The organism is Pseudomonas sp. C321, from assembly GCF_055407105.1.
Map to the genome: position 1 here is coordinate 1 of NZ_JBUZRB010000001.1, position 57,671 is coordinate 57,671.

Below are 57,671 nucleotides of genomic sequence, written 5' to 3' on the forward strand. Positions count from 1 at the left end.
ATTCAGTTGTTAAAGAGCGGTTGGTTAAGATCTTTCGTCTCAACCGAGCGGCGCATTCTACAGCAGCCTCTGTTGCTGTCAAGCGGTTATTTTAAGAAGCTTTCAAAGTTTCCCTTGTAACTTCAACCACTTGCGCTTCCGATCTCTCGTTAGCGGGAGGCGAATAATACAGGATTAAATCCTGCGGTCAACCACCCTCCTCAATCTTTTTTGCATCGGGCCACTCCGCCTACAAACCGCACGCTTCGGACCCGAATTGACTTGTAATACAGCTACAAGTTAGCGGCCTTTCAGCACAATCGTACCGAGAGGCTCCCCCTATACATAAGTCAGCACAGCGCCAAGCACAGGCGACCTACAGCAACGCCCCCGCTCCAAGTGATGACGCTGGCGGAACAGTGGACCAAGAATGCACCGGGCCAGAACAATAGGCCTCTCCCAACACCACCACCTCATCCCTGATAAACTGCGATCCTTCGCCTTTCTGATTCAGATCCCCCAATGTCCCTACAAACTGCTTCACTCTCCCGTCGCTTCTCCGTCGCCCCGATGATGGATTGGACCGACCACCACTGCCGCTTCTTCCTACGCCTACTCTCCAAACACGCCCTCCTCTACACCGAGATGGTCACTACCGGCGCCATCCTCCACGGCGACCACGAGCGTTTCCTGCGCCATAACGATGCCGAACACCCGCTCGCCTTGCAGCTGGGCGGTAGCGTCCCGGCGGACCTAGCTGCCTGCGCTTGCATGGCCCAGGCCGCTGGTTACGATGAGGTCAACCTCAACGTCGGCTGCCCCAGCGACCGCGTACAAAACAACATGATCGGCGCCTGCCTCATGGCTCACCCGGCTCTGGTAGCAGATTGCGTGAAAGCGATGCGTGATGCGGTATCGATCCCGGTGACGGTGAAGCATCGGATCGGGATCAATGGCCGGGACAGTTATCCTGAGCTGTGTGATTTTGTCGGGCAAGTGAAGGACGCGGGCTGCACCAGCTTTACCGTGCATGCGCGGATTGCGATTCTGGAGGGGTTGTCGCCCAAGGAGAATCGGGACATCCCACCGTTGCGTTATGACGTGGCGGCGCAATTGAAACGCGATTTTGCCGAGCTTGAGATTATTCTCAACGGTGGGATCAAGACGCTGGAGGAGTGTGAGGAGCATTTGCAGACGTTTGACGGGGTAATGCTGGGCCGCGAGGCCTATCACAACCCATATGTGCTGGCCGAAGTGGATCAGCGGCTGTTTGGGGCTACGGCGCCGGTGATCAGTCGGGCCGAGGCGTTGGCGCAGTTGCGGCCTTATATAGCAGAGCATCTGGCGATAGGCGGCTCGATGCATCACATTACCCGTCACGTGCTGGGGTTGGGCACGGGCTTCCCGGGGGCGCGGAAGTTTCGGCAGTTGTTGTCGGTGGATATTCACAAGGCCAGCGATCCGCTGGCCTTGTTGGATCAGGCGGCGGAGCTGCTGGAGGGGCGGTAACTGAACAGCCCGGAAGCCTGACGGAGCGCAGTCGCTCAATTGGGGCACTTCGCACCCCAACGGGAGCAAGCTCCCTCGCCACAAGGGCTGGGTTGGCCGAGATTGTGTGGGGAGTCATGGCCATCCCTGGCTAATCACTCCTTTAGGCGAATCGTCGCTGGGTTGAACCTGTCCCGCCTTTTGCCCTCTTATTTACCAGCAAGGCCCGCCATTCAAACAACCGTTTTCAGGTTGTTGCCGCTGTGGGCCGTTGAACGCATTCGCGCCCTTGAGCGGCTGTCGGCGCTCGGGTAATGTCATCAGACCCATAGGACAGAGCACGCCCATGACTTCCAAGCTGGAACAACTCAAGCAAATGACCACTGTGGTTGCCGATACCGGCGACTTCGAAGCTATCGCTCGCGTCAAGCCGGTGGATGCCACCACCAACCCTTCGCTGCTGCTTAAGGCAGCGTCCATTGCGGGTTATGCCAAGTTGCTGGACGAGTGCGTTGCTGACTGCAATGGCGACGTCGGCCTGGCCAGCGACCGTTTTGCAGTAGCCGTCGGCCAAGAGATTCTGAAAGTAGTACCCGGCCGTATTTCCACCGAGGTGGATGCGCGCCTGTCGTTCGATACCGATGCGGTGCTCAAGCGCGCACATCGCTTGATTGACCTGTACGAAAAGGCCGGCATTGGCCGTGACCGCGTGCTGATCAAGATCGCGTCCACTTGGGAAGGCATCCGCGCCGCCGAACAGCTGGAAAAAGAAGGCATCCAGACCAACCTGACTCTGCTGTTCTCCTTCGCCCAAGCCGTGGCTTGTGCTGAAGCGGGCGTATTCCTGATTTCGCCATTCGTGGGCCGTATTTACGACTGGTACAAAAAGGCTAATGGCAACGACTACACCGGTACCGATGATCCGGGCGTGCAGTCAGTAACGCGCATCTACAACTACTACAAGGCAAATGGTTACAAGACCGTGGTGATGGGTGCGAGCTTTCGCAACCTGAGCCAGATCGAGGAGTTGGCCGGTTGTGATCGCCTGACCATCAGCCCCGACCTGCTGGAGAAGCTGGCAGCCGACAATGGCAAACTGGAGCGCAAACTGGCGCCGGGCCATGCCGGTGAAGCTCGTGTGCATATGACCGAAGCGCAGTTCCGTTGGGAATCCAACGAAGATGCGATGGCCACCGAGAAGCTGGCCGAGGGCATCCGTCAGTTTGCTCGTGACCAGGAAAAACTCGAAGTGCTGTTGACCGCAAAGCTGTAAAAGCGAAGGCAAAAAGGGCGGCACCCTCGCGGGCCCGCCCTTTTTCGTGGCTGCAATTCTATAAGATCAATGCCGCTCCAGCGCATTCACCAGGTCGTGGAACGCCTCGCGATTGGAGTCGTTCAAGCCCATCAGGATCTTGTGAGCTTCCAGCACCTTGATCCGTACCACTTCCTCGGATTGATCCTGGGACGGCAGGTCGGTCAGGCATTCCGTGCACGGGATCGGGCGATCAACAATGTTGAACACTTGATCGAAGCCCATGGACTGCAAGAGCCGGGTGATGTCTTCATGGGTGGTAACGACGGTCGGCAGCAGTCCGACCTTCTGCCGAGACAGAATGGACAACTTGGCCAACAGCCCAAGGGTGGTGCTATCGATGCTGCGGGTTTCGGTCAGATCGATCACGATCGCCGAGAAGTTCAGGGCAGTGAAAATCCGCTCAATCGTCGCATCCAGCGCCGAACACAAGGTCAGACGCACTTCACCGACAAATTTCAGGACAAAGGTCCCGTCTTGCTCGGCGAACTGGATTCTTCCGGTACTCATCAAAGATTCCTGCTCAACACCAGTAGGGCGATATCATCCGGCATCTCCCCCAGCGTGGCCAATCCAAAAACCTGCCGCAGGCCATCCAGGCTGCCGCCCGCCGACCTGACCCGTTGAGGCAAGGCGGCTTCTTTCTCTTTGAGTGTAGGCTCTGGCAAAAGGTCCAGAATGCCATCGGACATCAGCGTCAAGCTGAAGGTCGGCGGCAGTTCCAATACGTGGTCTTCGTAGGTGGCTTCATTGAACAAGCCCACTGGCAAACCACGCCCTTCCAGATAACGAACACTGTCCGGAGTATACAAAACCGGCAATGGCAGGTGACCGCCAATGCTGTAGGTCAGAAGACCCGTTTCTTCATCAATCACGCCGCCCACCATCGTCACGTGCTTGCCCAGCTTGCAGCTGATCAGGCCTCGGTTGATGTGGCCCAGCACTTGCGAAGGAGTGAACTCTGGCAAGGTACCGTTGCGCTTGGATTCGAACAACAGCCGTGTGGTCATGAACTTCAACAACACGGTCACGAACGCAGAAGATGCACCATGGCCAGAAACATCAGCCAGGTAGAACGCGACACGCCGCTCATCAACGCGGAAGTAGTCGACAAAATCACCCGACAGATACAGCGACGGGATGATCTGGTGGGCAAACTGGAACTCGTCGATGGTCCACGGGCTGACCGGCAGCATGTTCATCTGCACCTGGCGACCGGCGTTCTGGTCTTCCTGGAGCAGGTTCAGGCTGGCTTCGAGTTCTCGGTTGGCGGTTTCCAGCTTTTCGCGGTAGCGCTGGTTTTCCAGCAGCAGGCGCGAACGATCAAGCGCACGGCGCACCGAGTGCTCCAGCACCGCCAGGTCTTCCAGGGGTTTGATCAGGTAATCGGCGGCGCCCAGGCGCAAGGCCTCGACAGCATCGTTCATCACGCCAGCACCCGACACGACAATGACCGGCGTCTGCGGGGAAAGGTCGGTGACTTGGCGGATCAGTTCGAGACCGCCCACCTGAGGCATGCGCAGGTCGCAGATCACAAGGTCGGGCTTGTCGCGCCCGAACACCTGAAGACCCTGGAGGCCATTGCTGGCCTGCAGGACGCTGAAGCCACTGTCTTCCAAATAGGCCGCGAGGCTCGCACGCACTACTTCGTCGTCATCGATTATCAGCAGCGTGGCACTGGTTTTCTGCATGTGGGCAAACGGCGCCAGAATTAGGTTGGCGTAGGCAGACAGGCTTTGGCCTGGCTCACACTACTGGATTCGCTTTCTAGCCTCTCTGTCCTACAAAAACATGAGTTTTTAACCCACGCACAAAGGTAAAGCAGAGGTGCCCTTCTAAGGCGCAGACGGTACTCCCATCCGCCAGGGGTTTCAAGCTCATGCCGATGGTCGCCAGACGTCTTTACATCGCAAATCACCGGGAGTTATAAGAACAGACAAAACCACAACGCAATGGAAGGATGAAACCTATGAGCGGAAACGAGCGTGACTACGCTGAGAAGCGTGATTTCATTCGCATGCGGGTGGATGCTGAGGTATCTCTTATCCATGCAGGGCAAGTCATTGCCGCCACATGCGTGGACCTTTCCAGCTCGGGAATGCAGGTGCAGGCGCCACAGCTATTCAAGATCGGGGACAAGGTAAGCGTACGCATCGACTCCGAGCATGCCGCACTCAAAGGCCTGGAGGCTGACACCGAAGTGGTGTGGGTACAGAAACTGGATGATGGCCAACAGAAGCTCGGCCTGTCGATCCTGAAGATGGACTGAAATCAGCACATACAAAAAAGGCGACCCGAAGGCCGCCTTTTTCATTTAAGGCTTAAACCTTAAAAATCGTCCACAACCTTGCCATCTTTTACCTTGAACTCGCGGTTCTGCAGGTAGGCATTGCGGATGAAAGTGTATTTGTCGCCGTTGATAAGCTTTTCAGCAGACAGCAGGCTGGCACGGGTGTCGACGATGTCGAGACCCATGGTGCTGTTGCGCCACCCAATGTCATTCATGTAGCGGTACGGTTCGGTGAAGCTGTCCACATACTTGGACGGCGCGTCACGCAGGGTGCTTGGGCCCAGCAGCGGCAGCATTACATACGGACCGCTGCCGACGCCCCAGTAGCCGAGGGTCTGACCGAAGTCTTCGTCATTGCGCTGCAGCCCCATTTTAGTGCCTACATCGATGACGCCCAGCACGCCGAACGTGGTGTTCACCAGCAAACGGGCGGTATCGACGCCAGCGGCGTGGGGTTTGAGTTGCAGCACATTATTGGCAAGGTTGCCGACGTCGCCGATATTGCGGAAGAAGTTGTGGACACCGTCTTCAACAAACTGCGGGGTGATCCACTGATAGCCTTGAGCCAAAGGCTTGAGGGCATAAGTATCAATGGTGTCGTTGAAGGTGAAGATCGGGCGGTTGACGCTTTCCCATGGATCGTCTTCCGCGGCCTGGGCGGCAAAAGGAACCAGCAGGACACTGGCACACACGGATAGCTGAGCTAGACAATGGCTCCAGCGCATAGCTTGAACTCCTTGAATGATCTGTCACGGGCGCTATGCCCTGAATTAGGCGTCAGTATATGACGGAAGTGTTAGATTAGGCAGCCTTAGGGAAATGTCATTCATAAAATGTACAAAATCCCTACAATTGGAATTGATGTAACCTGCCTGTCACCCACGTCCGATAGCGTCACTGCTATTTCAGGGACGTCGATATGCCCCACGCCGAGATTGTTGTCGCCAGCGCCCCGTCCTTGACCGCCGTACTGTTTGGCCTGAGTGGCTGCCTGGTGGACTTTGGTTCCCTGGCCCGCGCCGACATCGCTCCCGGCACCGAAACCCACGCCACCCCCGGCGCCTTGAAGATCCTGCAATCCCTAGAAGAACAAGGCATCCCCTGCGCCTGGCTGGATGAACTACCGGTAGCCGTCGCCACGCCCCTGGCCGGCGTGCTGCCTCGCTGGATTAAAGGAGCGACGCCCGCTACCACCCGCTGGCCCGCACCCCACGCCTGCTGGCAAGCCTTGATGGACTTGAACATCGAACGCCTGGAAGGTTGCGTTCTGGTCAGCGGCGAACCACGCCTGCTGCAGTCGGGGCTCAACGCCGGGCTCTGGACCATAGGCCTGGCGTCGTGTGGCTCCCTGTGCGGGCTCTCCCCTGCACAATGGCAGGCGCTGAGCGAGCAGGAGCGCGAGCACAAACGCGCCAAGGCAACGATGGCGCTTTACGGACTGGGGGTGCACTCGGTAATCGATCACTTGGGCGAGTTGGGTACTTGCCTCGCGGATATCAGCCTGCGGCTGCTCAAGGGCGAGAAACCCTGAGCGGCAGATTGATCAAGATCATGCACTGCACGCGGGAGTGGATTAATCTACAGGCCAGACCATAGACCTTTATCGGCGTGCCGCGGTCTATGCCAATGCCTATCGATAAAAGGAAGAACGCCATGCCTGCCCGCGAACTGCAAGAACAGCTCAATACCCTGCGCGAGCAATTGGAGCAGAATCCGCCGCTGTCGGAAGCCGAGCGTGAAAATCTGCAAGAGTTGATGGCTCAGATTGAGCTGGAACTGAACCTCGAAAATACCACCCAGAATCCCAGCCTCGCCGACGGCGTGAACCTCGCGGTAGAACGTTTTGAACTGGAACACCCAGCCATTGCAGGGACCTTGCGCAACATCGTGTTGACCCTGGGCAATATCGGGATCTGACACAAAAAGCCCCGCGATCAAGCGGGGCTTTCCAGTGTTACTGGCGGGCCAGACGCAAGTTCTGGAACTCCACCGCCTCGGTACTGCGGTACGGATTGATATCCAACCCACCCCGACGCACATACCGTGCATACACCGTCAATTTCTCCGGTTTCAGCAAGCGCTGCAAATCCAGGAAGATCCGTTCCACACACTGTTCATGAAAGTCCGAATGCTGGCGAAAGCTCACCAGGTATTCCAGCAGGCTGGCGTGATCCAACGCCGCGCCGCGGTACTCCACCGCCACGCTGCCCCAATCAGGCTGGCTGGTCACCGGGCAGTTGGATTTGAGCAGATGACTGTGAACGCTCTCTTCCACAATGCGCGACTCATCACAACGCAACAGTTCCGGACGCGGATGCTCGTAGTTGCTGACGCTGATATCCAGATCATCAATGCACACGCCTGGCAGACTGCCCACGCCTTCGGCTTCCACATCGCCAAGGCTTCGGATTCGCACGCCAACCGGTTTTCCGGCGGCGGTGCCCAAGTCCGTACGCAAGGTAGCCTCAAGGCTTTGCGTATCGACAAACGCCGTCTGATTCAGCGAGTTGAGGTAGAGCTTGAACGATTTCGACTCGATGATGTTTGGCGAATCGGCCGGGATGCTGAATTCACCGATAGCCACCACCGGCTTGCCGGACGGCAACAGCCAGGACAACTCAAAGCAGTTCCAGAAATCCACACCCTTGTAAGGTAGCGTGTCGGCGCTCAGGCCGAGCTCGGCCCACTTGGCGGCACGGGGAATCGGGAACAGCAATGAAGGGGTATAGGTAGAAATGTATTCACTGGACTTGCCCAGCGGCGAATGTTCGGCTGCGGGATGCATGGCGGAAACCTGGCTAAATAAACCCCGCCAGTCTACCAGCCTTTGCTCCCGCCTTTGAACGCCAGGTGCTTACTGGCTGACGGTGAGCTTGCCCACCATGCCCGCCTGATAGTGCCCGGGGATGTTACAGGCAAACTCCAAGGCACCAGCCTTGCTGAAAGTCCAGGTCAGCTCGGCGGTTTTGCCTGGTTCCACCAGCACGCTATTGGGGTCGTCGTGTTTCATGCCGCCCATGTTGCCATGGCCCATGGTGCTGTGGTCCATATTGCCCATCTTCACGCCCGTCGCCGTCAACATACCGCTGGCCTGCATCTCCAGCATCTCCTTCTGATGACTGGCGTGCATGGCCGCGTCGCCGAGATTGAATTCATGAAGCAACTGGCCTTTATTGACCAGTACGAAGCGCACGGTCTCACCGGCCTTTACATCGAGGGACTTGGGCGAAAAGGAATTGTCCTGTAGCACCACCTCCACCGTACGCGTGGCCTTGGTGGCAGGCGCAGCCGCGCCGAAAGCATAGGTGTGAGCCCCAGATGCCAGGACTGGAGCACTCAACACCAGCAAGCAGCCCGCTAACAGCCAGGATTTACGTAAAAACATGTTCATTCTCCAGAAAGTTTGGAATTAGCCTATGGAAAACTCTACGGATGCGCCGCTGCCAGCCAGCTGACTGTTAGATTACAACTTTGTCAGGTTGCGCCTGCTCCGTGGCGCTCACGGTATAAAGCCTGCTGTTACCCGTTGCCATGAGCCACCCATGAAACTACTGATCGTCGAAGACCAACCGAAAACCGGTCACTACCTGCGCCAGGGCCTCGCCGAAGCTGGGTTCAACACCGAGTTGGTGGCCGACGGCACCACCGGCCAGCACCTGGCGCTAACCGGCGACTACGACCTGTTGATCCTCGATGTGATGTTGCCGGGCCGTGATGGCTGGCAAATCCTCCAGGCAGTGCGCAGCGCCGGGCTCGACATCCCAGTGCTGTTCCTCACCGCACGAGACGCCGTGGACGACCGGGTCCGCGGCCTGGAGTTGGGGGCCGACGATTACCTGGTCAAGCCCTTCGCCTTCTCCGAGCTACTGGCACGGGTGCGCAGCCTGTTGCGCCGTGGCAGCAGCGCGCCCCAGGAAACCAGCCTGCAACTGGCCGACCTGCGCCTGGACCTGATTCGCCGTCGGGTAGAGCGGGATGGCCAGCGCATCGACCTGACGGCCAAGGAGTTTTCCCTGCTGGAACTGCTCTTGCGACGCCAAGGCGAGGTGTTGCCCAAGTCGCTGATTGCTTCCCAGGTCTGGGACATGAATTTCGACAGCGACACCAACATCATCGAAGTAGCTATCCGCCGGCTGCGCCTGAAAGTCGACGATAGTTTCCCCAACAAGCTGATTCATACCGTGCGCGGCATGGGGTATGTGCTTGAGGAGCGGGTCAGTTGATGAAGCGAATTTCCCTGGCCAGCCGCCTGGCGCTGCTCTTTGCGGCGTGTACGGCCGTGGTCTCACTGTTGGCGGGCGTGCTGTTCAACCATGCCAGTGAGACGCACTTTATCGAACTGGATCAGCAGTTGCTCGACGGCAAGCTGGTGGCCCTGCGCAGCGGGCTGCAAGGCGCCGACACGCCTGAGCTATTTGCCCAACGGGAAACTGCACTTCGAGAGGAGCTCAGCCACCAACCCGACCTGTCCCTGCGGATCAACGCCGCCGATGGGCAGCGCTGGTTCGACAGTTCGCCGGCAATTCCCCTCGACTTGCCAGCAGCCCCCGGCCTGCATAGCCTGCAAAACGCTGGAACGGACTACCGCGTGTATAACGCAACGCTCGTGCCTGGCAACGCTGGCTCCCCACAATTGACCCTAATGCTCGACATCACCCACCACCAACACTTCCTGCAACGTATGCAGCACCTGATTTGGCTGACCGTCGGGCTATCGGCCCTGGCCACCGCCCTGCTCGGCGCCTGGGCAGCCCGCAGTGGGTTGCGCCCCTTGCGCCAGATGAGCGAAGTGGCAGGCAGCGTGTCCGCACACTCCCTGGCCCAGCGCCTGCCTCAAGAACAAATGCCCGTAGAACTGGCGGAACTGGCCCAGGCCTTCAACGCCATGCTCCGTCGCCTGGACGATGCCTTCCAGCGACTCTCGGCGTTCTCCGCCGACATCGCCCATGAACTGCGCACGCCGCTGTCGAACCTGCTGACCCACACTCAGGTCATCCTCACCCAGCCCCGGCTTCTGGAGGATTACCGCGAGGCGCTGCACAGCAACCTGGAAGAGCTGCAGTGGATGGCACAGTTGGTCAATGACATGTTGTACCTGGCCAAGGCGGACCATGGGTTGCTGGTTCCCAAGCGCGAACCCTTGGCGTTGGGCGATGAAGTCGATGCGTTGCTGGAGTTTTTTGCGCCGCTGGCGGAGGACACTCAAATAAGTTTGCTTCGGGACGGTACCGCCAGCACGGCGGGCGATCGAAGCATGCTGCGCCGTGCACTGTCCAACCTGCTGGATAACGCGCTGCGCTTTACCCCGCAGGGTGGCGAGGTCAGAGTCAGGATGAACGAGGCCAGCCAAGGTGTGACACTGAGTGTGGAAAATACCGGGCAAGGCATTCCCCAGACATTGCTGCCGAGGTTGTTTGATCGGTTCTACCGGGCGGACCCGGCCCGGCATGAGGGGAGCAGTGAACATGCCGGGCTTGGACTGGCAATTACCCAGTCAATTGTGCGGGCCCATGGCGGGCAGATTCGGTGTGAATCAGGCACTGGGTGGACAAGGTTTGTCATTGAGCTGCCCAAGACAGCCTAACGATCAAGTCAGGAATACCTCAGCGCATGCGCCGGCTCAATCTTCGCCGCTCGATACGCCGGATAAATCGTCGCAAGGAAACTCAACACAAATCCGGCACCGCAAATCAGCAGCACATCGCCACCTTGCAGCTCCGAAGGCAGGTTGCTGACGAAATACACATCGGAACTGAAGATGTGCTGCCCCGTCACCCGCTCCATCCAACCCACCAGCTCACTGACATTCAGCGCCGCAATTACACCGAGTACTCCGCCGATCAAGGTACCGACAATACCGATCACCGTGCCCTGGACCATGAAGATCGCCATGATCTGCCGGGGCGTGGCGCCGATGGTACGCAGGATCGCGATGTCTGCGCCCTTGTCGTTCACCACCATGATCAAGGTGGCGATGATGTTGAAGGCGGCAACGGCGACGATCATCAGCAACAGCAGGCCGATCATCGTCTTTTCCATCTTCATCGCGCTGAAGAGGCTGCCCTGGGTGTGCGTCCAGTCGTCCGCCTTGTAGTCTGCGCCGAGGCTGGCAGCGATGTCCGCCGAAACCTTGGGCGCCGCATACAGATCTTTCACGGCAAGGCGCACGCTTTGCACCTGGTTCGGCTCCCAATGCTGCATCTGCGCGGCATCGGCGACGTGGATCAAGGCCATGGAGCCATCCAGCTCGGCACCCACCTTGAACACACCGACCACATTTAAACGCTGCATGCGCGGGGTGATGCCACCGGGAGCGCTGCTGATTTCCGGGACGATCAGCGTCAGTTTGTCACCGACATTCAGTCGAAAGCGCCGAGCAGTGATCTCGCCGATCACTACACCGAACTCGCCAGGCTTCAGATCATCAAGACGGCCCTGGACAATATGCTGGGCAACGATGGAGACCTTGCCTTCCTGGGCCGGATCAACGCCGCTGATCTGGATCGGCTGCATCGACCCCTTATAGGACAGCATGCCTTCCATTTCGGTGAACGGCACGGCGGCGGTCACTTCGGGGTTTTTCATCGCGGCAGCGGCCACCGGCTGCCAATCGCTGATCGGATTGACGCCAACGATGGTGGCATGAGGCACCATGCCGAGGATGCGCGTGCTCATTTCGCGCTGGAAGCCGTTCATTACCGACAACACCACGATCATCGCCAGCACGCCAAGGGCGAGGCCGATCATCGAGGTCATCGAGATAAACGAAACAAAACGGTTGCGGCGCTTGGCGCGGGTATAGCGCGTGCCGATGAAAATCGATAACGGTCTGAACATTCGCGGGCACCGTTGAAAAAATAGAGAACTCGGGCGCGGGCGCCCGGGTTTGACACAGGTCAGATGGCGACCAGATGACCTTCCTGCAGGTGCAACACGCGGTCCATCTGCCGGGCCATGCTCATGTCATGGGTCACCACCAGGAACGCTGTGCGCATCTGGGTGCTCAGTTCCAGCATCAAGTCCTTGATGCCCTGGGCGGTGTGGGAGTCGAGGTTACCGGTGGGCTCATCGAGCATCACCAGGCCTGGGTTGTTGACCAGGGCGCGGGCAATCGCCACACGCTGGCGCTCGCCGCCGGACAATTCCGACGGTTTGTGCTCCAGACGATGACCCAGGCCAACCCGCTCCAGCAACGCCGTGGCCCGCTGGCGAGCTTCAGGAATAGCGGTCTTGCCGATCAACAGCGGCATGCAGACGTTTTCCAGGGCGGTGAACTCTGGCAGCAAGTGGTGGAACTGGTACACAAAACCCAGCGACCGATTGCGCAACTGGCCGCGCGCCTTCTCGTTCAAGGCCGACAGCTCTTCACCGGCCAGCCAGACGCTGCCCTGGGATGGTGTATCAAGACCGCCCAACAGGTTGAGCAAGGTACTTTTGCCGGACCCGGAACTGCCGACGATCGCGACGCGCTCGCCCGGATGCAGTTCAAGTTGCAGGTTGGACAGCACCACCACGGATTCCGGGCCTTCCTCGTAGGATTTGCCCAGGTTGCGGCAGCTCAGGATTGCTTTTTCACTCATGCCCGATTCACTCATAACGTAAAGCCTGCGCTGGCTGGGTACGTGCCGCGCGCCAGGCTGGATACAGGGTGGCAAGGAAACTCAGGACCAACGCGGCGCCGCCAACCATCAACACGTCCTGGCTCTGCACCTGGGACGGCAAGTAGTCGATGAAGTAGACGTCGGCGTTGAGGAACTTGTGGCCGATCAGTGTTTCCAGGGCGGCGATGGCGGCGCTGACGTTCAATGCGGCAAAAATCCCCACTGCCGTACCGATCAAGGTACCGACCACGCCAATCACCGTGCCCTGGACCATGAAGATCGCCATGATCTGGCCCGGCGTGGCGCCAAGGGTGCGCAGGATGGCGATATCGCCCTTCTTGTCGTTCACCACCATCACCAGGGTGGAGATGATGTTGAAGGCGGCAACCGCGACGATCAGCAGCAACAGCAGGCCGATCATGGCTTTTTCCATGCGGATGGCCTGGTAGAGGTTGCCGTGGGTACGGGTCCAGTCGCGGGCGTAGAACTGGCTTTCGCCCAAGTGCTGGGCGATTTCCCATGAAGTGCGTGGCGCGTCGAACAGGTCGTTGAATTTCAGGCGCAGGCCCTGGACCTGGTCAGGCTTCCAGCGGTGCAGGCGCGCCAGGTCGGTGAGGTTGGTCAGGCCGAGGAAGCCGTCTATCTCGCCGGCGCCGACGTGAAACACGCCGACCACGGTGAAACGCTTCATGCGCGGGAACATGCCGGCCGGGGTCACGGTAACTTCCGGGGCGACAAAGGTCAGTTTGTCGCCGATACCCACGCCGAGCTTGGCCGCGGCCCTGTCGCCGATAACAATGCCGAAGCTGCCGGGCGACAAGTCGTCCAGTTTGCCCTGTTGCATGAAGTTATCGATGATCGAAACGTTGCGTTCCTGGGTCGGATCGATGGCATTGAGCAGGACTTTCTGCACCTTGCCGTCGTTGGTCAACAGGCCCTGCATCTGGGTAAAGGGCGCAACCGCCAGCACTTTCGGGTTCTGCTTGACCTTGGCGGCCAGGCTTTGCCAGTCACTGATGGGTTCACCGGTTTCGATGGTCGCGTGGGGCACCATGCCCAGTACGCGGGTGCGCATCTCATGATCGAAGCCGTTCATCACCGAAAGCACCACGATCATCACGACCACGCCGAGGGCGAGTCCGATCATCGAGGTCAAGGAAATGAACGACACAAAATGATTGCGACGCTTTGCACGGGTATAACGCGTGCCAATAAATACGAAGAGAGGTCTGAACATGTCGGGGCTTGTTCGAAGGAAAAGAAGACGTCCTTGTGGCGGGGTCAGGTAAGCAGCTTTACACTCAGACCATCACCGCTACCTTGGGTTCGCCATGTCGACATTAGATGAAGAAGATCGCCGCGAATACTACCGTATCGACGACATGATCGCACTCCAAATCAGCAGCCTGTCTGCCGCTCAAGCGCAGAGCAAGGAAATGTTGCTGGATGATTCCCAACTGTTCAATCTGCTCAGCGAATTGCACCTGAGTGAATTCGAATCCCAGCACCTGCTGCGCCAGATCGGCGAGCGCGACCGCACCCTGGCCGCGTTCCTCAAAGTGCAGAACAAACGCATGGACCTGCTCAGCCAGGTCATGGCGCAGAGCCTGCTGGGCGAGATCGGCGCACCGCAGCCGGTGGTCATCTCCGAAGGTGGCATCGAGTTCCAGCACCCCACGGCGCTGGCACCCGACAGTCATGTGGCGGTCAAGCTGGTGCTGATGCCCCAGGCGCTGGGCCTGCTGCTGCGGGCCAAAGTCACCCATTGCGATGCCAGGGGGGACCGTTTTGACGTTGGCACCGAATTCGAAGCCATGACCGACGCCCAACGCCAGCTACTGGCGCGCTATATCCTGCAGAAGCAGGCCCAGGAGCGACGCCTGGCACGGGAACAAAGCGAAGCCCAAGACACCTGAATTCGAATACCGTCTGGCACGCTGTGCCATTCATCCCGCCAGGACGCCTGGCGTAAAGGAGCAATTGTGACCCTGATTTATGGCCACCGCGGTGCCAAAGGCGAAGCACCGGAAAACACCCTGACCAGCTTTCAGGAATGCCTCAAGCACGGCGTTCGACGCTGCGAACTGGACTTGCACCTGTCCATGGACGGCGAGTTGATGGTCATCCACGACCCCACCCTCAAGCGCACTGCCGAGCGACGCGGCAAAGTGGTTGAGTATTCGGCGGCTGACCTTGTGAAGATCGACGCACGCAAGGGCGGCCCTGGCTGGGTCAATCCGTGCCCGATTCCGCGCCTGGAAGAACTCTTCGAACAGTGCGATTTCGACCACTGGCAACTGGAAGTCAAAAGCGCCTCACGCACCCGCGCCGCCACCACAGTGTTGGCGATCAGGGAAATGGCTCAGCGCTTTGGCTTGATGGACAAGGTCACGGTGACCTCAAGCTCGCGGGAAGTATTGAAAGCGGCGCTGGACCTCACCCCGGACCTGTCTCGCGGGCTGGTCGCCGAATACGCCTGGCTCGACCCATTGAAGGTCGCGCAAAGCTATGGCTGTGAGATTCTGGCGTTGAACTGGACGTTGTGCACCCCTGAGCGTCTGGCCAAAGCCCAGCGCCAAGGGCTGCACGTGTCCGTGTGGACAGTCAACGAACCAGCGCTGATGCGCAGGCTCGCCGACTTCGGCGTAGATAGCCTGATTACAGACTTTCCCGGTTTGGCCACTGCCACCCTCGGGAATTACTGAAATCGGTCTCCCCGGCCGGCTCAGGCCACCGGCCGGAGCCGCTCAAAAAAGCCGGTTGAGGCCGTCGTAAGCCGCTACTCGATAAGCTTCAGCCATGGTCGGGTAGTTGAACGTAGTGTTGACGAAATACTTGAGGGTATTTTGCTCACCCGGCTGGTTCATGATCGCCTGGCCGATGTGCACGATCTCCGAGGCCTGGTAGCCGAAGCAATGCACGCCAAGGACTTCCAGAGTCTCGCGGTGAAACAGTATCTTCAGCATGCCCTGGGGCTCACCGGCGATCTGTGCGCGAGCCATGCTCTTGAAGAACGCCTTGCCCACTTCGTAAGGCACCTTGGCCTTGGTCAGCTCGTGCTCGTTCTTGCCGATGGAGCTGATCTCGGGAATGGTGTAGATCCCGGTCGGCACATCGTTGACGTAACGCCAGCTGCCGTTGTCGACAATACTGCCAGCGGCCGAGCGGCCCTGGTCGTGGGCGGCACTGGCCAGGCTCGGCCAGCCGATCACGTCACCGGCACCGTAAATATTGGTCACGCAGGTGCGATAGTTCTCGTCCACCTCGATCTGGCCACGGCTGTTGACCTTGACCCCGACGTTCTCCATGCCCAGCTTGTCGGTGTTGCCGGTACGGCCGTTGCACCAGAGCAAGGCGTCGGCCTTGATCTTCTTGCCGGACTTCAAATGCAGAATCACACCGTTATCCAGGCCTTCAACGCGGTCGTATTCCTCGTTGTGGCGCACGGTGATGTTGTTGTTGCTGAAGTGATAGCTCAACGCCTGGGAAATTTCCGAGTCGAGGAAGCTCAGCAACTGGTCACGGTTGTCCACCAGCTCCACCAGTACACCCAGGCCGCTGAAAATCGAGGCGTATTCACAGCCAATCACGCCGGCGCCATAGATGATCAGTTTGCGCGGGGTGTGGCCCAGGCTAAGAATGGTGTCGCTATCGTAGATACGCGGGTGGTGGAAATCGATATCGACCGGGCGGTACGGACGCGAGCCAGTGGCGATGATGATGTGCTTGGCCACCAGTGTTTCGACCACGCCATTGGCGCAGACCACTTCGATGGTTTGCTCATCGGCGAAGCTGCCGGTGCCGAAGAACAGATCGACGCGATTGCGGGCGTAGTAGCCGGTACGCGAGGCGACTTGTTTGGCGATGACTTTTTCAGCGCTCTTGAGCACGTCCGGGAACGAGAACCAGCGCGGCTCACCAATGGCCCGGAACATCGGGTTGGTGTTGAACTGCATGATCTGGCGCACCGAGTGACGCAAGGCCTTGGACGGGATGGTACCCAGGTGGGTGCAGTTACCGCCAACCTGGCGACGGCTATCGACCATCGCCACCTTGCGCCCTGCTTTCACGGCGTTCATCGCCGCACCTTCTCCAGCTGGGCCGGAACCCAGTACCACCACGTCGTAGTTGTAGACAGCCATGCGTACTCCTCAGAACAGGCCAGGCGCACGGTTGGGCGCCTGGCTAAATCATGCCGCGGCCAGCGGTCATGAAGGATCAATGTGGCTCAGGTGTGTGAACCAGGGCACAGTCTATATAAGCCTCAGCGCCGCGCACATTAACCCTTGGTCGCGTCGTAGGCCAGTTTTGCCTTTACTACACAATGCTTGTTATGGCTTGGGCGCCGTCAATAGCTCAAAGGCCTTGTTGCTGCGTGTGACGAAACCAGTCCCCTCGCGCATCACAAAAAATGCCGCAATCTGGTGTTTTTCTGCGTATTCCCAGCCTTGTTCAGGCCCCAGTACCAGTAACACTGTCGACAGGCCATCGGCCATCAACGCCGACGGTTGCAGCACCGTGACCGACGCCAACTGATGGGAGATCGGCGCGCCAGTACGGGCATCCAGGGTATGGGAATACCGGCGACCATCCTGCTGGAAATAATTGCGATAGTCACCCGATGTCGACACACCGAAGCCATCCACGGCGATGATGCGCTCGGCGATTTGCTGGTCGTCGCGGGGTTCTTCCAGGCCCACGCGCCAGGTTGATCCGTCGGGCTTGCGGCCAGCAGCCTTGAGTTCGCCGGTGGCTTCAGCAAGGTAGTCGCGGATGCCCAACTGGTTCAGCCGCTCGGCGATACGGTCTACCGCGTAACCGGCGGCGATACTGTTGAAGTCCACCTCAACGGCGGCGTCCTTGCACAGTTGATTGCCATCGATGCGCAAATGCTGGTGGCCGACACGTTGGCGGGCATCGGCAAGGGTCGTGGCGTCCGGAATTTTTATCTCCCGAGCCTGGGGACCGAAGCCCCAGAGGCTCATCAAAGGCTCGACCGTCAGATCGAAAGCACCATCGCTGGCCTGGGACAATTGCTCGCCCGTGCGCACCAGATGCAGGATCGGCTCCGGCATCCGCTGGCAGCTGTTGGCCGGCAGGTCGTTGAAACGCTCGATGTCGGAATCACTGCGGTAGGTCGACATCTGCCGATCGACCTCGCCGAGAATAGCTTCCACCTGCCGCTGGACCTCGGCTGGTTCCGGCGTACCGGGGCCGCGGACGTACTTGATCGAATAGGTGCTGCCCATGGTTGGGCCGCCAAAACTTTCCAGGGTCTGGGCAGCGTTACAACCCGTAAGCATTACCAAACAAACAACCACTACATCGCGTAAACCGCCCATGGGCATCAAACCTTATCTCTATCGAACTGACTGAGCCTGTACTCAAACACAGCTTCAGGACTGGCCATTATGCGGCATTCAGCCGCCCGCGATATCGCTCCAGAAAAAACAGCAGCAGCGGTAATTAGCCAGCTTGCTAACGGTTTTTGTTGCCCGCACCGCGAGATACACATATCGTTACAAAACTGTTCAGAGCAGCCTCGTGCCAAGACTTTGCAGCCAGGACGAGTAGCAACCAGGGATTTCCAACAAGATAGCCAGTTGAGTAAACGACATGTCCACCACCACGGGCAAAGGCAAGGCGATCTTTCGCGTTGTCAGCGGCAACTTCCTTGAAATGTTCGACTTCATGGTCTACGGCTTCTACGCCACAGCCATTGCCAAGACCTTCTTCCCTACCGACAGCGCCTTCGCTTCATTGATGCTGTCTTTGGCCACCTTCGGTGCCGGGTTCCTGATGCGCCCGCTGGGGGCGATTTTCCTCGGTGCCTACATCGACCGTCACGGCCGTAAAAAAGGCCTGGTGATCACCCTGGCAATGATGGCTGCCGGTACGGTGCTGATTGCCTGCGTTCCAGGCTACGCCACCCTGGGAGTGGCCGCGCCGTTGATCGTGCTGTTTGGCCGCCTGCTTCAAGGCTTCTCTGCCGGTGTCGAGCTGGGAGGTGTGTCGGTGTACCTGGCGGAAATCGCCACACCCGGCCGCAAGGGCTTCTTTGTCAGTTGGCAGTCCGCTAGCCAGCAAGCCGCAGTGGTATTCGCTGGCCTCTTGGGCGTCGGCCTGAACCACTGGCTAAGCCCGGAAGAAATGGGTGACTGGGGCTGGCGCGTGCCGTTCCTGATCGGTTGCCTGATCGTGCCAGTGATTTTCGTGATTCGTCGTTCCCTGGAAGAAACACCGGAATTCCAGGCCCGCAAACACCGCCCTACCCTGCGGGAAATCGTCCGATCCATCGGCCAGAACTTCGGCATTGTGCTCGCTGGCATGGCGCTGGTGGTGATGACTACCGTGTCGTTCTACCTGATCACCGCCTACACCCCGACCTTCGGCAAGGCCGAATTGCACTTGTCGGACTTCGACGCGCTGCTGGTAACCGTGTGCGTCGGCATCTCCAACTTCATCTGGCTGCCGGTGATGGGTGCGGTGTCCGACAAGATCGGCCGTAAACCGCTGCTGCTGGGCGCGACCATTCTGGCAATCCTCACCGCTTACCCGGCGCTGTCCTGGCTGGTAGCCAACCCGAGTTTTACGCACCTGCTGATTGTCTTGTTGTGGCTGTCGTTCCTGTACGGCTCATACAACGGCGCCATGGTCGTAGCACTGACCGAAATCATGCCGGTAGAAGTGCGTACAACCGGCTTCTCCCTGGCCTACAGCCTGGCGACCGCGACCTTCGGCGGCTTTACCCCGGCGGCCTGTACCTACCTGATCCATGTGCTGGACAACAAAGCAGCACCGGGGATCTGGCTCAGTGGTGCGGCGGTGTTGGGGCTGGTTGCAACTCTGGTGCTGTTCAAGGGTAATCGCCATGAAGTGCGCACCGCAGAGGCCGCTATAGCTCGCTAAGGGGTTAAATCGCAGATAAAAAAACGCCCCGACTAATCGGGGCGTTTTCATTTACCGCTGATGCTTAGCGCGGGAACGCTGGCGGGTTGACCCCGGCCATGTCTTCCATCACGCGAACCACCTGGCAGCTGTAACCGAACTCGTTGTCGTACCAGACGTACAGAACAGCGCGGTTGCCTTGGCAGATGGTCGCTTCAGCGTCCACCACGCCAGCATGGCGCGAGCCAACGAAGTCGGTGGAGACCACTTCCTGGGAATTGACGAAGTCGATTTGCTTATGCAGATCAGAGTGCAGCGCCATGTAGCGCAGGTACTCGTTCATCTCTTCACGGGTGGCTGGCTTCTCAAGGTTGAGGTTGAGGATAGCCATCGACACGTTTGGCGTCGGCACACGGATCGCGTTACCGGTCAGCTTGCCAGCCAGCTCAGGCAGAGCCTTGGCAGCGGCAGTGGCAGCACCGGTCTCAGTGATCACCATGTTCAACGCGGCGCTACGGCCACGGCGATCGCCCTTGTGGAAGTTGTCGATCAGGTTCTGGTCGTTGGTGTACGAGTGAACGGTTTCGACGTGACCGTTGAGGATGCCGAACTTGTCATTCACAGCCTTGAGCACCGGCACGATGGCGTTGGTGGTGCAGGAAGCGGCAGACACGATCTTGTCGTCAGCGGTGATTTCAGCGTGGTTGATACCGTGAACGATGTTCTTCAGCTTGCCTTTGCCAGGCGCGGTCAGAACAACGCGGTCGATACCCGGGCAGGCCAAGTGCTGACCCAAGCCCTCGGCATCACGCCACACACCGGTGTTGTCCACCAGCAGTGCGTTCTTGATGCCGTACTGGGTGTAATCCACCTCGGTCGGGTTCTTCGCGTAGATCACCTGGATCAGGTTACCGTTGGCGGTGATGGTGTTGTTTTCTTCGTCGATGGTAATGGTGCCGTTGAACGAACCGTGTACCGAATCGCGACGCAAGAGGCTTGCGCGCTTGGTCAGGTCGTTGTCGGCACCTTTACGCACAACAATGGCACGCAGGCGCAGGCCGTCGCCGCCACCGGTTTTTTCGATCAGGATGCGCGCCAGCAGGCGGCCGATACGACCGAAACCGTACAGGACAACGTCGGTGCCTTTACGGGCGCAAGCGCCCTGCTGGTCAACCACATCGGCCATTTCTTCACGGACGAACTGCTCGGCAGTTCGGCCATTGCCCTGGGCCTTGAACTTGACGGCCAATTTACCGAGATCCACCGAAGCCGCGCCGAGCTTGAGCTCGCTCATGGCTTTAAGCAGAGGGAATGTTTCGTGGACGGAAAGTTCGACATCGTCAGACTGACGGTGGCGAGCAAAGCGATGAGCCTTGAGAATCGCGATGACTGACTGGTTGATCAGGCTGCGGCCATAGATCGAGCTAACCACGCCGTTATTGCGGTATAGCTGACCGATAAGTGGAATCATCGCTTCCGCAAGTGCTTCACGGTCGATCCATTCACCAAGACACTGGTCGGGCTTCTGAGTCACGGGAACCTTCCACATGTAGGGGCTGAAAAAAGGGGCTACATTATGCCGCCCAGTCGCCCTCTGAGCAATGCGCGCGCCACAACAAAACCCTTTGCGAAAAACACACACCCCGCGCCAGCCCAGTAAATACGCGGCTTTCAGGACACCCCCAAAGCGAGAGCCCTTGGCCACTTGTCCGTAACCCTCCGAAACATATGGCTAATCCGGCACTACATATTGAGCTAAATGACCCCATTGTTTGTCTTAGCCACTACATTTCCCTCAATACGTATTAGGCACAGTCTACAACTGACAGGCGGCACCCGAGGCCGTTACAATTACCGACTTTGTCGCAACGCTTGGAGCTCAACCTTCCGTGCCCGTTCTGCGTCTACCGCTACTCCCTGCCGCGGCAGGTAAACAGCACTGGGGCAATCTCCCTGGTGCAGCCCTGAGCCTGGCGATTGCCGAGGCTGCCAGCGCTGCCAAGCGCTTCACCTTGCTGCTGACCGCCGACAGCCAAAGCGCCGAACGGCTGGAACAGGAGCTGAGTTTCTTCGCCCCGGACTTGCCGGTGCTGCACTTTCCCGACTGGGAAACCCTGCCCTACGATCTGTTCTCGCCGCACCAGGACATCATCTCCCAGCGTATCGCCAGCCTGTACCGGCTGCCGGAACTGGCTCATGGCGTGCTGGTGGTGCCAATCACCACTGCCCTGCACCGCCTGGCACCGACCAAGTTCCTGCTGGGCAGCAGCCTGGTGCTGGATATCGGCCAGAAGCTCGACGTCGAGCAAATGCGCACACGGCTTGAGGCCAGCGGCTATCGCTGCGTCGACACGGTGTACGAGCATGGCGAATTCGCGGTACGCGGAGCGTTGATCGACCTGTTCCCGATGGGCAGCAAACTGCCGTACCGGATCGACCTGTTCGACGACGAAATCGAAACCCTGCGCACCTTCAACCCGGAAAACCAGCGGTCCATCGATAAGGTGCAGTCGATCAAGCTGCTGCCAGCTCGGGAATTCCCACTGCAAAAAGACGCCGTCACCCGCTTCAAGGCGCGTTTTCGCGAGCGCTTTGACGTGGACTTCCGCCGCTGCCCGATTTTCCAGGACTTGAGCAGCGGGATTACCCCTGCCGGTATCGAGTACTACCTGCCGCTGTTCTTCGACGAAACCTCCACCCTCTTCGACTACCTGCCCCAGGACACCCAGGTGTTCTCCCTGCCGGGCATCGAACAGGCCGCGGAGAACTTCTGGAATGACGTGCGCAACCGTTATGAAGAACGCCGCGTCGATCCCTCCCGGCCTTTATTGCCACCAGCCGAGCTGTTCCTGCCGGTGGAAGACTGCTTCGCCCGGCTGAAAAATTGGCCACGAGTGGTCGCCAGCCAGCAGGATGTGGATACCGGCGTCGGCCGCGAACGCTTCCCGGCGCAAGCCTTGCCGAACCTGGCCATCGAAGCCAAGGCCAACCAGCCACTGGAAGCCCTGTCCAATTTCCTCGCTGACTTCCCCGGCCGCGTGCTGTTTACCGCCGAATCCGCCGGCCGGCGTGAAGTTCTGCTGGAGCTGCTGGAACGCTTGAAGCTGCGGCCGAAAACCGTCGACAGCTGGCCGGATTTCATTGCCGGCAAAGAGCGCCTGGCGATCACCATCGCCCCGCTGGACGAAGGTTTGCTGCTGGATGATCCGGCCCTGGCGCTGATTGCCGAAAGCCCGCTGTTCGGTCAGCGGGTGATGCAGCGTCGCCGTCGGGAAAAACGTGCTGACGGCAATAATGACGCGGTGATCAAAAACCTCACCGAGCTACGCGAAGGCGCGCCGGTGGTGCATATCGATCACGGTGTCGGCCGCTACCTGGGCCTGCAGACCCTGGAAATCGACAACCAGGTCGCCGAATTCCTCACGATGGAATATGCCGAGGGCGCCAAGCTCTACGTGCCGGTCGCCAACCTGCACCTCATTGCCCGCTACACCGGCAGCGACGACGCCCTGGCGCCGTTGCACCGCCTGGGCTCCGAAACCTGGCAGAAAGCCAAGCGCAAGGCCGCCGAACAAGTGCGCGACGTCGCCGTCGAGCTGCTGGATATCTACGCCCGCCGTGCGGCCCGCGAAGGCTATGCCTTCGCCGATCCAAAAGCCGACTATGCGACCTTCAGCGCCGGCTTCGCCTTCGAAGAAACTCCAGACCAGCAAACCACCATCGACGCCGTGCGCGTCGACATGCTCGCGCCCAAGCCGATGGACCGCCTGGTCTGCGGCGACGTGGGTTTCGGCAAGACCGAGGTGGCGATGCGCGCCGCCTTTATTGCCGTGCATGGCGGTCGCCAGGTGGCGATCCTGGTACCCACTACCCTGCTCGCTCAGCAGCACTACAACAGCTTTCGCGACCGTTTTGCCGACTGGCCGGTGACCGTGGAAGTGATGAGTCGCTTCAAGTCGACCAAGGAAGTGAATGCGGCCATTGCCAATCTGGCCGAAGGCAAGATCGATATCGTCATCGGCACCCACAAGCTGCTGTCGGACGATGTGAAGATCAAGAACCTGGGCCTGGTGATCATCGACGAAGAACACCGCTTCGGTGTCCGTCAGAAGGAACAGCTCAAGGCCCTGCGCAGTGAGGTCGACATCCTTACTCTCACCGCCACGCCAATCCCGCGAACGCTGAACATGGCCGTGTCGGGCATGCGCGACCTCTCGATTATCGCCACGCCGCCAGCGCGGCGCTTGTCGGTGCGCACCTTCGTCATGGAGCAGAACAAAAGCACGGTCAAGGAAGCCCTGCTGCGCGAGTTGCTCCGTGGCGGCCAGGTCTACTACCTGCACAACGACGTAAAAACCATCGAGAAATGCGCCGCCGACCTTGCCGAATTGGTGCCGGAAGCGAGGATCGCCATCGGCCACGGGCAGATGCGCGAGCGCGAACTCGAACAGGTGATGAGCGACTTCTACCACAAGCGCTTCAATGTGCTGATCGCCTCGACCATCATCGAGACCGGCATCGACGTACCGAGCGCCAACACCATCATCATCGAGCGCGCCGACAAGTTCGGCCTGGCGCAGTTGCACCAGTTGCGCGGCCGGGTCGGGCGCAGTCACCACCAGGCCTACGCCTATTTGCTGACGCCACCGCGCCAGCAAATCACCTCCGACGCACAGAAGCGCCTGGAAGCCATCGCCAATACCCAGGACCTGGGGGCCGGCTTTGTGCTGGCCACCAACGACCTGGAAATTCGTGGCGCCGGCGAGTTGCTGGGCGACGGCCAGAGCGGGCAAATCCAGGCCGTGGGTTTCACCCTTTATATGGAAATGCTCGAACGAGCGGTGAAAGCCATCCGCAAGGGCGAGCAGCCGAACCTCGATCAACCCCTCGGTGGCGGCCCGGAAATCAACCTGCGCTTACCGGCGTTGATTCCCGAAGACTACCTGCCGGATGTCCATGCACGGCTGATCCTGTACAAACGCATTGCATCGGCGACCGACGAAGAAGGCCTAAAAGACCTGCAAGTGGAGATGATCGACCGCTTCGGCCTGTTGCCGGAACCGACCAAGAACCTGGTGCGCCTGACCCTGCTCAAATTGCAGGCCGAGCAGTTGGGGATCAAGAAGGTCGACGCCGGCCCTCAGGGCGGGCGCATCGAGTTTGAGGCGCAAACCCCGGTGGACCCGCTGGTACTGATCAAGCTGATTCAGGGCCAGCCCAACCGCTACAAGTTCGAAGGGGCTACGCTGTTCAAGTTCATGGTGCCGATGGAACGCGCCGAAGAGCGCTTTAATACATTGGAGGCGCTGTTTGAGCGACTCATCCCGAAATCTGCTTGAAGGACGCCCCATGCGCCTGTTCCGTATCCTGAGCCTGTTGTTGGTAGTGGTGTGTGCACCTGCGGCATTTGCCGATAGTTTGTATCAGGTGGAAATGATCCTGGTCCGCCAGAATGCCGAGCCGGTGATCGGCAGCCGGGCGGCGCCGGAAGACTGGGACGCCGGGGCGCCACGCCTGGGCAGTGACAAAATGAGCCCGCCGCGCCTGAACAACATCGTCGACAAGCTCAACGCCGACAGCAACTACACCGTGCTGCTGCACAAGGCCTGGGAACAGAGCCTCGGCGAGCAGCCGGTCAATATCGCCATCAGCGACGGTGCTGAGCAGTTCGGCCAGTTCCCCCTCCAGGGCACCCTGAAGCTGCAACTTGGGCGCTTTACCGACGTGGACGCGAGTTTCTGGATCAACCAGTTCGACAACAATGGCAACGTAACCGCCAGCGAACACCTCAAGCAAACCAGCCACACCAAGAACAACCAGCTCAACTACCTGGATAACGGCCAGCTGGCGCTGCTGATCAAGATCACTTCACTGACCGCCAAGCCGCCCAGCGCTGCACCGCCCGATGTTCAGGACTGATCCACCACCATGCCCCTGACGCCGTCGCTGACCAAACCCCTGGCCCCTTCGTGGGCCAACCGTTTCAAAGAGCAAAGCCTGGAGCGTGGCCGGCGCTACGCCCTGGAAAACCGCGTGCGCATCGTCGAATCCGGCGACAGCACCATCATCGCCAGTTGCGAAGGCTCCGGCGGCAATGTCTATCGCCAGACCATCTCGTTGCGCGAATCCGCCAAGGGCATGCTGATCCTGGTGGACAGCCGCTGCACCTGCCCTGTGCATACCAACTGCAAACACATTGCGGCGGTGCTGCTTAAAGTCCAGGAAACCCTGGCCTACCCGGCAGCGGCGCAGGATGCCGAGTTGCTGGAGAAGCTCCAGGCAGTGCTGGATAACCGCGTGGTGCTGCCGCAAGTGGTGCTGGATAACGTGCAGCCCATCCCGCGATTGTGGCTGGCCAGTATCGAGTTCAGCGCCTTCGAGCCGCGCAACGGCAAGATGCAGCGTTATATCCAGCATCGCGCGGCGCTGTCCTTCAACTACCAGGGCAACTACGCCAGCGGCCAGAAGAACGCCGACATCATTGTCCGCCAGGAAACGCAAAGCCTGCGAATCAAGCGCCACCCCGAGGTCGAACAGCAATTTCGCGAACAACTGCGCCTGCTCGGCTTCAAGATCGCCACCCGCCAGAGCAAGGCCCTGCCGGAAAGTGCAGGCGAACTGTTCGAGATGGTCAACGACAGCGCTTGGCTGAATTTCACCCTTAATGCTTCACCCCGATTACGGGCCCAGGGTTGGGAGTTGCAGATCGATGAGGACTTCGGCTTCGACCTCAGCACCGTGGACGACTGGTACGCCACCGTCGACGAAGTGCCGGAGCGCGACTGGTTCGACCTGGAACTGGGGATCATCGTTAACGGCGAACGGCTGAGCCTGCTGCCAATCCTGTTGAACTTGATGCGTTCCCACACCGAAATCCTCAACCCGGAAAAACTTGCCCGCAGGCGCGATGACGAGCTGATCCTGGTCAACATTCCCGGCCTACCCAATGGCGGTCACGGCCCGCTGCAAGTGGCGCTGCCCTATGGCCGGCTGAAACCGGTGCTGGCCACCCTTGGCGAGTTTTACCTGCAAGAGCCCGGCGCCACCACCTTGCGCCTGGCCAAGGCCGACGCGATTCGCCTCAACCCACTGGAAGACCTGCCACTGCAATGGGAAGGCGGCGATCAGATCCGCAACTTCGCCCAGCGGCTGCGGGACATCAAGGACTTTGCCGTTGTCGCGCCGCAGGGCTTGAACGCAACCTTGCGCCCCTATCAGCTGGAAGGCCTGAGCTGGATGCAGTCGCTACGGCAACTGGAAGTGGGCGGGATTCTTGCGGATGACATGGGCCTGGGTAAAACCCTGCAAACCCTGGCGCATATTCTCATCGAGAAAATCGCCGGGCGCCTGGACCGGCCGTGCATGGTGGTGATGCCCACTAGCCTGATCCCCAACTGGCTCGATGAAGCGGCGCACTTCACCCCGCAGCTCAAGGTGCTCGCGCTGTACGGTGCCGGGCGCAAGAAACATTTCCCGCAACTGCAGGACTATGACCTGCTGCTGACGACCTACGCCCTGCTGCCCAAGGACATCGAGCAACTGGCCGCCCAGCCCCTGCACGTATTGATCCTCGACGAAGCGCAGTACATCAAGAACCCCAACAGCAAGGCTGCCCAGGCCGCCCGCGAGCTGAATGCCCGCCAGCGCCTGTGCCTGAGCGGCACGCCGCTGGAAAACCACTTGGGCGAACTCTGGTCGCTGTTCCACTTCCTGCTGCCGGGCTGGCTCGGTGACGTGAAAAGCTTCAACCGCGACTACCGCGTGCCCATCGAAAAGCGCGCCAGTGAGGTGCGATTGCAGCACCTCAACGGCCGAATTAAACCTTTCCTGCTGCGCCGTACCAAGGAACAGGTAGCCACAGAGCTGCCGCCCAAGACAGAGATCATCCACTGGGTCGAACTCAATGAGGCCCAGCGTGATGTGTATGAAACCATGCGTTTGGCGATGGACAAGAAAGTCCGCGATGAGATTACCCGCAAGGGCGTGGCCCGCAGTCAAATCATCATTTTGGAAGCGCTGCTGAAGTTGCGTCAGGTGTGTTGCGATTTGCGACTGGTGAATGACGCCCCCCTATCCACTCGCGGCAGCAGCTCCGGCAAGCTCGACAGTTTGATGGAAATGCTGGAGGAACTGTTTGCCGAAGGGCGCAGGATTCTGCTGTTTTCCCAATTCACCTCGATGCTCAGCCTGATCGAAGTCGAACTGAAAAAACGCGGTGTCGCCTATGCACTGCTCACCGGCCAGACCCGGGATCGACGCACGCCGGTGAAAGACTTCCAGAGCGGCAAGTTGCAGATCTTCCTGATCAGCCTCAAGGCTGGCGGCGTTGGCCTTAACCTGACGGAAGCCGATACGGTGATCCACTACGACCCGTGGTGGAACCCTGCCACAGAAAACCAGGCCACCGACCGCGCATATCGTATTGGCCAGGAGAAGCCGGTGTTCGTCTACAAGATGATCGCCAGGGGCACCGTGGAGGAAAAGATTCAGGCGCTACAGCAGGAGAAAGCTGATCTGGCTGCAGGTGTGCTGGATGGCCGGACGACCGGGGATTGGAAATTAGGCAATGAGGATATTGAAGCGCTGTTTGCGCCGTTGCCCAATAAGCAGGAAAAACGCTGACTTTTACGGTGACTCTTAAACCGTCATCGCGGGCGAGCCCGCGATGGCTGCGACTCGCTCTTCAGCCAGGCAACGGAGCAAACAGCGCCTCGAAGTCCCGCGGCTCCAGCTTCCAGCCCGCACTGGCGCCGCCTTCAAGCACGCCGCTGGCCAGAGCAGCTTTCTCCTGCTGCAACGCCTGAATTTTCTCCTCCACGGTGCCGCGGGCGATCATCTTGTAGACGAACACCGGCTTATCCTGCCCGATACGGTAAGCACGATCCGTCGCCTGGTTTTCCACCGCTGGGTTCCACCACGGGTCGTAGTGGATCACCGTATCGGCTTCCGTCAGGTTCAAGCCCGTACCGCCCGCCTTCAAACTGATCAGGAACAACGGCGTCTTGCCGTCCTGGAAGTTCTTGACCGGTGTACGTCGATCAAGGGTTTCACCGGTCAGGATCGAATAATCGACCTGACGCTGCTTCAACTCTTCCTCAATCAGCGCCAGCATCGAGGTGAATTGCGAGAACAGCAAAATACGCCGACCCTCACTGAGCAGCTCCTCCACCATCTCCATCAAACTGCCCAGCTTGCCCGTGCCTGCGCGAGCGACTTTGGAGACCGGTGCCGACTTGACCCGCCGCAAGTCACAACACACCTGCCGCAGCTTGAGCAGCGCTTCCAGAATGATGATCTGGCTGCGCGCCACACCATGGCGACTGATCTCATCGCGCACCTTTTTATCCATGGCCACGCGTACGGTTTCATAGACATTCCGTTGCGCGTCGCTCAAGTCCACCCAGTGGACAATTTCGGTCTTGGGCGGTAATTCAGTCGCCACCTGTTCCTTTTTACGGCGTAACAGGAAGGGTTTTATACGGGCCGTAAGGTGCTGCATCCGCTGCGCGTTACCGTGCTTTTCGATGGGCGTGCGGTAATCACGATTGAAGGTTTTGCTGTCGCCCAGCCACCCCGGCAACAGGAAATGGAACAGCGCCCAGAGCTCACCCAAGTGGTTTTCCAGCGGCGTTCCTGAAAGGCACAAGCGTTGATCGGCGTCCAGTTGCCGTGCGGCCTGGGCGGCCTTGCTGTTGGGGTTCTTGATGTTTTGCGCCTCGTCCAGGATCAACACACTCCAGCGTTGCGCCTGCAAGACTTCGAGGTCCCGGGGCAACAGCGCATAGGTGGTGAGTACCAAGTCGTAATCGGTCAAGCGCGTGAAGTTTTCCTGGCGTTGAGTACCATGCAGTGCCAGCACCTTGAGTTGCGGGGTGAAACGGGCGGCCTCATCCTGCCAGTTGGGGATCAGACTGGTTGGCATGACGGCCAACGCAGGGGTAAGCAAACGACCGGCCTGTTTTTCGCAGAGTAGATGCGCAAGAGCTTGCAGGGTTTTGCCCAGGCCCATGTCATCGCCCAGGATGCCGCCGACTTCCAGTTCACGCAGGGTCTGCATCCAGTTCAGGCCTTCGAGCTGGTAGCCGCGAAGTTCGGCGTTCAGCCCTTGGGGGGCGGGCACATGGGCATGGGTGGAGTCCTTCAAGCGTTTGGCAAAGTTGCGCAGGCGCTCACCGCCTTGCCAGACCAGGGGAATACCATCCAGATCGCTCGCAGCGAGGTCCCCTCGGGCTCACGCAAATAGAGTTCGCCAAGGGTCGCCATCAACGGTTTGATTCGTCCGTAAGGCAGCGCAACCTTGGTTTTCTGACCTGCACCTAGAGCGACCAGCAAGCGCTCGTCATCGTCGCGATCTGCCAGATAAGCAGGTAGAAGCAACTGCGGCTGACGGCGCATCAAATTCAGAACGATAGGCAGCAGGCTGTGGCGCTCGCCATTGACCTCAATACCCAGCTCCAGATCAAACCACTCCCGCCCGGGGGACTCCTCGATGTCGGCGTACCAGTGGTCCACCGCCTCCACGTCGTAGTGAAAGCCGGGGGTGATGATCACTTCCCAACCGGACTCACGCAGTGCGGGTAAACCGGCTTCAACGAAGTTCAACCAGGCCTCATCGCTGGGCAGGTCAAACATTTCTCCCGCACTCTCGGGCAACGCCTGGGTCTTGCGGGTTACCTTGGCAAAACCCAACCCTACAAGCGCCTTGCGCAGGGCTTTTTCGGCGGCAGGCTTGCGCTGGATGCGCTGGGTTTCGGTGCCCGTCAGCAGCAGGATTTCCGTGGAAGCCTTGTCACTTCAAAGACCCGCGCCATAGCGATAGGCCAACGCTGCGCGATGCTCAATGGATGGCATCTGGCGGTGGTAAGCAGCATTGTAGGAATGAGATTCATGACTGCCCAAGGTCAGGCAAGCGCGTGGTTCGATGTCGTCGATGACTCGTTCAGTCAGCTTCTGCGGTGGAGGAATGGCTGAAGCCACCGCGCTGATGCGATCGCTGAACAGGGCAACGTCGCGTGCGGGAATCTCGGGCAACTGGCACATATGGCAGGCCAGGGTTGCATCCATATCGTGTTCCACCGGCCCAAGCTCCATACGCGTGCGGTCGAGGTAATAGAGCGGCTTGAGGGCCAGGACATCAGTCAGCGGTTGCTCAGCACTGTGCCACTGCGGGCGGTAGTCACCATTGGGCTGCTCGACCCATCTGAAATGGGCGACTTGGCTGGGGCCCGAATTGAGCAACTGCACCGGATCGAAGTCATAAAACAATCTCCCGGTCTTCAGCGCCAGTTCAAGGATTTGCGCACCAGCCTCTCCCTCCAGTGGATAACTGCTGCTGTACCGACCGTACGTTTGGCCGGGCAGCAGCAAACGCGCGATCCGCTTGTCCACCTCAAGGAGATAACCAGGCGAACGTATCAACGTTTCGTCCAACGAATAGAGCGACTTGATGTCACTCAGACCGCCATTTTTCAGCTGACGTGCCTTGTACACTGCCAATGACCACTGACCTGCAACCCGACTTGCCTGGAACTTGTACAACACCCGGGTATTGGCGCCCTTGGCGTAAGTCTCAACCTCCGGGACGGGGGCAGGAATGCTGTTGAGCCAACGTTCAAGGTCAGGGCTCAGACGGGAATTAGTATTGGCAGCCGACTGCTTGAAATAAGTCGTCTCAAGATAGATAAGGACCGCAGCGCAGTGTTTTCAGTCACTGACCATCGGGCAGGAGCACTCACAATCAAGCCTGGGCGAACCTGAATATTCTTCCAGTGAAATGATCTGCTGGTAGAGGTTTGTACCTGAACCTCGACACTGCGCATGAAGGATGTTCGAACCCATATCCACTATCTGGACCCGGTCATCCTTTGCGTATTTGATGGCGCGATCAAAAGTACCCTGATCAAAAAGCTCAGCTCAGTCCAGTTCTAGAATTCGGTCAAGAAGTATCGTCATGGGCTAGGATGTTATCGCAGCCGGAAATTTCTTCAATATGGTTTTCTCACAGATGAGTATGAAAAAACCACACTTCAAGACTGACTTATCTGACACCAAAAGGAGTGAGTAAATACTCACCCATCAGCGATTCAATACTCTTGCCAGCCGGGTGATTTCATCTGCCACCTCCAGGCGCAGGCGTCCGCGAGTGATGTCGCCGATAATCGACACCTTAATCGATCAGTTGAGCTTCTCTGAGGGCGCCCAGAGCAGCCAGCCAGCGTGGGTCCTGCTTGTATTCGATAGAGGCAATGCCCTGCCCGCGCATCCGGGCAATACGGGCCGACGGTGTGACCTTCATGCGCTGGGCGGCGCTCAGGGCCAACTCGGCAGCGGCGCGGTCGTTGCATACCAGACCCATGTCGCAACCGGCGGTCAACGCAGCCTCGATACGACTGGCGGCGTCACCCACTACATGGGCACCGGCCATGGACAGGTCATCACTGAAAATCACCCCGTCGAACTGCAACTCACCTCGCAGGATGTCCTGCAGCCAGCGGCGAGAGAAGCCGGCGGGTTGTGCATCGACTTGTGGGTAAATGACATGGGCCGGCATCACTGCGGCCAACTGCTTGCTCAGCCGTGCGAAAGGCACCAGATCATTGGCCCGAATCTGTTCCAGGCTGCGCTCATCATTGGGAATCGCAACGTGGGAATCGGCTTCAGCCCAACCGTGACCGGGGAAGTGCTTGCCGGTAGCAGCCATGCCGGCGCTGTTCATGCCGCGGATAAAGGCGCCAGCCAGCAAGGCGGCACGCTCGGGATCGCCTTCGAATGAACGGCTGCCGACAACGGCGCTGCGCTGATAATCCAGGTCCAGCACCGGGGCGAAGCTCAGGTCCAGACCAACTGCCAGCACTTCGGTGGCCATGATCCAACCGCATTGCTCAGCGAGGTATTCGGCGTTGGGATTATCGGCCAGGGCACGCATGGCTGGCAGGCGCACAAAACCTTGGCGCAGACGCTGAACGCGACCGCCTTCCTGATCGACCGCCAACAACACGTCCGGGCGCACGGCACGAATCGCCGCGCTCAACTCACGCACCTGGCGTGGATGCTCGATATTGCGCGCAAAAATGATCAGGCCGCCTACCTCAGGCTGACGCAACAAGTGGCGATCTTCAGCCGTCAGCCAGGTACCGGCGACGTCCACCATCAATGAACCTTGCAGGGCAGCAGTCATAAACCTTCCTTAAATAACGCGCGCAAACCGAAGCCCTCGCGAGGTCGCATCGCCAGGATTGAACCTGGCAATGAACGCTCAGCGAGAGCAACGGGTTGTGGATAAATAGCTGTAATCGGCATGGGCGGCTAGCTTAGCGGATGCAAGCCGCCACGCACACCCAAGAGCGGTTAAACCTTGGCGGCGGCCGGCACCGACTTGCTGCGCGGGCGCAACTGGGCGGCGGCCATGGCCTGGTCAGTGACGCCGGTTTCGGCGCGCATGCCGGCCGCGAGGAACGGCACCATCAGGCGCATCACCTGCTCGATGGAGGTGTTGACGCCAAAGTCGGTTTCGGCAATCGCCCGCAAGGCCTTGATTCCGGACATGCTGAACGCTGCAGCGCCGAGCATGAAATGCACGCGCCAAAACAATTCGATAGGAGGGATGCGAGGTGCTGCTTCGTTGACCAGCAGCATATAGCGGCGGAACACCTTGCCGTACATGTCTTCCAGGTAACGACGCAAATGCCCCTGGCTCTGGCTGAATGCCAGGCCCAGCAGGCGCATGAAGATCGACAGGTCGTTGCCGCTGCGTGGCTGGACCACCAGCGCTTGCTCGACGAGGATTTCCAGCAGGTCTTCCAGGCTTGGCTTGTGATCTGCCTTGGCCTGGCGGCGCTCCAGTTCACGATCAAGGCTGGCGCAGAACGGCCCCAGGAATCGCGAGAACACCGCCTGGATCAGGGCTTTTTTCGAGCCGAAATGATAGTTCACTGCCGCCAGGTTGACCCCGGCCTTGCTGGTGATCAGCCGCAATGAGGTTTCAGCAAATCCTTTTTCCGCGAACAACTGCTCGGCAGCATCGAGAATGCGTTCAACGGTTTCCGACTGGGCCATGGTTACTCCGCCTGACAAACACTTGTTTGAAACATACGTTTCACCTTATGTATTGTCAAGCTGCGGGTCCGCTTTCCGGCTGAGCAGTCAGCTATTTCATCACTATTTAATCACATCTGGCGGGGCCTGTAGGCAGCGCTGTCGCTGGAGCGTTATAAGGCTAATGGATGACCGTCCAGCGGAGTTAATAAAAACGATGATTGCCAAGCGCAGTTCACTGTATATAATCCCAGTCACTGTATAAAAAGACAGAGCGATCAACATGCTAAAACTGACGCCACGCCAAGCTGAGATTCTGGCTTTTATCAAGCGCTGCCTCGACGACAACGGTTATCCGCCGACCCGGGCTGAAATTGCGCTGGAGCTGGGATTCAAGTCACCCAATGCCGCTGAAGAACACCTGAAGGCCCTCGCCCGCAAAGGCGCGATCGAGATGACGCCAGGCGCTTCAAGAGGCATCCGCATCCCTGGCTTCGAGGCCAAGGCCGACGAATCGACGCTGCCGATCATTGGCCGTGTTGCTGCCGGTGCGCCGATCTTGGCTCAACAGCACGTCGAAGAATCCTGCAACATCAACCCGACGTTCTTCCACCCTCGCGCTGACTACCTGCTGCGGGTTCATGGCATGAGCATGAAGGATGTCGGTATTTTTGACGGTGACTTGTTGGCTGTCCATACCACTCGCGAAGCCCGTAATGGCCAGATCGTCGTCGCCCGCATCGGTGATGAAGTCACGGTAAAACGCTTCAAGCGTGAAGGCAGCAAGGTCTGGCTCCTGGCCGAAAACCCTGAGTTCGCCCCCATTGAAGTGAACCTCAAAGACCAGGACCTGGTGATCGAAGGCTTGAGTGTCGGCGTTATTCGCCGCTAACGGAGGCATCATGCAGTTTCCACACGCACCGCAACACACACAACTGCCGTTGTTTGAGGCCTTCATGATGGCCCAGCCCCTTGCGCCGATCCTCAAGGAAGCGATCGAGTCACCCTGGATCACCGACCCCGAGGCATTCAGTGAATTGTCGTTGCGCGGCGCTGCCGGGAACTGCCTGAGCCTGCTGGCCCCCATTCTTCGCGAACTGAGCGAGGAACAGGACGCCCGTTGGCTGACCTTGATCGCCCCGCCCTCAAGCCTGACCCAGGCCTGGTTACGGGACGCCGGCCTGAATCGCGAGCGTATCCTGCTGCTGCAACCACGGGGCACTCAAAGCGCCCAGCAATTAACTTGCGAAGCTTTACGCCTGGGGCGAAGCCACACCGTGGTCAGTTGGTTGAACCCGCTGAGCACAACAGCCAGGCAACAGTTGATCAGTGCAGCACGCACGGGCGACGCACAGAGTTTGAATATTCGACTGGGATAAAGCCGGTGCTAACGCGCAAAGCGTTACCGCTGCAAGCACGAAAGACCGTCCGATTGCAGCTCTGACTTTCAGCCAGTGCCTGCGATGGACACCAGGCTTCTCCAGGATTGAGAAGCCGATCTGTAAGTTTGACTCACACCAAAAAAACCGACAGACGGACTCAGTGAAGAATCCGTGGGCCGTCGTCTTTCTCCGGCTCGCCTTCAGCCAGGCGTCCCGCCATCTGCACACCGACGCTTAGCATGGCTTTTGCCACTTCCACGTGCTGGCCTTGCAGGAACGCCTTGGCGTCCTCGGAGAAGTCCAAAGTTACCAGAGAACCCTCGTCCTCAGCCCTGCGCAGCTCAATTCGGCCGTCGGGCAATTCAACAATTTCCAAAAAGGAAGTTGGCATAAAAGTCTGTTCTCCACGAAAGGCCGGGATTATATCAGTCTTGTGGCAAGCGGGCTTGTTGTGGCGAGCGGGCTCGTCACATCAAGTCAGCTTTCACATTTGGTGATCATTGATCTATCGAGAGCACGCGACTTAGCACTCGTTAAGCCCATCCCGAAACCGAATTGCCAGTTTCTTCAGTTCCTGGCGCCAGCTTTCCAGCTCTACCCTGCTCAGCGGCGCCGGGCCCTCCTCCTCCAGGCTCACCGCCACGATCAGCGGCTGGGTCACATCACCCTTGGGCTTGTGCGGCGCCCGTGGCGGCTGGAACATCGCCGCATGGGCCACCAACAAACGCGCCAGCCAACTGTCCGGGCTCTGTGCCATTTCCACCAGTTCGGCCAACTCCGGGATCGCCATGGACTCCAGCACTTCGCGGGTCAGGATCATCTCGGCCCGCGGCGCAGCGGCTTGAGGCAAGCGGTAGAACCCAGCGATTTCATGGCACAAGCCCAGCAACGCACCATAAAGGTGGAACAACGCCGATTCACGCCCCGCCTGCACCAGCGCGATAGCGTTCATCTCCTTTCCCTCCTCCGCACGGCCAAGGGCTTCCAGGGACAAACCCGCGAAGTAAATTTTCTGGTTGGTACGGGTATAGAGTTCGTTGGCCATGAAGGCAGTCTCCACAACGAATAAGGCGTAATACTGGCTGGGCAGTGTCACGGATGAGACAAGTGCACTGCAAGCCCAAAACAAAGGCCGCCTGTGAAGGCGGCCTTTGTGTCAAACGGACAACCGAATCAAGCGCCTTGACGCTTGTCCTCGACCTTCCACTTGCCACCGTCGTAGAACGCTTTCCAGCCGGTAGGCTTGCCCTCGACTTCGGTCTGTACGTACTGCTCCTTGGTCTTGCGGCTGTAGCGGATCACAGCCGGACGACCGTCGGGATCTTTCTTCGGCGCTTCACAGAGGAAGTGGTACTTCGGATCAATCTCGTCCTTGTGGGGCACGATCTCGATCACCAGTGGCGCGCGAGTCTCACGGTTTTTCGGGAACTGGCTGGCTGCCAGGAACAAACCCGAAGCCCCGTCGCGCAGGATGTAGGTGTCGTTGACCTTCTGGCACTTGAGTTCAGGCATCTTCACCGGGTCCATCTTCGGCGGCGCCGCATCACCGCTTTTGAGCAGTTTGCGGGTGTTCTTGCAGGTCGGGTTGGTGCAACCGAAGAACTTGCCGAAACGGCCCGTCTTGAGCTGCATCTCGCTGCCGCACTTGTCGCATTCCAGGCTCGGGCCTTCGTAGCCCTTGATACGGTAGCTGCCTTCCTCGATCTCGTAGCCGTTGCAATCCGGGTTGTTACCGCAGATATGCAGCTTGTGCTTCTCGTCCAGCAGGTAGGCGTCCATCGCCGTGCTGCAGATCGGGCAACGGTGCTTGCCGCGCAGTACCAGGGATTCAGATTCACCCTCGTCATCGGCAGCGATCTCGTCACCCGGCACCAGGTTGACGGTGGCCTTGCAACGCTCCTTCGGCGGCAGGCTGTAGCCCGAGCAACCGAGGAATACACCGGTGGACGCAGTACGAATCTGCATCGGCCGCCCGCAGGTGAGGCACGCAATGTCCGTCATCACCGGCTGGTTGGCGCGCATGCCATTCTCAGCGCTTTCGGCGACTTCCAGTTTCTTCTTGAAGTCACCGTAGAACTCGTCGAGTACGTTTTTCCAGTCCCGTTCGCCCTGGGCGACGTCGTCGAGGTTCTCTTCCATACCGGCGGTGAAGCCGTAGTCCATCAGGTTGGAGAAGCTCTCGGATAGACGCTCGGTGACGATGTCGCCCATCTTTTCCGAATAGAAACGACGGTTATGCAGGGCCACGTAGCCACGGTCCTGGATGGTGGAGATGATCGCCGCGTAGGTCGAAGGACGACCGATACCGCGCTTTTCCATCTCTTTCACCAGGCTGGCTTCCGAATAACGGGCCGGCGGCTTGGTGAAGTGCTGGGTCGGATCAAGCTTGATCAGCTTCATCACGTCGCCCTGAGCCATGTCCGGCAGCACGTCGTCGTCGCCCGGCTTGGCGATTTGCGGCATGACGCGGGTGTAGCCATCAAACTTGAGGATGCGGCCCTTGGCCCGCAACTCGAAGTCCCCAGCGGCGACGCTGACGGTGGTCGACAGGTATTGCGCCGGCAGCATCTGGCAGGCCAGGAACTGGCGCCAGATCAACTCGTAGAGGCGCTCAGCGTCACGTTCCATGCCAGTCAGCTTGCTTGGCTCGGTGTTGGCGTCAGACGGACGAATCGCTTCGTGAGCCTCTTGTGCGCCTTCCTTGCTGCTGTAGACGTTCGGGTTTTCCGGCAGGTACTTCTTGCCGAACTCGCCTTCAATGTAAGTACGCGCCATCGCGACTGCATCCAACGACAGGTTGGTGGAGTCGGTACGCATATAGGTGATGTAGCCCGCTTCATACAGACGCTGGGCCATCATCATCGTCTTCTTCACGCCGAAGCCCAGGCGGTTGCTCGCGGCCTGCTGCAGGGTGGAGGTGATGAACGGCGCCGACGGCTTGCTGCTGGTGGGTTTGTCTTCACGCTTGACGATGCTGTAGCTGGAAGCCTTGAGTTTCTCCAGCGCGGCCATGGCCTGGGCTTCGTTGAGCGGCTTGAAGGCCTCGCCTTTCTCGCGGGCCACGTCAAAGCGCACGGTTGCGCCCTTGGCGCTGCCGAGATCAGCATGGATTTCCCAGTATTCTTCAGGGTTGAACGCACGAATCTCGCGCTCACGCTCCACCACCAGCTTCACCGCTACCGATTGCACACGGCCGGCGGACAGACCACGGGCGATCTTCGCCCACAGCAGTGGCGAGACCATGTAACCCACGACGCGGTCGAGGAAACGACGGGCCTGTTGAGCGTTAACCCGATCGATGTCCAGTTCGCCCGGCTTGGAGAAGGCCTCCTGAATCGCTTTCTTGGTGATTTCGTTGAACACCACGCGCTTGTAGCGGCTCTCATCACCACCGATGGCTTCGCGCAGGTGCCAGGCAATGGCTTCCCCCTCGCGATCCAAGTCGGTTGCGAGATAGATGATGTCAGCATCCTTGGCGAGCCGGCGCAGCTCTTCGATGACCTTTTCCTTGCCCGGGAGGATCTCGTACTGGGCTTTCCAGCCATGGTCGGGATCGACACCCATGCGCGAGACCAGCTGCTTGCGAGCTTTCTCTTTAGGCGTGAGCACCGGACCTTCGCCCGCAGCCGCCTTGCCGCGCTTGGCGGCAGGCTCCTTGCTGGCGCTAGCCGAACCGCTGGTGGGCAGGTCTCGGATATGGCCGATACTCGACTTCACCACGTACTCGTTACCCAAGTACTTGTTGATGGTCTTGGCCTTAGCCGGGGATTCCACAATGACCAGCGATTTGCCCATGGATCGGAAAATTCCTGAATTCGAGAAGTGAAAGGCGGTTGGCGCCTGACGCGGCAACGCTATATATAGTGGCAACAAGGTGAGGTCAAGCGCAGCATTGCGCGCGGCCTGCCTTTATTACGCTCAAAAAAGGCTCGGTTCGACCTGGATCAAAGCAAAGCGCGGGACCTGCTCGCCGTCAACTTCGACGGTCTCCAGGAACATGCTCAAGGGACGCACCCAAAAGCCGTAATCGCCATACAGTGCTTGGTAAAACACCACTTCCTCTTCGGTCTCGGAATGCCGCGCGACATTAAAAACGCGGTACTGCGGACCTTTATAATGCTGGTAGAGCCCGGGTTCGACTTTCATGCTCTGGCGCTCTTACAAAATTTGTTAAAAAAAAAATACAAAAACTTCCAAAAAACAAAAAACCGGGGCACTTGGCCCCGGCTTCCGTCAACACAACGTTTAGATACGTTCGAAGACGGTGGAGATGCCTTGGCCGAGACCAATGCACATGGTAGCTACCCCGAGGTTGCCGCCATTTTGCTTCATCACGTTAAGCAACGTGCCGGAGATTCGCGCACCAGAGCAACCGAATGGGTGACCCAGGGCAATCGCGCCGCCGTGCAGGTTAACCTTCTCGTTCATCTTGTCGAGCACTTTCAAATCTTTCAGCACTGGCAGGGCCTGTGCGGCGAAAGCTTCGTTGAGTTCGAAGAAGTCGATATCGGAGATAGTCAGGCCCGCGCGCTTCAGTGCTTTTTGTGTGGCCGGTACTGGACCATAGCCCATGATCGCCGGGTCCACACCTGCCACTGCCATCGAACGAATCACTGCCATCGGCTGAATACCCAGGTCCTGGGCACGCTGGGCCGACATCACGATCATGCACGAAGCACCGTCAGTAATCTGCGACGAAGTACCGGCTGTCACGGTGCCGCCCTTGGGATTGAAGGCAGGCTTGAGGGCCGCCAGGCTTTCCAGGGTGGTGTCCGGACGAATGGTTTCGTCGTAGTCGAACAGTTTCAGGAAACCGTTCTCGTCGTAGCCGTTCATCGGGATGATTTCATCCTTGAACTTGCCTTCCAGGGTCGCCTTGTGGGCGAGCTGGTGGGAGCGCACGCCGAATGCGTCCTGGGCCTCACGGGTGATGCCGTGCATCTTGCCGAGCATTTCTGCGGTCAAGCCCATCATGCCCGAGGCTTTCGCCGCGTAGAGGGACATGTGCGGGTTCGGATCGACACCGTGCATCATGCTGACGTGGCCCATGTGCTCGACGCCACCCACCACAAATACATCACCGTTGCCGGTCATGATCGCTTGCGCGGCAGTGTGCAGGGCACTCATGGACGAGCCACACAGGCGGCTGACGGTCTGGGCAGCAGCGGTGTGCGGGATCGGTGTCATCAGCGACACCATCCGCGCGATGTTCCAACCCTGCTCCAGGGTCTGGTTCACACAGCCCCAGATCACGTCTTCGACTTCGCTCGGATCGACCTTGACGTTGCGTTCCAGCAATTTGCTGATCAGGTGCGCCGACATGTCTTCGGCGCGGGTGTTGCGGTGCATGCCGCCCTTGGAGCGGCCCATTGGAGTGCGACCGAAGTCGACAATCACGACGTCTCTTGGATTCAAGCTCATAAATATTCTCGCTCTAGTCGTTTGGGCGCTTAACCGAAGAAGCTCTGGCCGTTTTTGGCCATCTCACGCAGCTTCGCAGTCGGGTGGTACAGCGGGCCCAAATCAGCGTACTGATCAGCCAGGGCAACGAACTCGGCCACACCGATCGAATCGATGTAGCGCAGCGCACCGCCACGGAATGGAGGGAAACCAATACCGTAGACCAGACCCATGTCGGCTTCGGCAGCGGTTTCGACAATGCCGTCTTCCAGGCAGCGCACGGTTTCCAGGCACAGAGCGATCATCATCCAGTTGATGATGTCCTCGTCGGACACTTCACGCTGTTCGTAGACGATCGGCTTGAGCACTTCCAGCACCGACGGATCGGCGACTTTCTTCTGCTTGCCGCGCTTGTCGGTCTCGTAGGCGTAGAAGCCCTTGCCATTCTTCTGGCCCAGGCGCTTGGCTTCGTAGAGCGCATCGATGGCCGAACGACGGTCGTCTTTCATGCGGTCCGGGAAGCCTTCCGCCATTACGTCGCGACCGTGGTGGCCGGTGTCGATACCGACCACGTCCATCAGGTACGCCGGGCCCATTGGCCAGCCGAATTTTTCCATGACCTTGTCGATACGGACGAAGTCCACACCAGCGCTGACCAACTTGGCGAAACCGCCGAAGTACGGGAACAGCACACGGTTGACCAAAAAGCCCGGGCAGTCGTTGACGACGATCGGGTTCTTGCCCATTTTCTTGGCGTAGGCCACGGTGGTGGCAACGGCCAGCTCACTGGACTTCTCGCCACGGATCACTTCCACCAGCGGCATCATGTGCACCGGGTTGAAGAAGTGCATGCCGACGAAGTTTTCCGGACGCTTGAGGGCCTTGGCCAGCAAGGTGATGGAAATGGTCGAGGTGTTGGAAGCCAGGATGGTGTCTTCACCGACATGGGCCTCGACTTCAGCCAGTACCGCCTGCTTGACCTTCGGATTCTCGACAACCGCTTCGACCACCAGGTCGACGTGGCCGAAATCACCGTAGGACAGGGTCGGACGAATGCCGTTGAGCACTTCGGCCATCTTGGCTGCAGTCATGCGACCTTTATCAACGCGGCCCACCAGCAGTTTCGCGGCTTCTGCCAGACCCTGCTCGATACCGTGCTCGTTGATGTCTTTCATCAGGATCGGCGTGCCTTTGGACGCCGACTGATAGGCGATACCGCCACCCATGATACCGGCGCCGAGTACGGCAGCCTGTTTCACGTCCTTGGCGATTTCGTCGTAGGCCTTGGCCTTTTTCTTCAGCTCCTGATCGTTCAGGAACAGACCGATCAAGCTCTGCGCGGCAGAGGTCTTGGCCAGTTTGACGAAACCTGCGGCTTCGATTTCCAGCGCCTTGTCGCGACCGAAGTTCGCGGCTTTCTGGATGGTCTTGATGGCTTCAACCGGCGCCGGGTAGTTCGGGCCGGCTTGACCAGCGACGAAACCCTTGGCGGTCTCGAACGACATCATTTGTTCGATGGCGTTGAGCTTGAGTTTTTCCAGCTTCGGCTGACGCTTGGCCTTGTAGTCAAATTCGCCGCTGATGGCGCCTTTGATCAGGTTCAGTGCGGCTTCGGCCAGCTTCTCGGGAGCAACCACGGCATCGACGGCGCCAACTTTCAGCGCGTCCTCAGCACGGTTTTCCTTGCCGGCGGCGATCCATTCGATGGCGTTGTCGGCACCGATGATGCGCGGCAGGCGCACGGTACCGCCAAAGCCTGGGTAGATGCCCAGCTTGACTTCCGGCAGACCGATTTTCGCAGTCGTGACCATGACGCGGTAGTCCGCAGCCAGGCACATTTCCAAACCGCCGCCCAGGGCGATGCCATTGATCGCGGCAACGGTCGGTACGTTGAGGTCTTCGAAATCGCTGAAAATCTTGTTGGCTTCGAGGTTGCCAGCTACAAGCTCGGCATCGGGCAGCTTGAAGCTCTCGACGAATTCGGTGATGTCAGCGCCGACGATAAACACGTCCTTGCCGCTGGAAACGATCACGCCCTTGACCGAAGCATCTGCTTTGATGGCGTCTACGGCCTGACGCAGTTCGTTCAGGGTTAGACGGTTGAACTTGTTGACGGACTCACCCTTGAGGTCGAATTTCAATTCGACGATGCCACTTTCAAGAGCCTTAACCGTGATGGCTTTACCTTCGTAAATCATCAACTGATCTCCACGATATGGAAGCTGAACAGTACACGTCGGACGCAGGCACAAGCTTCAGCATTGACGTTACCGTCGATGCTAACGCCAATTCGCCAGGCACACCCGCCAACGCGATAGTCGGGATTCTGTAGAAGCGCTCGCTAATACAAACGCTCAATTCATACGCCCGTTTGATTTGGGTACGCCACCTTCATCCAAATTCCGACAATTGTCAATCGCCCGAAAGGGCCTGAAAAACGCGACTTTTCAGTCATTTCAGAACCATGAGGGCAAGTTGCAGGCGGATGGATGGCGAACCATTCACGCAATCAATAATAAGAAAATACGTGCGAAGGCCTGTACAGACTGGCGTCAGCAGCTACGCTAGCGACAACCTTAGCAAGATCACATGAACGCTTGGACGAATATCCGGCGTGAAATGAAAGTCAGCACTGAAGAGTTTCCGGCCTGCCTGGCCAACCCCGCCCGATGTTGATATCGGGCTTTTTATTGCCCACGAAAACATACCGTTCCTCCAGAAACCAATCAGGCCAGTGCCTTGAGCAGCGCAGTAATGTCCTGCAAAACACTCATTTCACCCTTCTCCCCCCAGTACAAAGTGATCATCTGCGCATCCGCCTCCACCTTGTAGACGTTGTCGGGCAGCGTCGCAAAATGTGGCAACAATTTCTCGTCAACGCAGACTTCCTGCCACTGATTGACCCACACACCCGGCTCCAGCTGCCAATAACTCCAGATCGAAGGCCGGCTGCCGCGCCGTGGCCGGTGATACTGCGCACACGGGCTCGGCGGCTCCTGCTTGAGCCAGTGCGGCCACTCCTGAGGCACCAGTTGCATGGCCAGGCCAATGCGGCGTGCCTCCATGCGCAGAGCCATGCGCCCACTCGAATGACGCGATGGACGCAGCCATGCCAGAGGGCTCAAAACCACCGCAAGGATTGACACCACTATCCAGACCGTCATATGTGTACTCCCGAATTCTTGATGAGCGGATTTGACCTGACGCAAGCCCATCCGCTTGAAACCAGCCATACTGAACTTATCGCTTTCCTTTGGAGGAACTCTTCATGCCCTACCAACATATTCTGGTCGCTGTGGATCTGACCGAAGAGTGCGATCCAGTGATCAAGCGCGCCGTTGAACTTGCCGGCGACACCGTCAAGCTGTCCCTGGTGCATATCGTCGAACCCATGGCCATGGCCTTTGGCGGCGATGTACCGATGGACCTTTCACAGCTGCAACAACAACAGTTCGATCAAGCCAAGGAACGGCTTGAGCGATTGATTGCCAAGTATCCGGCACTGAAAAAAGATCAGAGCCACTTGACCTACGGCCAGCCGCGCCAGGAAATCCATCACCTGGCCAAGGAACAAGGCTGTGACCTGATTGTGGTCGGCAGCCATGGCCGTCACGGCTTGGCGTTGCTCCTGGGCTCCACCGCCAATGATGTGCTGCATGGCGCGCCATGTGATGTGCTGGCAGTGAGACTGATCAAAGCAGTGTAGGAGCGAGCTTGCTCGCGAAAAACCTGAGAGCACCTCACCGTGTCAGGCACCCCGCGTTATCGTTAACGAGCATCGCGAGCAAGCTAGCTCCTACAAAAAACCCGGCGTTCACCTAAGTGCACGCCGGGTTTTTTATTGCCGCAGAATCAATCAGGCATCCAGCTCGGCCCAACGCTCAACCAATACGTCCAACTCAGCCTGCAACTGCTCAAGGGAAGCAATGACCTTGGCGGTTTCAGCCGCAGGACGCTGATAGAAACTCGCGTCAGCCATTTCGGCCTCAACACCAGCAATCTGCTTTTCCTTGGCGTCGATATCACCCGGCAACGCTTCCAGCTCGCGCTGCAGCTTGTAGCTGAGCTTCTTCTTTGCCACCGGCGCTTCTGCAGGAGCAGCGGCAGCCGGCGTCACCACGGCCGAAGCCAGGTCAGCCTTGCCGGATTTGCTTTCGGTCACGCCCAGCAGGCGCGGCGAGCCGCCCTGACGCAGCCAGTCCTGATAACCACCAACGTATTCGCGAACCTTGCCTTCACCTTCAAAGACCAGGGTGCTGGTGACCACGTTGTCGAGGAATGCCCGGTCGTGACTGACCATCAGCACGGTGCCGTTGAAAGTCAGCAAGACTTCTTCCAGCAGCTCCAGGGTTTCCACGTCCAAGTCGTTGGTCGGTTCGTCGAGCACCAGCAGGTTGGCCGGCTTGCTGAACAGCTTGGCCAACAGCAGGCGCGCACGCTCACCGCCAGACAATGCCTTGACCGGCGTACGTGCACGTTGCGGGCTGAACAGGAAATCGCCCAGGTAGCTCAGCACGTGGCGGCTCTGGCCGTCGATATCGATAAAGTCGCGACCTTCGGCGACGTTGTCGATCACGGTTTTCTCCAGGTCCAACTGGTGACGCAACTGGTCGAAGTAGGCTACGTCGATGCGCGTGCCCTCTTCCACTTTACCGCTGGTCGGTTGCAGGCCGCTGAGCATCAGCTTGAGCAAGGTGGTCTTGCCGGTACCGTTGGCGCCGAGCAAACCAATGCGGTCGCCGCGCTGCAGGACCATCGAGAAGTCCTTGATCAGGAACGGGCCGCCCGGGTGAGCGAAGCTCACGTTGTCCAGGACCATTACCTGCTTACCCGACTTGTCGGCGGTATCCAGCTGAATATTGGCCTTGCCGGTGCGCTCACGACGCTCGCTACGCTCGTTGCGCAGGGCCTTCAGGGCGCGTACGCGACCTTCGTTACGGGTGCGACGCGCCTTGATGCCCTGCCGGATCCAGACTTCTTCCTGGGCCAGCTTCTTGTCGAACAGCGCGTTGGCGGTATCTTCAGCCGACAGAGCCGCCTCTTTGTGTACCAGGAAGCTGGCGTAGTCGCCGTTCCAGTCGATCAGGCCACCGCGATCCAGTTCCAGGATGCGGGTCGCGAGGTTTTGCAGGAAGGAACGGTCGTGCGTGATAAACAGCACGGCGCCCTGGAAGTCCTTGAGGGCTTCTTCCAGCCAGGCAATTGCGCCGATATCCAGGTGGTTAGTCGGTTCGTCGAGCAGCAACAGGTCCGGTTCGGAAACCAGGGCCTGGGCCAGCAGGACGCGACGACGCCAGCCGCCGGACAATTCGGCGAGGGTCTTGTCGGCAGGCAGTTGCAGGCGGCTGAGGGTGCTGTCGACCAATTGCTGCAGGCGCCAGCCGTCACGGGCTTCGAGGTCGTGCTGGACGTGCATCAGCTTGTCCAGGTCCGCGGCGGTGACGATGTTCTGGCTCAAGTGGTGATATTGCGCAAGCAACTCACCGACACCGTCCAGGCCTTCGGCAACCACGTCGAACACAGTCCGTTCGTCGGCCACCGGCAATTCTTGCGGCAATTCGCCAATCTTGAGGCCCGGGGCGCGCCAGACAGAGCCTTCATCGGGCTTCTGGTCGCCTTTTACCAGCTTCATCATGCTGGACTTGCCGGTGCCGTTGCGGCCGATGATACACACCCGCTCACCACGGGCGATCTGCCAGGACACCTTGTCCAACAACGGCATAGCGCCGAAAGCAAGGGACACATCGCTGAATTTGAGCAGGGTCATGAGCTTCTCCAAAAACTGGGCGCGTATTCTACCTGACTTAGGGCCTGAGGCGGCCGGCATTTTCGCCGCCGACATGTTCTGCAGAAGATTTCCAGCGAACTTGAACGAAGCAGCCGGCAAAGCTTTCACCGGTTGCAGGCAAAAGGCTAAGCTAGAGGTAATCAGTGCCGGCAGCGTCGGCACTAGTCGTGATTTCTCTGCACGGACGTCTCATGCGCAGTCGCCTTTTCAATTTTTTATCTTGCCTACTTCTTTCCGCCACTGCCGCTCAAACCGCCCAGGCTGTGGACTTGACCACCCAACGCCAATATTACGATCAAGCCAAGCGGGCATTGGCCAAAGGCGACACCGGCCCTTACATGCAATACAGCCAGGCCCTGGCGGATTATCCGCTGACGCCGTACCTGGCCTACGACGAACTGACCGCCCGACTGAAATCCGCCAGCAACCAGGAGATCGAACAATTCCTGGCAAAAAACGGCGACCTGCCCCAGGCCAACTGGATGAAACTGCGCTGGTTACGCTGGCTGGCCGAACGGGGTGACTGGCAGACCTTTGAAAAGTACTACGACGCCAAGCTCAATTTCACCGAACTGGACTGCCTCCATGGCCAGTTCCAGCTAAGCCACAACCTCAAGGCCGAAGGCTATAAAACCGCCGAGAAACTGTGGCTCACCGGTAAATCCCAACCCGCCGCCTGCGATGCGACGTTTGGACAATGGGCCGCTGACGGCCAACTGACCGAACAGAAAATCTGGAGCCGCACCAAACTGGCCGCCGAAGCGCGCAACTACGCGCTGGCCAACAGCCTGGTGAAAACTCTGCCCACCCTCGGCGCCCAAGGCCGACTGATGGTGGACGTCGCGCAAAAGCCTGATTTGCTCAGCAACCCATCACGCTTCCTGCCGACGACCGAGGCAATGTCCGACGCGGTCGGCCTGGGTCTTCGCCGCTTGGCACGCCAGGACCCCGAAAAGGCCTTGGCCTTGCTCGATGGGTATGCCACCAGCATGCATTTCTCCCGTGACGAAAAAGTGTCCATCGCCCGGGAAATCGGCTTGACCCTGGCGCGACGCTACGACCCTCGCGCCCTGGACGTGATGACCAAATACGACCCGGAATTGCGGGACAACACCGTTTCCGAATGGCGCCTGCGGCTGCTGTTGCGCCTCGCTCGCTGGGAAGACGCTTATCAATTGACTCGCAAACTGCCCCAGGACCTGGCCACCACCAACCGCTGGCGCTACTGGCAAGCCCGCGCCCTGGAGCTGGCCGAACCGAAAAACCCGCAAGCCCTGGTGCTGTACAAAGGCCTGGCGCGCGAGCGTGACTTCTATGGTTTCCTCGCGGCAGATCGCTCCCAAGCCCCCTATCAGCTGAACAACAAACCGCTGGTGATGAGCCAGGCGCTGGCCAACAAGGTCCGTAACACCCCCGGCGTGAGGCGCGCCCTGGAGTTCTACGCTCGCGGGCAGATCGTCGATGGGCGCCGCGAGTGGTACCACGTCAGCCGCCACTTCAACCGTGACGAAATGGTCGCCCAGGCCAAACTGGCTTACGACATGAAGTGGTACTTCCCGGCGATCCGCACCATCAGCCAGGCGCAATACTGGGACGACCTGGACATCCGCTTCCCCATGGCCCACCGCGACACCCTGGTGCGTGAAGCCAAGGTCCGTGGGCTGCACTCAAGCTGGGTGTTCGCCATCACCCGCCAGGAAAGCGCCTTCATGGACGACGCCCGCTCCGGCGTCGGCGCCAGCGGCCTGATGCAACTGATGCCCGCCACCGCCAAGGAAACTGCGCGCAAGTTCAGCATCCCGCTAGCCTCACCGCAGCAAGTGCTGGACCCGGACAAGAACATCCAGCTCGGCGCTGCGTACCTCAGCCAGGTTCATAGCCAATTCAATGGCAACCGCGTCCTCGCTTCTGCCGCCTACAACGCAGGCCCCGGCCGTGTGCGCCAATGGCTGCGCGGCGCTGATCACCTGAGTTTCGACGTGTGGGTGGAAAGCATTCCATTCGACGAAACCCGCCAGTATGTGCAGAACGTGCTGTCTTATTCGGTTATTTACGGGCAAAAGCTCAATGCGCCACAGCCTTTGGTGGATTGGCATGAGCGGTATTTTGATGATCAGTAAAAAGGCAACGGCAAGCAGCAAGCCTTGAGCTTCAAGCTGAAATGAAAATGCCCGCATTGAGAGATGCGGGCATTTTTTATGGCCGACGATTTAACCTGTATGCGGCTCCCTGTCCCCATCACTGAACTGCAACGCCGCCAGCCGCGCATACAGAGGGTTACTGGCAATTAATTGTTGATGCGTCCCCACCGCCACCAACTTGCCCTGATCCATCACCGCAATCCGGTCAGCGTTTTTCACGGTGGCCAGTCGATGAGCGATCACCAGCGTGGTACGACCCTGCATCAATTGAGGCAAGGCTTGCTGGATCAAGTGTTCGCTCTGGGCATCAAGGGCGCTGGTGGCTTCGTCCAGCAGCAGGATAGGCGCGTCCACCAGCAGCGCGCGGGCGATAGCCAGGCGTTGGCGCTGGCCGCCGGAAAGGCCCATGCCGCCGTCGCCCAGATGAGTCTGGTAGCCATCAGGCATTTGCAGGATGAAGTCGTGGGCGTGGGCGATACGAGCAGCTTCTTCGACTTGGGCAAACGTGGCCGAGGGGTTGCCGTAGCGGATGTTTTCTTCGACGCTGCCAAAGAACAGCGCCGGGCTTTGGGAGACCAGGGCGAAGCAGCGGCGCAGGTCCAGCGGGTCCAGTTCGGTAAGGGGGTGGCCTTCCAGCAGAACGCAACCTTGTTGTGGATCGTAGAAGCGTAGCAGCAGGTCGAAGAGGGTTGATTTGCCGGCACCGGACGGTCCTACCAATGCCAGGGTTTCACCTGCATTGATGGTCAGATTCAGGCCATCGATGGCAAAGCGATCTGGACGTGACGGGTAGGAAAAGCTCAGATCTTGCAACGCCAGGCTACCGCTTACCCGCTCAGGCAGTTTGACGGTGCCATTGGCGGGCGCCTGGATTTCATTGCTCGACTGCAACAACTCGGCAATACGCTCTGCCGCGCCGGCCGCCCGTTGCAGCTCGCCGATCACTTCGCTCAGGGTGCCGAAGGCGCTACCAACAATCAGGCTGTAAAACACAAAGGCCGCCAGCTCGCCGCCTGATATGCGCCCGGCGATCACGTCCATACCACCAACCCAGAGCATCACGCCCACGGCGCCCAGTACCAGCACGATCACCAGGGTGATGAGCCAGGCGCGCTGGACGATGCGCTTGCGTGCGGTATCGAAGGCCTCTTCCACGGTCACGGCGAAGCGCTGTTCGTCCTGGCGCTGGTGGTTGTAGGCCTGAACGGTTTTGATCTGCCCAAGGGTTTCCGACACGTAGCTGCCGACATCAGCGATGCGGTCCTGGCTCAACCGCGACAGGCTGCGCACCCGGCGGCCGAAAATCAGAATCGGCGCCAGCACCAACGGCAGCGCCACCACCACGATGCTGGTGAGCTTGGGGTTGGTGATGAACAGCAGCACGATCCCACCGATCACCATTAAGGCATTGCGCAGGAACAGGGACAGCGACGAACCGATCACCGATTGCAGCAACGTGGTATCAGCGGTCAGGCGCGACTGGATTTCCGAGCTGCGGTTGTTTTCATAGAAGCCTGGATGCAGGTAGATCAAGTGGTTGAACACCTGTCGGCGAATGTCCGCCACGCAACGCTCGCCGATCCACGACACCAGGTAGAAGCGGGCAAAGGTACCCACTGCCAGGCCCACTACCAGAATCATAAACAAGCCGATGGACTGGTTGAGCAAATGGGGCGATTGGGTCATGAACCCCTGGTCTACCAACAGGCGGATACCCTGCCCCATGGATAAGGTGATGCCAGCGGTGACAACCAGCGCCAGCAAGGCACCCAGTGCCTGCCATCGATAAGGCGCGATAAAGCGGCGGGCCAGGCGAATGGCGCGGCGTTGACGGGCTGAGAGCATGGAGAACATCACCTGATTGATACAGCCTCAAGCCTACACCGCAATTCAATGGAATTTGGCTAAATCACAATGAGTCAGGTTAATTATGCTCATCAACGATAGCTTCTAGAGGCTATCGGTCTAAAGTCCGGCTGGAAATCTGTAGCGGCTTCTGCTGGACTATGGACTCGAACCGCCGATCTCGTAAGGCGCTGTAACAGCTCGGTCATACGGGGGTTTTAGAGTAGGTACACAACCTGATGAGGAGACAGGCCATGTCCTTGCAAAATAGCAGCGATACCAACATTGAAGTGATCCGCCAACCGCAGCATTTGCCTTGCTCGTATATCGACGCTCAAGGCCGCGAGGTGCAGATTACCGAAGACATGATCCAGGACGCTTGCCGAGAACTGGAACAAAAATTGGTCAAGCCTGCCGAGCAAGGCTGATACGCCCGCACCCTTTCAGAACCGGCCTATAGGGCCGGTTTTTAATGGCCGTGAATATCAGGAGAGCGTCGCACCGAGTGCCGTGACGATAGCATCCAACTGCGCCGACTCCCCGTTGATCCGCACCTTCAACCCATCAATCTCCCGACGCTCAGGATAGTGCTTGCGCAGCAGATCAAACGCTTTGCGCTGCTCTTCCACGGTTCCCACAAGGCTGCGACGGAAATCCGCATCGTCGCGGCGCGGGTCGTAGACACTGCGGCACAACATGGCCAAGGCCCGGGTTGGATCGGTGCTGGCATTGAGGCTGACTTCAGCCAACCAAGGCTCAGGCAGCAAGTCGCTTAACTGAATGCTCGGTGCTTGCCCAATATGTTTACAAAACGCGTGATAGATCTGGGCCGTGCCGCGCTGCTTGCCATCGAGGCTATAACCGGCAATGTGCGGAGTCGCCAACACACACAAGTCGGCCAGTTCGGCATCCACCTGTGGCTCGCCTTCCCAGACATCCAGCACCGCTTGCAGGTCTTCGCGCTCCAGCAGCACGTCCTTGAGGGCCGCGTTATCCACCACCGGACCACGGCTGGCATTGATCAGCCAGGTGCCGGTTTTGAGTTGGTTTAGACGCTGACGATCAAACAGGTGCCAAGTGGAGCCATTGCCGGACTTGCTCAGCGGCGTGTGCAGACTGATGACGTCGCACTGCTCGACAATCTGTTCCAGGCTGACGAAATCACCGTCTTCGGCGATTTGCCGTGGCGGGTCGCAGACCAGCACATTCCAGCCCAGGCCCTTGAGAACCTTGACCAGTCGCCCACCAACCTCACCTGCACCCACTACGCCGTAGGTGCGTTGAGCCAGATCCACTCCTTCGATCTCGGCCAAGGTCAGCAGGCTGCCCAGCACATAGTCGACCACGCCACGGGCATTGCAGCCCGGCGCGCTGGACCACTGGATGCCGGCCCGCTGGAAATAGTCGAGGTCCAGGTGGTCGGTGCCAATGGTGCACGTCCCGACAAAGCGCACCGGCGTGCCTTGCAGCAACGCGCGGTTGACGTTAGTGACCGAACGCACCAACAGCACATCCGCTTGCTCAAGGGTGGCGCGGTCAATGGAACGGCCGGGCACCCGTCGGATCTCGCCAAACGCTTCGAAGAAGGCGTCGAGCAGCGGGATATTTTCGTCGGCAACAATCAGCATGGCAGGCTCCTTTCGCGGATCAGCAGTGTACAGGGGTGGGAAGGTAGACCGTTTACAAATCCACAACACAGGTTTTTTCCTGACCAATGCGTCAAGGCGTAGAATGCGCCGTCCTGCGCCCCCCCCCCCCTTTCTGGACTAAGTACGTGAACACTGCCACTGATACCCCCGCCCTCACCCGTCCCGCCCGCGTGCGCCTGGAAGTGCGCAACCTGCTGGCCCTGGCCCTACCGATCATAATCGGGCAACTGGCGACTACCGCCATGGGCTTTGTCGACGCGGTAATGGCCGGGCGTGTCAGCTCAAGAGACCTGGCGGCGGTGGCCCTGGGTAACTCGATCTGGATTCCGGTGTACCTGCTGATGACCGGCACCCTGCTGGCCACCACGCCGAAGGTCGCCCAGCGCTTTGGCGCCGGCAATCACCGCGAGATCGGGCCGCTGGTGCGTCAGTCGCTGTGGCTGGCGCTGGTGGTCGGGATCACGGCACTGTTATTGCTGATCAGCGCCGAGCCGATCCTGCATGCCATGAAGGTCGACCCCGAACTTATCCCGCCGAGCATGGGCTACCTGCACGGTATCGCCTCGGGCATGCCAGCGATTGCACTATATTACGTGCTGCGCTGCTTCAGTGATGGCCTGGGACGAACGCGGCCGAGCATGGTCATGGGCCTGTGCGGGCTGGCGCTGAATATTCCGCTGAACTATGTGTTCATCTACGGGCATTTCGGCGTACCGGCAATGGGCGGCATCGGTTGCGGCTGGGCCACGGCGATAGTGATGTGGGTGATGATGCTCGGCCTGGCCGCCTGGACGCGCTGGGCGCCGGTCTATCAGTCGAGCGAGTTGTTCAAGCGCTTCGATTGGCCGCAATGGGCGGTGATCAAGCGGGTACTGAACATCGGCTTGCCCATTGGCATTGCGATCTTTGCCGAATCGAGCATCTTCGCGGTGATCGCCCTGCTGATTGGCAGCCTCGGCGCCACAGTGGTGGCCGGGCACCAGATCGCCCTGAACTTCAGCTCCCTGGTGTTCATGATTCCCTACTCCCTGAGCATGGCTGTCACTGTACGGGTCGGCCAGGCCCTGGGCCGTGGCGAGCCTCGTGAAGCGCGCTTTGCCGCCGGCGTGGGGATGGGCACGGCACTGGCCTACGCCTGCGTGTCTTGCAGCCTGATGTTGCTGTTTCGCGAGCAGATCGCAACCATCTACACCTCGGACCCCATGGTGATCCAGATAGCAGCGATGCTGATTGTGTTTTCTGCGCTGTTCCAGTTTTCCGATGCGATCCAGGTCACGGCCGCCGGCGCCTTGCGCGGTTATCAGGACACACGGGTGACCATGATCCTGACCCTGTTCGCTTATTGGGCCGTGGGCCTACCGGTGGGTTACGTGCTGGGGCTAACGGACTGGCTAGGCGAGGCCCGTGGTCCAAGCGGCTTGTGGCAAGGGCTGATCGTGGGGTTGAGCTGTGCCGCAGTGATGCTGGTGATCCGCCTGACACGCAGTGCGCGCAAGCGGATTCGTTTTGAGCAGGCCAGGGCTTAAACGGACTTCTTGCGAATCCAGTACAGGTAGGTGCCTGCCTGCTCCTGCTGGCCCACCAGTTCATGGTCGAGGAACACGCAGAACTTGGGGATATCGCGACGGGTCGAGGGATCGGTCGCGATGACCTTGAGCAAACCACCAGGCGCCAGGTCGCGGATGTGCTGGTGCAGCATCATTACCGGTTCCGGGCAGTGGAGGCCGGTGGCGTCGAGGATACCGTCGACGGCGGTGTCAAAAATGTCGCTCATCACTCACTCCTGAACTGGCCGCCAGCTTACCGGGCCTTGGGTTTCTTCACATCCAACCGGCGCAAATGGCAGGTCACTTCTTCACGGTCGTGGTACAGCTGCTTGCAGCCGATCTCCACGCGAATGCCGCGTGCCTTGAAGCCTTCCTCGATGCGTTCAAGCAAGCGCTTCACTTCGGCATAACGCTGTTTCATCGGCAGTTTCAGGTTGACCACCGCTTCACGGCAATGCCCCTCGCCAATCCAGGTTTCCAGCAAGGCTGCGTTACGCGCCGGTTTCTCGACGATATCGCAGACCATCCAGTCCACCGGCTGCTTGGGCGTGTAGATGAAGCCGTCGGCCATCAAATGCTGCACCAGGCCGGTGTCCATCAGGCTTTCGGCCATAGGGCCGTTGTCGATGGCGGTCACCAGCATGCCGCGATTGACCAGTTGCCAGGTCCAGCCGCCGGGTGCGGCGCCCAGGTCGACGCCGGTCATGTCGCTGTGCAGGCGCTCGTCCCACTGATCCCGGGGGATAAAGTGGTGCCAAGCCTCTTCCAGCTTCAAGGTCGAGCGGCTTGGCGCGTCCCGGGGAAACTTCAGGCGGGGAATACCCATGGGCCACATTGCCGAATTGTTCGACTCTGCCAACCCCATGAACACTTCACGGCCGCTCTTGAAGGTCAGCAGCAAACGCGGCTTGCTGGCGTCTTCCACCAGCTTGCCAGCGGCCATCAGCGCCTTGCGCAGGTGGCCTTCGAATTTTTTACAGAAGTTCGACAGTTCCTTGCCATCATTGGTATCGACCATCTCCAGCCACAGGCTGCCGCACAACGGGAAGCCTTGCATGTGAGCAAGGATTACGCTGATGCGATCGGTTTCTGGCAGGTCGATGAACACCCCGCGCGCCCACTGCCTTGGGAAGATCAGCTCGGCAAAGCGCTGGCCGTGCATCAGGCGCTTGGCGCCATCTTCTTCGGTGCAGACAAATTCGGCGCAGGCGCTGCCGGTCTTGGCCTTGGCGTAGCCCGAGACGTTCAGGCGCGCGGCGTGTTCCGAGATTTCGGAACAGACTTCGCCTTCAAATCCCGGCCGGCAGTGCATAAAAAGGGTGTTCATCAACTCTCCTGGATCACCGGCTTGCGCTATCGCAATGCCTGTCATGAAAACGCGCGCATGATAGCCGACTTCGGAACCTTGGACTTCTCAATAGAGTCCAGTAATTAGCCAGCTACTTAAAACAGGGCTAGGTTAGAAGCTCTGCCCGTCCCGTCAGGTCCGTAGCCGTGCGGACCATAAGGAGTCATTTCAATGTCATCTCTTGATAGCCTGAAAACCCTTAAAACCTTAAAGATCGACGACAAGACCTACCACTACTTCAGCCTGCCCGAAGCCGCCAAGAGCCTGGGTGATCTGGACAAGTTGCCTATGTCCCTCAAAGTGCTGCTGGAAAACCTGCTGCGCTGGGAGGATGGAAAAACCGTCACCGGGGCGGACCTCAAGGCCCTGGCCGCCTGGCTCAAGGAGCGCCGCTCCGACCGCGAGATTCAATACCGCCCGGCACGGGTACTGATGCAAGACTTCACCGGCGTACCCGCCGTGGTCGACCTGGCCGCCATGCGCGCCGCCGTGGCCAAGGCTGGCGGTGACCCGCAGCGCATCAACCCGCTGTCGCCGGTGGACCTGGTGATCGACCACTCAGTGATGGTCGACAAGTTTGGCAGTGCCAGCGCCTTTGAACAGAACGTCGACATTGAAATGCAGCGCAACGGCGAGCGCTATGCCTTCCTGCGCTGGGGCCAAAGTGCCTTCGACAACTTCAGGGTCGTCCCGCCGGGCACTGGCATTTGCCACCAGGTCAACCTGGAATACCTCGGCCGCACCGTATGGACCAAGGATGAGGACGGCCGCACCTACGCCTTCCCCGACACTCTGGTAGGCACCGACTCCCACACCACCATGATCAACGGCCTCGGCGTTTTGGGCTGGGGCGTGGGCGGTATCGAAGCGGAAGCGGCGATGCTCGGCCAGCCGGTGTCGATGCTGATCCCCGAAGTGATCGGTTTCAAATTAACCGGCAAGCTCAAGGAAGGCATCACCGCCACCGACCTGGTGCTGACGGTCACGCAAATGCTGCGCAAGAAAGGCGTGGTGGGCAAATTCGTCGAGTTCTATGGTGACGGCCTCGCCGACCTGCCACTGGCCGACCGTGCCACCATCGCCAATATGGCCCCGGAGTATGGCGCCACCTGTGGCTTCTTCCCGGTGGACGACGTGACCCTGGACTACTTGCGCCTGTCCGGTCGCCCCGCCGAAACCGTGAAACTGGTGGAGGCCTACAGCAAGGTCCAGGGCCTGTGGCGTATCGCCGGCCAGGAACCCGTGTTCACCGACAGCCTGGCCCTGGACATGGGCAGCGTCGAAGCCAGCCTCGCCGGGCCGAAACGCCCACAGGACAGGGTATCGCTACCTGATGTCGGCCAAGCCTTCAGCGACTTCCTCGACCTGCAATTCAAACCGACGAACAAGGAAGAAGGCCGCCTGGAAAGCGAAGGCGGTGGCGGTGTTGCCGTAGGCAATGCCGATATGATCGGTGAAACAGACTACGACTTCGAAGGCCAGACCTATCGCCTGAAAAACGGCGCGGTGGTGATCGCTGCGATTACCTCCTGCACCAACACCTCCAACCCCAGCGTGATGATGGCTGCCGGGCTGGTGGCGAAAAAGGCAGTCGAGAGAGGTCTCAAACGCAAACCGTGGGTGAAAAGTTCCCTGGCGCCAGGCTCCAAAGTGGTCACCGACTACTACAACGCTGCCGGCTTGACCCAGTACCTCGACAAACTGGGTTTTTCCTTGGTCGGCTACGGTTGCACCACCTGTATCGGCAACTCCGGGCCGTTGCCGGAACCGATTGAAAAAGCCATCCAGAAAGCCGACCTCACCGTGGCCTCGGTGCTCTCGGGCAACCGTAACTTCGAAGGCCGGGTTCACCCGCTGGTAAAAACCAACTGGCTGGCTTCCCCGCCCTTAGTAGTGGCTTACGCCCTGGCCGGCAGCGTGCGGATTGACATCAGCAGTGAGCCGCTGGGTGAAGGCAAAGACGGCAAGCCGGTGTACCTGCGGGACATCTGGCCCAGTAGCCAGGAAATTGCCGATGCCGTGGCACAGGTCAGCACAAGCATGTTCCACAAGGAATACGCCGATGTGTTTGCCGGTGACGAACAATGGCAAGCTATTGAAGTGCCGCAAGCCGCGACTTACGTGTGGCAGAAGGACTCCACCTATATCCAGCATCCACCGTTCTTTGACAACATTGCCGGCCCGCTTCCGGTGATCAAGGACGTCCAGGGCGCCAACGTCCTGGCCTTGCTCGGGGACTCGGTGACCACTGACCACATCTCCCCCGCCGGTAATATCAAGACCGACAGCCCCGCCGGGGATTACCTGCGTGAGCAAGGTGTCGAGCCCAGGGACTTCAACTCCTACGGCTCCCGCCGGGGCAATCATGAAGTGATGATGCGCGGCACCTTCGCCAATATCCGCATCCGCAACGAAATGCTCGGCGGTGAGGAAGGCGGCAATACGATCTATGTCCCTACCGGGGAGAAAATGCCGATTTACGATGCGGCCATGAAATACCAGGCCTCCGGCACGCCGCTGGTGGTCATCGCCGGTCAGGAATACGGCACTGGGTCGAGCCGCGACTGGGCAGCCAAGGGCACCAACCTGCTGGGGGTCAAAGCGGTGATTGCCGAGAGTTTCGAACGAATTCACCGTTCCAATCTGGTGGGCATGGGCGTGCTGCCGTTGCAGTTCAAGCTGGACCAGAACCGTAAGGCGCTAAAGCTGACCGGTAAGGAGAAGATCGACATTCTCGGGCTGACCAATGCCCAGATTGAGCCACGAATGAACCTGACGCTGGTCATTACCCGAGAAGATGGCAGCCGCGAGAAGGTCGACGTGCTGTGCCGGATCGACACCCTCAATGAAGTCGAGTACTTCAAGGCGGGCGGGATTCTGCACTATGTGTTGCGGCAGTTGATTGCCTCGTAAGTGACACGCTCTATACACAACACCGCCTTTTTAGGCGGTGTTTTCACTTTTACCGTGAGTGGCGGT

45 protein-coding genes and 1 pseudogene are annotated in these 57,671 nt (G+C 59.2%); 20 read left to right on the plus strand and 26 right to left on the minus strand.

Translation table 11 applies throughout. The features are described from left to right. Positions 1–501 precede the first annotated feature (501 nt). Both dusA and tal read left to right on the plus strand, forming a co-directional pair. Positions 502–1,488, plus strand: a complete 987-nt coding sequence (gene dusA / locus ACZRJ6_RS00005) for a tRNA dihydrouridine(20/20a) synthase DusA (RefSeq protein WP_463969979.1) — start codon at positions 502–504, stop codon at positions 1,486–1,488. A gap of 325 nt (positions 1,489–1,813) precedes the next feature. Further along, a complete protein-coding gene (gene tal, locus ACZRJ6_RS00010; RefSeq protein WP_133101572.1) occupies positions 1,814–2,740 on the plus strand; it encodes a transaldolase in 927 nt (308 codons plus the stop codon). A gap of 66 nt (positions 2,741–2,806) precedes the next feature. On the opposite strand, the gene rssC is transcribed toward tal, so the two are convergent. Then, a complete protein-coding gene (gene rssC, locus ACZRJ6_RS00015; protein ID WP_133101573.1) occupies positions 2,807–3,289 on the minus strand; it encodes an anti-sigma factor antagonist RssC in 483 nt (160 codons plus the stop codon). Beyond that, the gene (gene rssB / locus ACZRJ6_RS00020; RefSeq protein ID WP_149412914.1) at positions 3,289–4,470 is read right to left on the minus strand and encodes a two-component system response regulator RssB; all 1,182 of its coding nucleotides are present in this window, start codon (positions 4,468–4,470) and stop codon (positions 3,289–3,291) included. The genes rssC and rssB overlap by 1 nt, the downstream gene beginning before the upstream one ends. A 278-nt stretch (positions 4,471–4,748) precedes the next feature. Here rssB and ACZRJ6_RS00025 point away from each other — a divergent pair, with 278 nt between their 5' ends. Further along, positions 4,749–5,048, plus strand: coding sequence for a PilZ domain-containing protein (locus ACZRJ6_RS00025; protein WP_133101575.1), 300 nt, complete (start codon positions 4,749–4,751; stop codon positions 5,046–5,048). 59 nt (positions 5,049–5,107) lie between these two features. On the opposite strand, the gene ACZRJ6_RS00030 is transcribed toward ACZRJ6_RS00025, so the two are convergent. After that, positions 5,108–5,794 carry an MlaA family lipoprotein gene (locus ACZRJ6_RS00030; protein WP_463969978.1) on the minus strand — a complete coding sequence of 229 codons (687 nt, stop codon included), beginning with the start codon at positions 5,792–5,794 and terminating at the stop codon, positions 5,108–5,110. Between the two features lie 194 nt (positions 5,795–5,988). Here ACZRJ6_RS00030 and ACZRJ6_RS00035 point away from each other — a divergent pair, with 194 nt between their 5' ends. Further along, entirely contained in the window at positions 5,989–6,600 is a 612-nt protein-coding gene (locus ACZRJ6_RS00035; protein ID WP_463969977.1) for an HAD family phosphatase, read from the plus strand. Positions 6,601–6,722: 122 nt separating this feature from the next. Continuing rightward, positions 6,723–6,986 (plus strand): DUF4404 family protein, encoded by a 264-nt coding sequence (locus ACZRJ6_RS00040; RefSeq protein ID WP_133101578.1) that lies wholly within the window; start codon positions 6,723–6,725, stop codon positions 6,984–6,986. Between the two features lie 37 nt (positions 6,987–7,023). Here ACZRJ6_RS00040 and queF read toward each other — a convergent pair whose 3' ends face one another. Then, positions 7,024–7,854, minus strand: coding sequence for an NADPH-dependent 7-cyano-7-deazaguanine reductase QueF (gene queF, locus ACZRJ6_RS00045; RefSeq protein ID WP_463969976.1), 831 nt, complete (start codon positions 7,852–7,854; stop codon positions 7,024–7,026). A 69-nt stretch (positions 7,855–7,923) separates the two neighbouring features. Continuing rightward, a complete protein-coding gene (gene copI, locus ACZRJ6_RS00050) occupies positions 7,924–8,454 on the minus strand; it encodes a copper-resistant cuproprotein CopI (RefSeq protein ID WP_463969975.1) in 531 nt (176 codons plus the stop codon). 157 nt (positions 8,455–8,611) lie between these two features. Here copI and ACZRJ6_RS00055 point away from each other — a divergent pair, with 157 nt between their 5' ends. Next, positions 8,612–9,292 carry a heavy metal response regulator transcription factor gene (locus ACZRJ6_RS00055; protein ID WP_463969974.1) on the plus strand — a complete coding sequence of 227 codons (681 nt, stop codon included), beginning with the start codon at positions 8,612–8,614 and terminating at the stop codon, positions 9,290–9,292. Next, positions 9,292–10,653: a heavy metal sensor histidine kinase gene (locus ACZRJ6_RS00060; RefSeq protein WP_463969973.1), complete on the plus strand. Its 1,362-nt coding sequence runs from the start codon at positions 9,292–9,294 to the stop codon at positions 10,651–10,653. Before ACZRJ6_RS00055 ends, ACZRJ6_RS00060 begins: the two co-directional genes overlap by 1 nt. An 8-nt stretch (positions 10,654–10,661) precedes the next feature. Here the strand turns inward: ACZRJ6_RS00060 and ACZRJ6_RS00065 are convergent, their stop codons facing one another. The 3 genes from ACZRJ6_RS00065 to ACZRJ6_RS00075 are packed head-to-tail and all read right to left on the minus strand — an operon-like array spanning position 10,662 to position 13,907. After that, positions 10,662–11,906 carry a lipoprotein-releasing ABC transporter permease subunit gene (locus ACZRJ6_RS00065; protein WP_350614572.1) on the minus strand — a complete coding sequence of 415 codons (1,245 nt, stop codon included), beginning with the start codon at positions 11,904–11,906 and terminating at the stop codon, positions 10,662–10,664. Between the two features lie 59 nt (positions 11,907–11,965). Then, a complete protein-coding gene (gene lolD, locus ACZRJ6_RS00070) occupies positions 11,966–12,649 on the minus strand; it encodes a lipoprotein-releasing ABC transporter ATP-binding protein LolD (protein WP_463969972.1) in 684 nt (227 codons plus the stop codon). Between the two features lie 7 nt (positions 12,650–12,656). After that, entirely contained in the window at positions 12,657–13,907 is a 1,251-nt protein-coding gene (locus tag ACZRJ6_RS00075; protein WP_463969971.1) for a lipoprotein-releasing ABC transporter permease subunit, read from the minus strand. 94 nt (positions 13,908–14,001) lie between these two features. Here ACZRJ6_RS00075 and ACZRJ6_RS00080 point away from each other — a divergent pair, with 94 nt between their 5' ends. Together ACZRJ6_RS00080 and ACZRJ6_RS00085 are read left to right on the plus strand one after the other, a co-directional pair. After that, positions 14,002–14,586 carry a PilZ domain-containing protein gene (locus tag ACZRJ6_RS00080; RefSeq protein WP_463969970.1) on the plus strand — a complete coding sequence of 195 codons (585 nt, stop codon included), beginning with the start codon at positions 14,002–14,004 and terminating at the stop codon, positions 14,584–14,586. A 66-nt stretch (positions 14,587–14,652) separates the two neighbouring features. Continuing rightward, positions 14,653–15,375 (plus strand): glycerophosphodiester phosphodiesterase, encoded by a 723-nt coding sequence (locus tag ACZRJ6_RS00085; protein ID WP_149412903.1) that lies wholly within the window; start codon positions 14,653–14,655, stop codon positions 15,373–15,375. A 42-nt stretch (positions 15,376–15,417) separates the two neighbouring features. Here ACZRJ6_RS00085 and sthA read toward each other — a convergent pair whose 3' ends face one another. Then, complete coding sequence (gene sthA, locus ACZRJ6_RS00090) at positions 15,418–16,812, minus strand: Si-specific NAD(P)(+) transhydrogenase (protein ID WP_463969969.1); 1,395 nt, start codon at positions 16,810–16,812, stop codon at positions 15,418–15,420. A 189-nt stretch (positions 16,813–17,001) separates the two neighbouring features. Further along, positions 17,002–17,973, minus strand: a complete 972-nt coding sequence (locus ACZRJ6_RS00095) for an FAD:protein FMN transferase (protein WP_463969984.1) — start codon at positions 17,971–17,973, stop codon at positions 17,002–17,004. Positions 17,974–18,286: 313 nt separating this feature from the next. Here ACZRJ6_RS00095 and tcuC point away from each other — a divergent pair, with 313 nt between their 5' ends. Further along, positions 18,287–19,579, plus strand: coding sequence for a tricarballylate/proton symporter TcuC (tcuC, locus tag ACZRJ6_RS00100; RefSeq protein ID WP_463969968.1), 1,293 nt, complete (start codon positions 18,287–18,289; stop codon positions 19,577–19,579). 64 nt (positions 19,580–19,643) lie between these two features. On the opposite strand, the gene ACZRJ6_RS00105 is transcribed toward tcuC, so the two are convergent. Next, the gene (locus ACZRJ6_RS00105) at positions 19,644–21,107 is read right to left on the minus strand and encodes a glyceraldehyde-3-phosphate dehydrogenase (RefSeq protein ID WP_463969967.1); all 1,464 of its coding nucleotides are present in this window, start codon (positions 21,105–21,107) and stop codon (positions 19,644–19,646) included. 340 nt (positions 21,108–21,447) lie between these two features. On the opposite strand from ACZRJ6_RS00105, the gene mfd reads away from it, so the two are divergent. From mfd to ACZRJ6_RS00120, 3 genes are read left to right on the plus strand one after another with little or no spacing between them, the layout of a single operon-like run. After that, on the plus strand, positions 21,448–24,897 hold the full coding sequence (gene mfd, locus ACZRJ6_RS00110; protein WP_463969966.1) for a transcription-repair coupling factor: 3,450 nt from the start codon (positions 21,448–21,450) through the stop codon (positions 24,895–24,897). Between the two features lie 10 nt (positions 24,898–24,907). Beyond that, positions 24,908–25,477 carry a CsiV family protein gene (locus ACZRJ6_RS00115; RefSeq protein WP_463969965.1) on the plus strand — a complete coding sequence of 190 codons (570 nt, stop codon included), beginning with the start codon at positions 24,908–24,910 and terminating at the stop codon, positions 25,475–25,477. A 9-nt stretch (positions 25,478–25,486) separates the two neighbouring features. Beyond that, positions 25,487–28,180, plus strand: coding sequence for a DEAD/DEAH box helicase (locus ACZRJ6_RS00120; RefSeq protein WP_463969964.1), 2,694 nt, complete (start codon positions 25,487–25,489; stop codon positions 28,178–28,180). A 61-nt stretch (positions 28,181–28,241) separates the two neighbouring features. Here ACZRJ6_RS00120 and ACZRJ6_RS00125 read toward each other — a convergent pair. The 3 genes and pseudogenes from ACZRJ6_RS00125 to ACZRJ6_RS00135 all read right to left on the minus strand — a co-directional run bounded on the left by ACZRJ6_RS00125 (position 28,242) and on the right by ACZRJ6_RS00135 (position 33,613). Next, positions 28,242–31,099, minus strand: a pseudogene (locus ACZRJ6_RS00125) (DEAD/DEAH box helicase). 625 nt (positions 31,100–31,724) lie between these two features. Continuing rightward, entirely contained in the window at positions 31,725–32,735 is a 1,011-nt protein-coding gene (gene nagZ, locus ACZRJ6_RS00130; protein ID WP_149412894.1) for a beta-N-acetylhexosaminidase, read from the minus strand. A 170-nt stretch (positions 32,736–32,905) separates the two neighbouring features. Further along, positions 32,906–33,613, minus strand: coding sequence for a TetR family transcriptional regulator (locus ACZRJ6_RS00135; RefSeq protein ID WP_133101596.1), 708 nt, complete (start codon positions 33,611–33,613; stop codon positions 32,906–32,908). Positions 33,614–33,875: 262 nt separating this feature from the next. Between ACZRJ6_RS00135 and lexA the strand changes: the two genes are divergently transcribed. Together lexA and sulA are read left to right on the plus strand one after the other, a co-directional pair. Continuing rightward, a complete protein-coding gene (gene lexA, locus ACZRJ6_RS00140; RefSeq protein WP_003172575.1) occupies positions 33,876–34,484 on the plus strand; it encodes a transcriptional repressor LexA in 609 nt (202 codons plus the stop codon). Positions 34,485–34,494: 10 nt separating this feature from the next. Beyond that, positions 34,495–34,971 carry an SOS-induced cell division inhibitor SulA gene (gene sulA / locus ACZRJ6_RS00145; protein ID WP_463969963.1) on the plus strand — a complete coding sequence of 159 codons (477 nt, stop codon included), beginning with the start codon at positions 34,495–34,497 and terminating at the stop codon, positions 34,969–34,971. A 160-nt stretch (positions 34,972–35,131) separates the two neighbouring features. Here sulA and ACZRJ6_RS00150 read toward each other — a convergent pair whose 3' ends face one another. From ACZRJ6_RS00150 to ACZRJ6_RS00180, 7 genes are all read right to left on the minus strand, one after another. Beyond that, positions 35,132–35,365 carry a hypothetical protein gene (locus tag ACZRJ6_RS00150; RefSeq protein ID WP_029300092.1) on the minus strand — a complete coding sequence of 78 codons (234 nt, stop codon included), beginning with the start codon at positions 35,363–35,365 and terminating at the stop codon, positions 35,132–35,134. 132 nt (positions 35,366–35,497) lie between these two features. Then, the gene (locus tag ACZRJ6_RS00155; protein ID WP_463969962.1) at positions 35,498–36,019 is read right to left on the minus strand and encodes a DUF6586 family protein; all 522 of its coding nucleotides are present in this window, start codon (positions 36,017–36,019) and stop codon (positions 35,498–35,500) included. Positions 36,020–36,147: 128 nt separating this feature from the next. Continuing rightward, on the minus strand, positions 36,148–38,769 hold the full coding sequence (topA, locus tag ACZRJ6_RS00160; protein ID WP_463969961.1) for a type I DNA topoisomerase: 2,622 nt from the start codon (positions 38,767–38,769) through the stop codon (positions 36,148–36,150). A gap of 123 nt (positions 38,770–38,892) precedes the next feature. Beyond that, positions 38,893–39,120: a DUF1653 domain-containing protein gene (locus ACZRJ6_RS00165; RefSeq protein ID WP_463969960.1), complete on the minus strand. Its 228-nt coding sequence runs from the start codon at positions 39,118–39,120 to the stop codon at positions 38,893–38,895. Between the two features lie 99 nt (positions 39,121–39,219). Further along, positions 39,220–40,395 (minus strand): acetyl-CoA C-acyltransferase FadA, encoded by a 1,176-nt coding sequence (gene fadA / locus ACZRJ6_RS00170; protein ID WP_133101602.1) that lies wholly within the window; start codon positions 40,393–40,395, stop codon positions 39,220–39,222. A gap of 29 nt (positions 40,396–40,424) precedes the next feature. Beyond that, positions 40,425–42,572: a fatty acid oxidation complex subunit alpha FadB gene (gene fadB, locus ACZRJ6_RS00175; protein ID WP_463969959.1), complete on the minus strand. Its 2,148-nt coding sequence runs from the start codon at positions 42,570–42,572 to the stop codon at positions 40,425–40,427. Between the two features lie 528 nt (positions 42,573–43,100). Beyond that, positions 43,101–43,538, minus strand: a complete 438-nt coding sequence (locus tag ACZRJ6_RS00180; protein WP_463969958.1) for a hypothetical protein — start codon at positions 43,536–43,538, stop codon at positions 43,101–43,103. Between the two features lie 104 nt (positions 43,539–43,642). Between ACZRJ6_RS00180 and ACZRJ6_RS00185 the strand changes: the two genes are divergently transcribed. Next, a complete protein-coding gene (locus tag ACZRJ6_RS00185; RefSeq protein WP_149412886.1) occupies positions 43,643–44,080 on the plus strand; it encodes a universal stress protein in 438 nt (145 codons plus the stop codon). A gap of 150 nt (positions 44,081–44,230) precedes the next feature. On the opposite strand, the gene ACZRJ6_RS00190 is transcribed toward ACZRJ6_RS00185, so the two are convergent. After that, a complete protein-coding gene (locus tag ACZRJ6_RS00190) occupies positions 44,231–46,141 on the minus strand; it encodes an ATP-binding cassette domain-containing protein (protein ID WP_463969957.1) in 1,911 nt (636 codons plus the stop codon). Between the two features lie 212 nt (positions 46,142–46,353). Between ACZRJ6_RS00190 and ACZRJ6_RS00195 the strand changes: the two genes are divergently transcribed. Further along, a complete protein-coding gene (locus tag ACZRJ6_RS00195; RefSeq protein ID WP_463969956.1) occupies positions 46,354–48,282 on the plus strand; it encodes a transglycosylase SLT domain-containing protein in 1,929 nt (642 codons plus the stop codon). A gap of 90 nt (positions 48,283–48,372) precedes the next feature. On the opposite strand, the gene ACZRJ6_RS00200 is transcribed toward ACZRJ6_RS00195, so the two are convergent. Continuing rightward, the gene (locus ACZRJ6_RS00200) at positions 48,373–50,157 is read right to left on the minus strand and encodes an ABC transporter transmembrane domain-containing protein (RefSeq protein WP_463969955.1); all 1,785 of its coding nucleotides are present in this window, start codon (positions 50,155–50,157) and stop codon (positions 48,373–48,375) included. Positions 50,158–50,402: 245 nt separating this feature from the next. On the opposite strand from ACZRJ6_RS00200, the gene ACZRJ6_RS00205 reads away from it, so the two are divergent. Next, entirely contained in the window at positions 50,403–50,576 is a 174-nt protein-coding gene (locus ACZRJ6_RS00205) for a PA1571 family protein (RefSeq protein ID WP_463969954.1), read from the plus strand. A gap of 57 nt (positions 50,577–50,633) precedes the next feature. Here ACZRJ6_RS00205 and pdxB read toward each other — a convergent pair whose 3' ends face one another. Next, positions 50,634–51,776, minus strand: a complete 1,143-nt coding sequence (gene pdxB, locus ACZRJ6_RS00210; RefSeq protein ID WP_463969953.1) for a 4-phosphoerythronate dehydrogenase PdxB — start codon at positions 51,774–51,776, stop codon at positions 50,634–50,636. A 146-nt stretch (positions 51,777–51,922) separates the two neighbouring features. Here pdxB and ACZRJ6_RS00215 point away from each other — a divergent pair, with 146 nt between their 5' ends. Beyond that, positions 51,923–53,323, plus strand: coding sequence for an MATE family efflux transporter (locus ACZRJ6_RS00215; protein WP_463969952.1), 1,401 nt, complete (start codon positions 51,923–51,925; stop codon positions 53,321–53,323). Here ACZRJ6_RS00215 and tusA read toward each other — a convergent pair. Together tusA and rlmM are read right to left on the minus strand one after the other, a co-directional pair. Then, the gene (gene tusA / locus ACZRJ6_RS00220) at positions 53,320–53,571 is read right to left on the minus strand and encodes a sulfurtransferase TusA (RefSeq protein WP_463969951.1); all 252 of its coding nucleotides are present in this window, start codon (positions 53,569–53,571) and stop codon (positions 53,320–53,322) included. The two genes, ACZRJ6_RS00215 and tusA, sit on opposite strands and share 4 nt — an antisense overlap. 26 nt (positions 53,572–53,597) lie before the next feature. Continuing rightward, on the minus strand, positions 53,598–54,671 hold the full coding sequence (gene rlmM, locus ACZRJ6_RS00225) for a 23S rRNA (cytidine(2498)-2'-O)-methyltransferase RlmM (RefSeq protein WP_133101613.1): 1,074 nt from the start codon (positions 54,669–54,671) through the stop codon (positions 53,598–53,600). Positions 54,672–54,863: 192 nt separating this feature from the next. Here rlmM and acnA point away from each other — a divergent pair, with 192 nt between their 5' ends. Continuing rightward, entirely contained in the window at positions 54,864–57,605 is a 2,742-nt protein-coding gene (gene acnA, locus ACZRJ6_RS00230; protein ID WP_463969950.1) for an aconitate hydratase AcnA, read from the plus strand. Positions 57,606–57,671 lie beyond the last annotated feature (66 nt).

Bases quoted from the DNA above. Each gene is read 5' to 3' on its own strand.
- ACZRJ6_RS00165 (WP_463969960.1), bottom strand. From the start codon at position 39,120: ATGAAAGTCGAACCCGGGCTCTACCAGCATTATAAAGGTCCGCAGTAC.
- ACZRJ6_RS00115 (WP_463969965.1), top strand. From the start codon at position 24,908: ATGCGCCTGTTCCGTATCCTGAGCCTGTTGTTGGTAGTGGTGTGTGCA.
- nagZ (WP_149412894.1), bottom strand. From the start codon at position 32,735: ATGACTGCTGCCCTGCAAGGTTCATTGATGGTGGACGTCGCCGGTACC.
- ACZRJ6_RS00155 (WP_463969962.1), bottom strand. From the start codon at position 36,019: ATGGCCAACGAACTCTATACCCGTACCAACCAGAAAATTTACTTCGCG.
- queF (WP_463969976.1), bottom strand. From the start codon at position 7,854: ATGCATCCCGCAGCCGAACATTCGCCGCTGGGCAAGTCCAGTGAATAC.
- copI (WP_463969975.1), bottom strand. From the start codon at position 8,454: ATGTTTTTACGTAAATCCTGGCTGTTAGCGGGCTGCTTGCTGGTGTTG.
- acnA (WP_463969950.1), top strand. From the start codon at position 54,864: ATGTCATCTCTTGATAGCCTGAAAACCCTTAAAACCTTAAAGATCGAC.
- ACZRJ6_RS00025 (WP_133101575.1), top strand. From the start codon at position 4,749: ATGAGCGGAAACGAGCGTGACTACGCTGAGAAGCGTGATTTCATTCGC.
- ACZRJ6_RS00030 (WP_463969978.1), bottom strand. From the start codon at position 5,794: ATGCGCTGGAGCCATTGTCTAGCTCAGCTATCCGTGTGTGCCAGTGTC.
- ACZRJ6_RS00150 (WP_029300092.1), bottom strand. From the start codon at position 35,365: ATGCCAACTTCCTTTTTGGAAATTGTTGAATTGCCCGACGGCCGAATT.
- lexA (WP_003172575.1), top strand. From the start codon at position 33,876: ATGCTAAAACTGACGCCACGCCAAGCTGAGATTCTGGCTTTTATCAAG.
- tcuC (WP_463969968.1), top strand. From the start codon at position 18,287: ATGTCCACCACCACGGGCAAAGGCAAGGCGATCTTTCGCGTTGTCAGC.
- ACZRJ6_RS00190 (WP_463969957.1), bottom strand. From the start codon at position 46,141: ATGACCCTGCTCAAATTCAGCGATGTGTCCCTTGCTTTCGGCGCTATG.
- rssC (WP_133101573.1), bottom strand. From the start codon at position 3,289: ATGAGTACCGGAAGAATCCAGTTCGCCGAGCAAGACGGGACCTTTGTC.
- ACZRJ6_RS00195 (WP_463969956.1), top strand. From the start codon at position 46,354: ATGCGCAGTCGCCTTTTCAATTTTTTATCTTGCCTACTTCTTTCCGCC.
- rlmM (WP_133101613.1), bottom strand. From the start codon at position 54,671: ATGAACACCCTTTTTATGCACTGCCGGCCGGGATTTGAAGGCGAAGTC.
- ACZRJ6_RS00105 (WP_463969967.1), bottom strand. From the start codon at position 21,107: ATGTGGAAGGTTCCCGTGACTCAGAAGCCCGACCAGTGTCTTGGTGAA.
- ACZRJ6_RS00205 (WP_463969954.1), top strand. From the start codon at position 50,403: ATGTCCTTGCAAAATAGCAGCGATACCAACATTGAAGTGATCCGCCAA.
- ACZRJ6_RS00060 (WP_463969973.1), top strand. From the start codon at position 9,292: ATGAAGCGAATTTCCCTGGCCAGCCGCCTGGCGCTGCTCTTTGCGGCG.
- ACZRJ6_RS00080 (WP_463969970.1), top strand. From the start codon at position 14,002: ATGTCGACATTAGATGAAGAAGATCGCCGCGAATACTACCGTATCGAC.
- tusA (WP_463969951.1), bottom strand. From the start codon at position 53,571: ATGAGCGACATTTTTGACACCGCCGTCGACGGTATCCTCGACGCCACC.
- ACZRJ6_RS00180 (WP_463969958.1), bottom strand. From the start codon at position 43,538: ATGACGGTCTGGATAGTGGTGTCAATCCTTGCGGTGGTTTTGAGCCCT.
- ACZRJ6_RS00035 (WP_463969977.1), top strand. From the start codon at position 5,989: ATGCCCCACGCCGAGATTGTTGTCGCCAGCGCCCCGTCCTTGACCGCC.
- ACZRJ6_RS00200 (WP_463969955.1), bottom strand. From the start codon at position 50,157: ATGTTCTCCATGCTCTCAGCCCGTCAACGCCGCGCCATTCGCCTGGCC.
- pdxB (WP_463969953.1), bottom strand. From the start codon at position 51,776: ATGCTGATTGTTGCCGACGAAAATATCCCGCTGCTCGACGCCTTCTTC.
- fadA (WP_133101602.1), bottom strand. From the start codon at position 40,395: ATGAGCTTGAATCCAAGAGACGTCGTGATTGTCGACTTCGGTCGCACT.
- ACZRJ6_RS00055 (WP_463969974.1), top strand. From the start codon at position 8,612: ATGAAACTACTGATCGTCGAAGACCAACCGAAAACCGGTCACTACCTG.
- topA (WP_463969961.1), bottom strand. From the start codon at position 38,769: ATGGGCAAATCGCTGGTCATTGTGGAATCCCCGGCTAAGGCCAAGACC.
- fadB (WP_463969959.1), bottom strand. From the start codon at position 42,572: ATGATTTACGAAGGTAAAGCCATCACGGTTAAGGCTCTTGAAAGTGGC.
- lolD (WP_463969972.1), bottom strand. From the start codon at position 12,649: ATGAGTGAAAAAGCAATCCTGAGCTGCCGCAACCTGGGCAAATCCTAC.
- ACZRJ6_RS00120 (WP_463969964.1), top strand. From the start codon at position 25,487: ATGCCCCTGACGCCGTCGCTGACCAAACCCCTGGCCCCTTCGTGGGCC.
- ACZRJ6_RS00095 (WP_463969984.1), bottom strand. From the start codon at position 17,973: ATGCTTACGGGTTGTAACGCTGCCCAGACCCTGGAAAGTTTTGGCGGC.
- ACZRJ6_RS00065 (WP_350614572.1), bottom strand. From the start codon at position 11,906: ATGTTCAGACCGTTATCGATTTTCATCGGCACGCGCTATACCCGCGCC.
- rssB (WP_149412914.1), bottom strand. From the start codon at position 4,470: ATGCAGAAAACCAGTGCCACGCTGCTGATAATCGATGACGACGAAGTA.
- ACZRJ6_RS00040 (WP_133101578.1), top strand. From the start codon at position 6,723: ATGCCTGCCCGCGAACTGCAAGAACAGCTCAATACCCTGCGCGAGCAA.
- sthA (WP_463969969.1), bottom strand. From the start codon at position 16,812: ATGGCTGTCTACAACTACGACGTGGTGGTACTGGGTTCCGGCCCAGCT.
- ACZRJ6_RS00075 (WP_463969971.1), bottom strand. From the start codon at position 13,907: ATGTTCAGACCTCTCTTCGTATTTATTGGCACGCGTTATACCCGTGCA.
- tal (WP_133101572.1), top strand. From the start codon at position 1,814: ATGACTTCCAAGCTGGAACAACTCAAGCAAATGACCACTGTGGTTGCC.
- sulA (WP_463969963.1), top strand. From the start codon at position 34,495: ATGCAGTTTCCACACGCACCGCAACACACACAACTGCCGTTGTTTGAG.
- ACZRJ6_RS00135 (WP_133101596.1), bottom strand. From the start codon at position 33,613: ATGGCCCAGTCGGAAACCGTTGAACGCATTCTCGATGCTGCCGAGCAG.
- ACZRJ6_RS00185 (WP_149412886.1), top strand. From the start codon at position 43,643: ATGCCCTACCAACATATTCTGGTCGCTGTGGATCTGACCGAAGAGTGC.
- dusA (WP_463969979.1), top strand. From the start codon at position 502: ATGTCCCTACAAACTGCTTCACTCTCCCGTCGCTTCTCCGTCGCCCCG.